Source organism: Mangrovimonas yunxiaonensis, assembly GCF_000733475.1.
Lineage (GTDB): Bacteria > Bacteroidota > Bacteroidia > Flavobacteriales > Flavobacteriaceae > Mangrovimonas > Mangrovimonas yunxiaonensis.
Window position 1 is genome coordinate 137501 of the sequence record NZ_JPFK01000002.1, and the last position, 57671, is coordinate 195171.

The window sequence follows — 57671 nt, forward strand, 5'->3', positions numbered from 1 at the left end:
TGCCCACGTACTTGCTCAGGCTCTTGAAGAATTATATCCAGGCGTAAAGCTTACTATTGGCCCTGCCATAGAAAACGGCTTTTATTATGATGTAGATTTAGGCGAGCATTCCATTTCTGATAAAGACTTTAAAGCTATTGAAGATAAAATGCTTCAAATTGCTAAAGAGAAGCACGAGTTTAAAATGCGGGCTTCATCAAAATTGGAAGCCTTACAATTATATAAGGATAATGAATACAAAACCGAACTAATAGAAAACCTAGAGGACGGGACCATTACTTTTTGCGACCATGCGACCTTTACCGATTTGTGCCGCGGTGGGCACATTCCTAATACAGGGATTATAAAAGCTGTAAAAATACTATCGGTAGCTGGAGCCTATTGGAGAGGCGACGAGAACAACACGCAACTTACAAGAGTTTACGGCATTTCTTTCCCTAAACAGAAAGAGCTTAAAGAATATTTAGAGTTACTTGAAGAAGCTAAAAAGAGAGATCATCGCAAATTGGGCAAAGAGCTTGAATTGTTTGCGTTTTCACAAAAGGTTGGCCAAGGGCTTCCTTTATGGCTTCCTAAAGGAGCAGCCTTAAGAGAGCGTTTAGAGAATTTCCTTAAAGCAGCACAAAAGAAAGCAGGATACGAAATGGTGGTTACCCCACATATTGGGCAAAAAGAACTTTATGTAACCTCTGGACACTATGCTAAATATGGCGAAGATAGCTTTCAACCCATTAGCACCCCAAAAGAAGGCGAAGAGTTTTTGTTAAAACCCATGAACTGCCCGCACCACTGCGAAATTTTCAAGTACACACAATGGTCGTATAAAGACCTGCCTAAACGCTATGCGGAATTTGGTACGGTTTACAGGTACGAACAAAGTGGCGAGCTTCATGGTTTAACCCGAGTTAGAGGGTTTACCCAAGACGATGCCCATATTTTCTGCACGCCAGAACAACTGGACGAAGAGTTTAAAAAAGTCATCGACCTTGTATTATATGTCTTCGGATCTTTAGGGTTTGAAAACTTCACAACCCAAGTATCCTTAAGAGATCCTGAAAACCCAGAAAAATACATTGGCGACGAGGCGCATTGGGAAAAAGCCGAACAAGCGATTATTAGTGCCGTTAAAGACAAAGGCCTTGATTACGTTATAGAAACCGGTGAAGCTGCCTTTTACGGGCCAAAGCTGGATTTTATGGTTAAGGACGCCCTTGGACGAAAGTGGCAATTAGGCACCATTCAAGTAGACTACCAATTACCAAAACGTTTTGAGTTAACTTATAAAGGTAGCGACAACGAAACACATCAACCGGTAATGATACACCGTGCGCCTTTTGGAAGCATGGAACGTTTTATTGCGATACTACTGGAGCATACCGGAGGAAACTTCCCACTGTGGCTAATGCCCGAGCAGGCCATTGTCCTATCAATCAGTGAGAAATATGAAAAATACGCAGAAAAAGTTTTAAATTTGTTAGAAAATAACGAAATTCGCGCCCTAATTGACAACAGAAGTGAAACCATGGGGAAGAAAATTCGGGATGCCGAAGTTAAAAAAATCCCATACATGATTGTTGTTGGTGAAAAAGAAGCGCAAGAAAACAAGATTTCGGTACGACAACACGGTGGCGCCGATCTTGGTATGATTTCTGTAGAAGAATTTGCAAACCTAATTGATAACGAGATTAATAAATCTCTAAAACAATTTTAAAATAACGTTTAATTTAAATTTTTAAGCCATAGCAATACGTAGAAAAAAACAGAGCCGAGCAAGGGTTAACAAAGAAGATCAGCACAGGATTAATTCTAAAATTAGAGCAGAGAAAGTCCGTGTGGTAGGTGATAATGTAGAAGTGGGTGTATACCCCATAAAACAAGCACTTAGCATAGCAGACGAACAAGGATTAGACCTTGTTGAAATTTCGCCAAAAGCAGATCCTCCTGTATGTAAGGTTATGGATTATAAAAAGTTTCTTTACGAGCAAAAGAAACGCGAAAAGGCTTTAAAGGCGAAAGCCAGTAAAGTTGTTGTAAAAGAAATTCGTTTTGGACCACAAACCGATGATCACGACTACGATTTTAAAAAGAAACATGCCGAGAAGTTCCTAAAAGACGGTGCCAAGCTTAAAGCGTTTGTATTCTTTAAAGGACGCTCGATTGTGTTTAAAGAGCAAGGGCAAATATTATTATTGCGTTTGGCTCAAGACCTTGAAGAGTTTGGTAAAGTAGAACAAATGCCAAAGCTTGAAGGAAAGCGCATGACCATGTTTATTGCGCCTAAAAAAACAAAATAAGCCTTCTTAAACTTAAGAAAGGATTGAAAATAAATAAGTGAAATACTAAAAACAAGCAGAAGAAAATGCCTAAAATGAAAACAAAATCCAGTGCTAAAAAACGCTTTAAGTTAACTGGCACAGGAAAAATCAAAAGAAAACACGCTTTTAAAAGCCACATCTTAACAAAGAAGTCTAAAAAGCGTAAGTTAAAGCTAACTCACAGTACTTTGGTACACCAAGCTGATGAGAATAGCATTAAGGAACAACTACGCTTAAAATAAGCTTAGTTCGTTCGGTTAAAAATTATTTATAAACCATGGAGTTAGGCCATTTAATTAACGATTGTAGATTTTTGATTTACGATTTAAGAAAATAAAAGAGACGATTATCGTCCGCCTACTACAAAAAACTTAAATTATGCCAAGATCAGTAAATTCAGTAGCAAAAAGAGCCAGAAGAAAAAAGGTTCTTAAGCAAGCAAAAGGTTATTTCGGACGTCGTAAAAACGTTTGGACAGTAGCAAAAAATGCGGTTGACAAAGCGATGCAATACTCGTACAGAGACCGTAGAAATAAAAAGAGAACATTCCGCGCTTTATGGATTCAGCGTATTAACGCAGGTGCTAGACAGCACGGTATGTCTTACTCGAAGTTTATGGGACAGTTAAAAGCCAACAACATCGAATTGAACCGTAAGGTTCTTGCCGATTTGGCCATGAACCACCCAGAAGCCTTCAAAGCAATTGTAGATCAAGTAAAATAGGGCTTTCCGCCATAGTATAATATTTTTCACTTATTAAAAATCCGATTCTTACGAATCGGATTTTTTTTTTATCCAATTTTCGGTTTATCTTAACAAAACGAAGCCCTGGATATAATTATCTTTAACCTCTAATTATAATTCCTAACCAAATGAATCGTATTCGCATCATTTTCCTTCTGTTTATAACCCTTTCATTGAACGGCTTCAGCCAAGAAAAAGAAAAAGACTCCACTTGGAATGTTTCCAATCCTGAAGGTCATTGGGATTTTAAAACCTTAGAACTTTCAACAGATGAAGGTACCTGGATGAATTTAGATGTAAGCCCCGATGGAACGTTTCTTGTTTTTGATATGCTTGGCGACATTTATAAACTAGACATCAATGGCGGAAAAGCTGAAATCCTAAGAGAAGGTCTTGCTTTTGAAATCCAACCACGCATTAGCCCCGACGGAAAACATATTTCTTTTACCAGTGATGCTGGAGGTGGCGATAACATTTGGGTGATGAATGTAGATGGCAGCAATGCCAAACAAATTACTAAGGAAGATTTCAGATTACTAAACAATGCCATCTGGACACCGGACAGTAACTACCTTATTGCCCGAAAACATTTTACGTCTAGTCGTTCGTTAGGTGCTGGTGAACTATGGCTGTACCACAAGAGTGGAGGCTCTGGGGTGCAACTTACCAAGCGTAAAAACGACCAACAAGATGTTAATGAGCCTAGCATTTCGCCTGATGGAAAATTTTTATATTACAGTGAAGACATGTACCCTGGAGGCTATTTCCAATACAATAAAGACCCTAATAGCCAAATCTATGTTGTAAAACGATACGACATGACTACTGGAGAGATTAAAACAATTACTGGCGGCCCTGGCGGTGCTGCACGTCCGCAAATATCTAGAGATGGCAAAAAGCTGGCCTTCGTAAAACGGATTAGGGAAAAGTCGGTTTTGTACATTCATGATTTAGAAACTGGCGAAGAATGGCCGTTGTTCGATAAACTTAATAAAGACCAACAAGAAGCCTGGGCTTTATTTGGGATATACCCTAATTTTAACTGGATGCCAAATAATGAAGCTATTGTCTTCTGGTCTGGCGGTAAGATTAACGCCATAAACATTAACTCGCTGGAAGTTACAAACATTCCTTTTCAGGTAGATGCTAAGATAAAAATTGCGAAAGCCTTAGAATACGATACGCCTGTAGCTCCAGATACTTTTGAAGCTAAAGTTATTAGGCATGCCGCAACATCGCCCGATAACAAAACCATTGTTTTCAATGCTCTGGGGTATTTATGGTCCAAAAAATTACCTAACGGTAAACCGAAACGCCTAACAAAAGGGAGCGATTTTGAATTTGAGCCCGCATTTTCTCCAGATGGTAAAAACATAATCTATGTTACCTGGAACGATTTAAACCTGGGAGCCATTTATAGCCTTCCTATTAATGGCGGTACTCCTACAAAACTTTCAAAAGAGAAAGGCATTTACCGAAATCCTTCCTATTCAAATAACGGAAAACATATTGTTTACCGAAAAGAATCTGGAAATAACGAACAAGGACGAACCTTTGCAAAAAACGCTGGACTCTATACCATGCATGCTGATGGTTCTAACGCCAAATTGATTTCAGAACATGGTGATTATCCTGTTTATACTCCTGATGATTCTCGTATTCTATACCAAACGGGCGGTGCTTTTTTTGGCAAACTCACCAAAGAATTAATTAGTGTAGATGTTAATGGTTACGACAAACGCACTCTTGTAAAGTCTAAACATGGTAATAGATTAGTCCCTAGCCCAAACGGAAAATGGCTGGCGTTTATTCATCTTCATAAAGTTTATATGGCGCCAATGCCTAAATCTGGGCAAACACTCGACATCACTGACAAAACAAAATTTGTTCCTGTTACCCAACTGTCTAAAGATGCTGGTATTAATTTACACTGGTCTAAAGATAGTAAAACACTACACTGGACGTTAGGTAACACCTATTATACTGCAGAAGCCAAGGAAGATACTAAACTTATAGAAGATGGTATTAAAATAGACGTAGAAGTTAAAACGGACAAACCTGAAGGTTTAATTGCTTTTAAAGGGGCTAGACTTATAACTATGGAAGGTGATGACGTTATTGAAAACGGTACCATACTTGTTAAGGACAACAAAATTGAAGCCATTGGAAACATGTCTGATGTTAACATTCCTTCGAATGCCAAAGTATACGATGTAACAGGTAAAACCATTATGCCTGGTATTATAGATGTTCATGCCCATATTGGAGGGTTTAGATATGGTTTAACCACTCAAAAACACTGGCAGTTTTATGCAAATTTAGCCTACGGTGTTACCACTTCTCACGATCCGTCTGCACATACTGAAACTGTTTTTACCCTTTCAGAATTGCTTAAAAGTGGCAGTTTGGTTGGCCCTCGCCTCTACTCTACTGGTTTTATCCTTTATGGTGCCGATGGCGATTTTAAAGCCGTTATCAATAATTTAGATGATGCCCGTTCTTCAATACGGCGTACTAAAGCATTTGGAGCACTTTCTGTAAAAAGTTACAATCAACCAAGACGTGATCAGCGCCAACAAGTTATTCAAGCAGCCCGAGAAGAAGGTATTTTTGTTGTTCCCGAAGGTGGTTCTACCTTTTATCATAACATGACCATGATTATGGATGGCCACACTGGCGTGGAACACAACATTCCTGTTGCTCCTGTTTACAAAGATGTTTTAGAACTTTGGAGTCATAGCAACACAGGATATACCCCTACGCTTATAGTGAACTACGGAGGGCTTAACGGCGAAAACTATTGGTACCAAAAAACAAATGTCTGGGAAAAGGATAAACTCTTAAAATATACGCCTAGAGGTATTATCGATTCCCGTTCAAGACACCGTACCATGGCTCCTGACGAAGAGTATGCCAATGGCCATATTTTAGTTTCTGAAACCTGTAAAGCACTAAGCGATGCTGGCGTAAAAGTTAATTTAGGAGCCCATGGCCAACTGCAAGGCCTGGGCGCTCATTGGGAATTATGGATGCTGCAACAGGGTGGTATGACCAATCACGAAGCTTTAAAAGCTGCCACCATAAATGGTGCCGACTATATTGGTGCTGCTAACGACATTGGTTCTTTAAAAGTTGGAAAGTTAGCCGACTTAATCGTTATGGATAAAAACCCGTTGGAAGACATTAAAAATTCCGAAAGCATCATTTATACTATGATTAATGGCCGTCTATACGATACCGAAACCATGAATGAAATAGGAAATCACCCGAAAGCTCGTGATGCCTTCTATTGGGAAAACAACAAATACAACCAAGCTTTTCCTTGGCATGAAGAAAGCCAAAGCTTTACTGTGCCAGGATGTGGTTGCCATGTTGGTTCGCATTAAAAACCATAAAAAATCCGATTCTTCATTGCATCGGATTTTTTTATACACCAAAGGCCGTAATCACCAGTTGACGTTCACCGCCATAATCTCGATGTTCGCATAAATAAATGCCTTGCCAAATCCCCAAATTAAGTTTTCCATTGGTTATTGGTATGTGTACCGATGCGCCCAAAAGTGAAGCTTTAATATGTGCCGGCATGTCGTCGGGACCTTCGTAGGTATGCTTGTAATAAGGCGCATGTTCGGGAACCATAACATTAAAATGGCGCTCAAAATCGCCACGCACAGTGTAATCGGCATTTTCATTTATGGTTAAACTGGCCGAAGTATGTTTGATAAACACCTGCAATTGCCCCATAGAGATTTGTTTCAACTCTGGCACGGCACTTAAAATATCGTCTGTAATTAAATGAAATCCTCTCGGGTAGGCTTTTAAGCGTATTTCTTTTTGATAGATTTTCAACGTTAAAATTTTATACTTTTAAATTCTGAACCGTATTTAATACGGTAAAAAAATAGACATTTCCTAGTTCAGACCAACCAAGAAAATTACGTTTTTTGCTTTTTCTTTTTGGCTGCAGGAAATAAAACGTTGTTTAATATTAGTCGGTAACCCGGAGAAGTTGGGTATAAATCCAATTCGGTTTTAGGGTCTCCTACCCTATGGGTATAATCCTCTGGGTCGTGCCCGCCGTAAAATGTAAAAAACCCTTTTCCTTTTATTCCGTGAATGTACCTAGCCTCGCCATTGGTTTTGTTTTCGCCCATCACCAATACATTACTTTTTATCTCGTTTCTGGTGTAAGATGTTGTTTGCCCCATAAACCCTTTTATTAAAGCGGTGTGATTTTGGCATAACATGGTGGGTACCGGGTCCCATTTGGCCGAAAAATCCATTAAGGAAAAATAATCGGTTGTTTTAGGTATTTGCCGCTTTTGTGTCATATCGATAGAAGAAAACTCATAAACATTAGGATCTCTTTCTAAGATAAAGTTGGTAAAGGCAAATGTTTTGCTGTAATCTATTCGGTTTTGGTAGTTGGGCGTACTGCCATCGCCATCAAACATGGGTTCGCAAATATCTACTCCTTCTGCCGATAAGGCAATGTCAAAACTATCGGTTGCGCTACACATCGCAAACATAAACCCTCCACCAATAACATAGTCCCGAATTTTTTTGGCCACATCCAACTTTTCTTCAGAAACTTTATGGTAGCCTAGTTTTTTTGCTAGGGCTTCGGCTTCGTTTTTATCTTGAATGTACCATGCAGCTGTTTTATAATTTCTGTAGAATTTTCCATACTGTCCGGTAAAATCTTCATGGTGCAGGTGCAACCAATCAAATAGCAACAGCCCATCGTTAAGAACTTCTTCATCGTAAACCGTTTCATAAGGAATCTCGGCATAAGTTAACACCATGGTCACGGCATCGTCCCAAGGCTGATTTCCTTTTGGGGTATACACTGCAATTTTAGGTGCTTTTTCTAAAACAACAGCCTCCATATTCTTACTGGGGCTGCTAATTTCCTCTAGAATACTTTCGGCCTTGCTGTTGGAAATAACCTCGAAGTCTACTCCCCTAATTTGGCACTCCCTTTGAATGTCTTGGGTATCGGGCAATAAAAAGGCACCGCCTCTATAGTTTAACAACCATTTTACCTTAAGTTGCTTTTCTAGTGTCCAATAGGTAATGCCATAAGCCTTTAAATGGTTTTTTTGGGTTTCGGCATCCATTGGTATCAAAATATAAGAAGCATATGTTGAAAAAGACACCAATAAGAAAAACGCTAAGTAAACTAATTTCTTCATAGGTGAAAGATACTTAAAAAACCTTGCGGTTTAAAACGGTTTAGAACTATTTTAACCTATTGAAATTGCTTTTAGCTTTTGATAATACGCTTGCGAATCGGCTAAAAGGGTATTTAAATGCTCTGGGAAAGGTTCTATTTTTGGCTTGTATTTTGAAAATCCAGACGATTTATGCACGTTGGCATACCAATATTTTGCCCAAACACCATCTTCTGCACGTGCTCCCAGAGGCCAGTTTAGCATGGCATCATGAAAGGGAATGTTTATAATCTCGCATAATTGGGTGAGGACTTTTCTAGGATTTAGCAACACCTTTTTGGCATCTAAAACCACATATTCTATGTTTTCGGCATTAAAATAAGTAATCAAATCGATGTGTGCTTTATAACCGATATCTTCCATGGTAGGATTTGGAATAACCTTGGCAAACGAGGTAATCATTTCTTTTGGTTCTCGTGTAAGAATAAGATTAACCATACTTTTCATGAACGCCTTGTCTAAATTTAAAAGATGGTGGGTCATGTTTTTATAAAACAGCACCGGTTTAGATTGGTCGGTAAGCATTTGCCGTACAACTGTCTCGCCATTGGTGTTTTGTGAAGCCATAATTTCTTTGGCTCCTGGGTGGTAGTCTTTTGCCTTTGTTTGGCTTAAATAATAGGCATACAGAGGCTCGTCGAACACTTTTGTATCGGCTCGTTGTGCAAAAGCATACATTAATGCTGTTGAAATGTTGCGTGGCCCAGACCAAAGGCTAATTCTGGTTGTATTATGACTTGTCATGATCTGGATGTATTTTCAACCTCGTGGGCAATTAAGCTATTGTATAGGGTGTCTAACTTTTTTGAAAGCGTTCCAAATTTTCCGTCACCAATTTGGCGGCCATCAATTTTGCTTACAGGAGTTATCCCCCCAAAACTTCCTGTAACAAAAGCTTCGTCGGCACCATATACATCAAAAAGCGAAAAGTTTTTTTCCTTACAAATAATGTTATTGGCACGGCAGAGGTGAATCACTTTTGCCCGTGTTATCCCATTCATGCAATATTGTCCTGTAGAGGTCCATACTTCTCCATTTTTAACAATAAAGAAATTTGTTGCGTTGCAGGTCGATACAAAACCATTAACATCCAACATTAAAGCTTCATCGGCTCCTGCCTCTATGGCTTGAATTAAGGCCTGAACCTCGTGCAATTTGCTATGGCAATTTAACCTAGGGTCTAAATAATCTGGCGAACCACGCCTAATGGTACTAGTAAAAAGTGTTATGCCTTTGGCTTTACTTTCTGGGGCAGCCGTTTTATATTCTGGAATAATTACAACATTAGGACCAGAAATGGTTAACCTAGGATCTTGTGATGGCGTTTTTTTTATGCCCCTTGTTACCATAACCCTAACATGCACACCGTTAGACATGTTGTTTTCATGCAAGGTTTTATAGATGTTTTGGGTTAGTTCTTGTTGCGAAAAACCTAATGCCATACCTACCGTTGCTGCCGATTGCCATAACCGGTCTAAGTGGTCTTGTAAAAAAACAAGTGTTCCTTGGTGTAGCCTAAGCGCTTCCCAAACCCCATCGCCTACCAGATAACCACTATCGAAAACCGAAATTTTGGCTTCTGCCCTCTTGTAGAACTCGCCGTTAATAAAAATCTTGATGTTTTGATTTCTACTATCCTCCAGTGCATTATGCGTGCCGTGTACCATAACGATTATTTTAAACTGAAAGATAGGCTATTTTTTTTAAACCTTTAACTGCTTCCTGAAAGCAAATCGGCTATTAATTTGGTTCCCGGAAATTTTTCTAAGATAATTTTCATGAAAACCGTAATAGGAATGGCCATAATTAAACCTGGAATTCCCCAAATATACCCCCAAAGCATGAGCATCACGAGCACGGTTATAATGTTTATGGAAAAAGATTTCCCCATAAAAATAGGCTCTAAAATGGCTCCAAATACCACTTGAACGCCCGTTATGGTCAAGAAAAAGAAAAATAATGTACTTGTTGGATCAAGCTCTACCAAAGCAAATATGGTTAAGCTTATAACCGAAACAAAAGAGCCTACCATTTGCACAAAATTTATCGCAAAGGCAAAAAGTCCCCAAAATATAGGAAAGCTCACATCGAAAAACACACAGGCCAAGCCCGTAAAAATTCCTGTAAGCAAACTAACAAACACTTTTACTTTTATAAATTTTACAAGATCTTTTTCAATCTTCATAAACGTTTTTACAGAAGTATGCTTTTGTTTTAATATGGTTCTATTTATAACTTGCTGCACATTTATAGACTCTGCCAACCACAGGACCACAAAAAAAGCGGTCATTAAAATCATGGTTAGGGTTTTATTTAGAAATCCTAAGGTTGTTCCTATGTTGCCTTTATTAACAAACTGTGAGAGCAGGTTTTTATCTAAGTGTATGGGAATTCCAAGAGTTTCGCCTATATGTGCAGAAAGCAACACGATTTTCTCCTGAGCTTTTACAATAAAATCGCCTTTAGAGGCCATGATTTGCTTGCTGGACAGCTGCACGAGCTCAATACCAATAAAAAGCCCCGTAATTATTAACAGCACAACAATTACAATGCTCATGTATTTAGACACATTTCGTTTTCCTAACCATCGCATTAATGGTAGGAAGAAAAGTGCCACAAACATTGAAAACACTAATGGAATAAAAATAAACTTTAGTGTTTTTAGTAAATAGAACACTAATGGAATAACGATTATTAACAGTAGTGTATTTGTTGTACGCCTTTGCTCTAGCATGAATTAAACTTTAAAAGCGTAAAAATATGTAAAAAAGCGAATATTTACGTTAGGCAAATCTTAAAATGGCACTTCTCCATCAGAATTTTCTCTATTCCCTGGCAAATCGAAAGCATCTGAAGCCGATGGGTAACGATGGTTTTCAAAAGTTGCGTCTTGAATATCATCGTTCATCTTGCTATGGAACTCATTTCCGAAGGGCGAATCGTAATCGTCTAGGTTATCAAATTTTCCTAAGTGGCCAATAAACTTCAATCGAATGTTATCCAACCCACCGTTACGGTGTTTTGCGATTATAAATTCGGCTTGGCCTTCTGTAGGCGAGCGTTCTTCGTCGTCCCACTCTTCAATTTTATAGTACTCTGGTCTATAAATAAACGATACAATATCGGCATCCTGCTCGATAGCTCCAGATTCCCTAAGGTCTGAAAGCAGCGGGCGCTTGCTTCCCCCACGGGTTTCTACTGCACGGGACAGCTGCGATAGGGCAATTACGGGAACACTTAATTCTTTGGCCAGGGCCTTAAGGTTACGCGAAATGGTTGATATTTCCTGCTCGCGGTTTCCACCTTTTTGGCTTCCTCCAGCGGTCATCAACTGCAAGTAATCTATTATAATTAACTTAATGCCGTGTTGCGAGGCCAGACGTCTTGCCTTGGCGCGTAAATCGAAAATGGACAACGATGGGGTATCATCGATAAACAAAGGCGCCTTTTCCAGACCTTTAACCTTAACGTTTAATTGTTCCCACTCGTGTTTTTCTAGCTTTCCTGTTCTTAATTTTTCTGAAGACAACCCTGTTTCAGAAGAAATAAGTCTGGTAATTAACTGTACCGAGGCCATCTCTAGGGAGAAAAAAGCCACTGGAATATTTTGATCGACAGCAATGTTTCTAGCCATAGAAAGGGTTAATGCCGTTTTACCCATACCTGGTCTAGCTGCTACAATAATCAAATCGCTATCCTGCCAGCCCGAGGTAAGTTCATCTAATTTTGAAAATCCTGTAGGAATACCGCTTAGCCCTTCTTTGTTAGAAATTTCCTCGATTTTCTTTTTGGCTTGAATAACCAAACTTTGAGCCGTTTCGCTAGATTTTTTAATGTTGCCTTGGGTTACTTCGTACAGTTTGGTCTCGGCCATATCCAGCAAATCGAAAACATCCTGGGTTTCGTCGTAAGCATCTTCAATAATTTCGCTAGAAATTTTTATTAAGCTACGCTGAATAAATTTCTGCAAAATAATCCTTGCATGAAACTCGATGTGAGCCGAAGAAGACACTTTTTGGGTTAACGAAATGAGGTAAAAATCGCCACCTACCAATTCTAGTTTTGCATTTTTCTTTAATTGGCTGGAAACGGTTAATAAGTCGATAGGCTCGCTATTTTCAAACAATTGAAAAACGGCTTCGAAAATATGTTTGTGGGCATCTTTATAAAATGCTTCAGGGCTTAAAATGTCTATTACTTCATCTACCCCTTTTTTGTCTATCATCATCGCCCCTAAAACAACTTGCTCTAAATCAATGGCTTGCGGTGGTATTTTACCGCGTTCTAGGTTAATTAGGGTGCTTTTATCTACTTGGTATCCTTGAATCTGATTTGGTTGCTTCATAACAGCGAAAGTAGTCAAATTGTTCTTATAAATTGAGTGAAATACTGTTTTGATTGTCAACTACAAGTTAACAAATTAACTGTTAATAACTTAATTATTTTGTTAATAGCCGCAAAAAAAAACCGAAGTGCGTTACTTCGGTTTTTAAACATGCTTTTGTTTTATAGCACTTATCCTTTATAAACTCCCATATTGGCATATTTATCCATACGAGTGTTTACCAAATCTTTTGTGGATAAACTTTTTAGTTCGTCGTAATTTTTAAGAATAGCGTCTCTAACTGCCACATAAGTACTTTCGCTATTGGCATGTGCGCCGCCTATTGGTTCTTTTATAATACCATCGATTACCTTAATGCGTTTGCTGTCTTTGGCCGTTAGTTTTAGGGCATCTGCAGCCTGCTCTTTATATTCCCAGCTGCGCCATAAAATTGAAGAGCAATTCTCTGGTGAGATTACCGAGAACCAAGCATTTTCCAACATTAAAAACCTATCGCCAACACCTATTCCCAAGGCTCCACCAGAAGCGCCTTCACCAATAACAATACAGATAATGGGTACTTGCAATCGAGACATTTCCAGAATGTTTCGGGCAATGGCTTCACCTTGGCCGCGTTCTTCGGCTTCTAGTCCTGGATAAGCTCCCGGGGTATCGATAAACGTAACCACTGGCACACCAAACTTCTCTGCAGATTTCATTAGCCTCAAAGCTTTGCGGTAGCCTTCGGGATTGGCCATACCAAAATTGCGGTACTGTCTGGTTTTGGTGTTGTGGCCTTTTTGCTGACCTATAAACATAAATGTTTGATCACCTATTTTTCCTAGACCGCCTACCATGGCTTTATCGTCTTTTACATTTCTATCGCCGTGTAGCTCTAAAAAGGAATCGCCACATAATGCTCTAATATAATCTAAAGTATATGGTCTGTTAGGATGGCGAGACAATTGTACCCTTTGCCAAGGGGTTAGGTTCTTATAAATGTCTTTTTTGGTTTCAATTAACTTCTTTTCAATCTGCTTGCAGGTTTCCGATACGTCTACTTCACTCTCCTCACCAATAATTTGGCATTTTTGCAACTGTTCTTCAAGATCTTTTATAGGAAGTTCAAAATCTAAATATTCCATTAGGAGTTGTTGTTTAATAATGATTTTAGCTTACAAATATAAAAACTTTAATTTTCTTAACGCTGTAAGGGCGTTCCCTTTTTAAAGTTTTTAATGTTCTTTAAAATGCCATTAAGTAATACCGTTACAATAACAATAAGGGTTCCAAAGTAAAAATTGTTTCCCATGGTTTCTTTTTCCGGAAATAAAATAATGGCCAATAGTATGCCGTAAACAGGCTCGAGATTATAGGTTAAAACAACCGTATAAGGGGTTATGGTTTTCATAACATGTACCGAGGCTATAAAGGCATAGGCTGTACAAACAGATGCTAAAATGAACAACCAAAAAATGTCTGAAAACGAGATGTTGAAAAACGATTTTGAAAACCCATCTTTAGAGAACATTAAAAAAATAGATATAAACAGTACCCCGCTTACAAACTCGTAAAAAGAGATTACAGAGGCCGAATGCTTTTCTAAAAACTTACCATTTAATACGGCAAACACCGATGAGAACACTGCCGATAAAATACCTATTAACAGGCCGTTTATGTACTTAAACTCGCTTTGGGTAATTATAACAACCCCAAGAATTATAACCCCGCCAAAGAGCACCTCGTAAGGGCTAATTTTTCTTTTATAAACTATAGGCTCTATAAACGAGGCGAAAAAAGCCCCTGTTGAGAAGGCTGCTAGAGCAATGGAGATGTTGGCTATTTTTATCGATTTAAAAAAAGTAATCCAATGCAGTGCTATAATAATTCCTGCTACCGAGAGTTTGAGCAGTGTTTTTTTATCGACCTTTATATTAATCTTACACAAGACGATATACCCGCCCATAATGCACAAGGCCATAAGCATTCTGTACCACACCAAGGGAATGGCATCTATAGAAATTACAGCACCCAATACTGCTGTAAACCCTGCAATAAACACTAAAAGATGAAGATGCAGGTAGTCCTTTAATTTATCGTTTGGCATGTAATAATAGGTAAACGGCTAAAATACCAAATAAAATGTTAGGAAACCACACTGCAATTAATGGTGGAAAATCTGACTGCGAAGCCATTACCCCAAAAATTTTATCGAAAAACACAAACACCATGGCTATAGAAATGCCAAAGGCCAAATTTACCCCCATACCGCCTCGGCGTTTTATTGAAGATACCGCAACGGCAATAAGCGTTAATATAAATACAGAAACTGGCAAACTCCACTTTCTGTATTTCACTAATTTATACCGGCTTATGTAAGAGGAGCCTCTTTTTTCTTCTTTTGCTATAAACTTGTTTAATTCGCCATAAGACAGCGTTTCTGCAATGTACTCTACAGGCGTTAGGTCTTCAAGGTCAAAACTAAAAATGGTGTCTTTTCGTCTTTCGGTTTCAATAATATCTTCGTTTTCACCAATATTCCGTTTTACGTAAGACAAAAGCCTGTAGGTTGAATCTTCTTCGATGTAACGAATGGAGCTAGCACTAATTTTATAGGTCATTTTATCGTTTTCAAAATGCTCTAGCGTGAAGTTTCGTCCTATGTTTCGTTTAACATCAAAACTACTTACGTAAATATAATCGTTATCGTTTATTTGCCTATATACGTTTTGGGTTTCCTGTGCTTTTCGGCCGCGCTTTAAATATTTATAGGTAAAATCGTTAAACCCTTTACTGGCTTCTGGCGCTAGGTACATACCTAAAACTAACGCTAAGGCAGCCACTATAGTAGCGCCAATCATGTAGGGCCTTAAAAATCTATAGAACGATACTCCAGAGCTTAAAAAGGCAACAATCTCGGTGTTGTTTGCCAACTTTGAGGTAAACCAAATTACAGAAAGGAATAAAAATAAAGGGAAAAGTAAATGGGCAAAATATATGGTAAAATCCAAAAAGTAAAGCAACACTTCGCCTAAAGGAGCTTCGTTTTCTAAAATTTTTCCAATTTTTTCGGCCAAATGAACCGTAATGCCTATTGGCACAAACAATAAAAGCATTACAAAAAATGTAAACAAATACCGTTTAAGTATGTACCAATCTAATATTTTCATTTACAAGCGCTTATCCATTTGTTTAACCATCTTATCTTTCCAGGTTCTAAAATCTCCTGCTAATATATGTTTTCTGGCTTCTCTAACCAACCATAAATAAAACCCAAGGTTATGGATGGTGGCAATTTGTTTTCCTAATAGCTCGTTCACCGAAAATAAATGTTTTAGGTAAGCTTTGCTGTACTCGGTATCGACAAAAGTAATGCCCATGTCATCGATGGGTGAAAAATCGTCTTCCCACTTTTTGTTTTTTATGTTTATGGTACCGTGGGCAGTAAATAGCATGCCATTTCTAGCATTTCTGGTAGGCATAACACAATCGAACATATCGACGCCTAAGGCGATGTTTTCTAGAATGTTTATGGGGGTCCCCACACCCATTAAATAGCGGGGTTTATCTTCTGGGAGAATGCTGCAAACCACATCGGTCATGGCGTACATTTCCTCTGCGGGCTCCCCTACCGAAAGACCACCTATGGCATTTCCTTTTGCGCCAGCATTGGCAATATACTCTGCCGATTGCTGCCTCAAATCTTTATACGTACTGCCTTGTACAATTGGAAACAGGGTTTGGTTATAATCGTACTTTAAGGGTGTTTTTTCTAAATGTTTTATGCAACGGTCCAGCCAACGGTGTGTCATGTGCATTGATCGCTTGGCATAATGGTAATCGCAGGGATAAGGCGTACACTCATCAAAAGCCATAATAATATCGGCACCTATGCTACGCTGTATTTCCATAACATTTTCTGGGGTAAACGTATGGTAACTGCCATCGATATGCGACTTAAACCTTACGCCTTCTTCTTTTATCTTTCTGTTGGCAGAAAGCGAATAAACTTGGTATCCCCCAGAATCGGTTAAAATATTTCTATCCCAGTTCATAAATTTATGCAACCCACCGGCAGCCTCTAATATCGGCGTTTGCGGGCGTAAATACAAGTGGTAGGTATTGCCCAGAATAATATCTGGATTGATATCGTTTTTCAGCTCACGTTGGTGCACTCCTTTTACCGAAGCCACCGTTCCTACGGGCATAAAAATAGGGGTTTCTATTACCCCATGGTCTGTTGTTATTGTACCAGCCCTAGCCTGGCTTTGGGCATCCTTAACATGCAAGTCAAAAGTCATAAATCTGTTTTCAATCGGGGGCAAAGATAACCAACTATATGTTACGACCCTTGTACTTTATCATGATTTTAGGATTTAAAACCCACAGCCAGATTGTTAGCAAATGATGGCTTTTCGTTAATAAATGCTTAAAAATACCTTCCATTAATGTCTATAAAACTTTACTTTTGTAGCTTGAAAAAACAACACAATTAACAATGTCAAAATCACAACATTTAGAAGATTTAGTTATTCAGGTTCGTAGGGACATTCTACGCATGGTACACAAGGTTAACTCTGGTCATCCAGGAGGCTCGCTAGGCTGTGCCGAATTTTTTGTAGCGTTATACAATGGTATTATGGAACGCAAAGCCGGATTTGATATGAACGGCGAAGATGAAGACATCTTTATCTTATCTAACGGGCACATTTCCCCTGTTTTTTACAGCGTTCTAGCACGTGCAGGCTACTTCCCTATTGAAGAATTAAATACCTTTAGACTTATTGACTCTAGACTACAAGGACACCCAACAACCCATGAAGGGCTACCGGGCATTCGAGTGGCCTCTGGTTCTTTAGGTCAAGGCATGAGTGTTGCCATTGGTGCTGCCGAAGCCAAAAAGCTTAACAACGATTCCCACCTTATTTATAGCTTACACGGCGATGGCGAACTGCAAGAAGGTCAGAACTGGGAAGCCATTATGTACGCTGCCGGAAACAAAATAGACAACCTTATTGCTACGGTCGATTTAAATGGCCAACAAATTGACGGCTCTACAGATGCCGTGCTCCCTTTAGGCAATGTAAAAGAAAAGTTTGAAGCCTTTGGATGGCTGGTTATAGAAGTTGAAAACGGCAATAACCTAGATGCCGTATTTAACGGTATGGAAGCAGCTAAAAGCAAAACAGGCCAAGGCAAACCCGTTTGTGTTCTATTAAAAACCGTTATGGGCAATGGGGTAGATTTTATGATGCACACACATGCTTGGCATGGTAAAGCTCCCAACGACGACCAATTGGCCATTGGCTTAGAGCAAAACCCAGAAACTATAGGAGACTACTAACAACACACAACGCAACAACAACATGAAAACTTATACATATACCGAAAAAAAAGATACCCGTAGTGGTTTTGGAGCTGGATTAACCGAGCTAGGAAAAACAAACCCTAACGTGGTTGCCCTTTGTGCCGACCTAACAGGGTCGCTAAAAATGGATGACTTTAAAGCAAACCATCCAGAGCGCTTTTTTCAAGTAGGAATTGCAGAAGCCAACATGATGGGCATGGCGGCCGGATTAACCATTGGAGGAAAAATTCCATTTACTGGTACGTTTGCCAATTTTTCTACCGGACGTGTTTACGATCAGATTAGACAATCTATAGCCTATTCTGGAAAGAACGTAAAAATATGTGCCTCGCATGCTGGTTTAACCTTAGGTGAGGATGGTGCTACACATCAAATTTTAGAAGATCTCGGGTTAATGAAAATGCTACCAGGCATGACTGTTATAAACACCTGCGATTACAACCAAACCAAAGCGGCCACCATTGCTATTGCAGCACACCAAGGGCCTGTATACTTACGTTTTGGCAGACCAAAAGTGCCTGTTTTTACTCCAGAAAACCAAACTTTCGAAATAGGCAAAGCTGTTCACTTAACCGAAGGTTCCGATGTTACTATCGTTGCCACCGGACACTTGGTTTGGGAAGCCCTAGAAGCCTCTAAAGCATTACATGAAAAAGGTATTTCTGCCGAAGTGATTAACATTCATACCATTAAACCTTTAGATGAGCAAGCCATTTTAAACTCTGTTGCAAAAACAGGTTGTGTTGTTACTGCCGAAGAACATAACTTTTTGGGAGGATTAGGAGAAAGTGTGGCACGCACACTTACACTGCACCATCCAGCACCGCAAGAATTTGTTGCAACCAACGATACCTTTGGCGAATCTGGTACTCCAGCACAGCTTATGGAAAAGTACGGTCTAAACGCCGAAGCAATTGTTAATGCTTGTGAAAAAGTTATAAAAAGAAAATAATGTTCGTTAAAAGGCGTTTTTGTTAATACACAGAAACCCAAAAAACGAATATTATGAACAAGACATTTTTAACAGCCATTACTTTTTTAGCACTAGCATGCTCCATTAACGCCCAGAACAAACAAGGCTTGGGCCTTAAAGGTGGGGTTAACTACAGTGCTAATGGTGAGTACTTTGCATCGATAAATGAAAATGGGCAAAACCCCGATAGAAACATTGGGTATCACTTTGGTATTTTTGGAAAGGTTGGCGAACAATTGTTTTTAAGACCAGAATTGGTGTATACCAAAACTAAGAGCGATTACGACAACAATTCTTTTCACATGCAAAAGCTAGACGCCCCTATACTTGTTGGTATTAATGTTTTTAAAATTGCTAATGTGTTTGCAGGGCCTTCTTTTCAATATATATTAGACTCAGATTTTGAAGGCATTAGCATTGACGACATTGAAAACGAGTTTAGTGTAGGCTTAAACTTTGGTATTGGTTTAAACTTAAACCGCGTTGGCATTGATTTAAGATATGAACGCGGCTTTAGCGACAACGAGGCGACCTTTATAGACAATAATCTTGGAAACGGTGCTGTAAGCAGAATAGACACGCGGCCAGATCAACTTATCCTTAGTTTGTCCCTTATTTTATAGTATAAAAAAAGCCACTTTCAAAAAAGTGGCTTTTTTATTTATGCTTTTTGTTTTTTATCCTTCTGGTTGTACAGCTATATTCGCGTCGCGATAATCTGGAGTACCATCGTTATCGGTATCCCTTAGTATAACTGTATTTATCGTTATTACCCCGTTTAAGGTTTCGCGATCTATTTCATACTCATTCTCTGCTAATTCTGGTTCTAATTCGCCTTGGGTGGTATCTACCACATAGGTGGCATAATCTACCTCGTCTTTGGTTAAAACGCCATCGCCATCATCATCGGCATCTATAAAATCGGGAATGCCCTCTCCGTCTGTATCATCGTTATAAACATCGTTATCACCATCAAGATCCTCTAAATATGAAGGAATGTTATCGAAATCGAAATCGGTATGGATAACTCCCATCAAATTAATTTTAAAAATCATAGGAGTATAAGGTAAAACCCCAGATGATCCTCTGGCAAAATACCCAATTCCAGAAGGAATAAATATGGCGCCTATACCGTGGTTTTTATAAGTAAACGTCCCATCACCATTATCTATATTATCATACCCGCCTTTAAATTCTATTAGGCCATCTCTAAAGCCATAAACCACGCCGGGAACTTCTAAGCCTATAGAGGTTAAGTTTAAAGAAATAGGTGTAACGGTACTATCAAACACATTATAGTCCTCTATCACAAAACCTTCGTAAGTTAAAAAGGCCTCGTCTATTTTGTGTAAGCTGTCCCCCAAGCCTTCTCTAAGCTGCAGGTAATACAGTTTGTACTCTATATCGTCGTATTCTACTAGCTTGCTTTTAAGATATACCGATTCGCTTATAGGTGTTTTATCGCTATTATCCCCTTCAATAAGCCCAAAAGTTAATTGGAACCCATCGTTGGCTGGCCCATAAGGGTCATTAAAATCAAACTCATCGTAGTTAAAGAAATGTGTTGAAAGAAACGTTTCAATCTCGGCGATATCTTCGGCATAAACCTCTGCACGGTCTCTAGGTGGTGCGGCTACAACATCGTTATTATCGTCATCATTGGTACACGAAATAAATACCCCAAGGACGGCCAAAGCCATCAAGGTTAAATTTCTTAATTTCATAATTGCATTATTTTTAACGCGCAAGATACAATATTATAATATTTTTGCATAATAACCTTAATGTAAGTTTGTGTTAATATGCGAATAGATAAGTTTCTTTGGTGCGTTAGATATTATAAAACCAGAAGCCAAGCCACCGTTGCTTGCAAAAAGGGTCATGTTAAGATTAATGGCGACGCCATAAAGCCTAGTAGGGAAATTTACCCTACAGATACTATTGAAGTTAGAAAAAACCAAATTACCTACAAGCTTACCGTTAACGATATTCCTCCTAACCGAGTTGGAGCCAAACTTGTTGATATTTACAGAACCGACAAAACGCCAAAATCTGAGTTTGAAGCCCAAGATTTACTTAAATACGCTAAGGATTATTACAGAAAAAAAGGCACCGGCAGACCTACCAAAAAAGACCGTAGGGATATTGATGAATTTTACGATGAAAACGATGATTAACCATTTTCAATGCCTATCTTTGAATCATTAACTTCCAGCTATGAGTACAAGCAGCAACACCATTTTAGACCACAAGGAGATAACCCATAAAATTAGACGTATTGCCTATCAAATTTACGAAAGCAATGTTGATGAAACGGAGATTATCCTTGCCGGTATAGAGAGCAATGGTTACCTACTTGCCAAAAAGTTAAAAGCAGATTTAAGCAAAATTTCCGATTTAGAGATTAAGCTCTGTAAGGTTATTATCGACAAGAAACATCCGCTAAACGAAATAACCGTATCGCTAAAGGAAAGCGAATACACCAACAAATCTATTGTACTGGTTGATGATGTGCTTAATTCGGGGAGTACGCTTATTTATGGTGTAAAACACTTTTTAAACGTGCCTATTAAGCAGTTTAAAACAGCCGTTCTAGTTAACCGAAACCACAAAAAATACCCTGTTAAAGCCGATTTTAAAGGTATTTCGCTATCAACTTCCCTAAAAGAACATGTAGAGGTACTGCTAACAGGAAAAGCATTTAAGGCCTATTTAAAATAGCTTTAAAACCAAACGTTCCATTATTTGCTCGATCTCTAGGTCATCTACAGCAATTGCAACATCACTTAAACTATAATAATTTGCCCGCTCAAAAAGGTGTTTCGCTATAAATTCTTCCAGCTCTGCTCTTGTTTTTAAATGGGCGATTAAGGGTCTTGTGCTTTGCGCTTCGGCAAGCCGTGCTGCCAACGTTTTTATCGAAGCTTTTAGGTAAATACTTTTAGCATTTTCACACGCCTTAATCAAGGCCATATTATTACCATAACAAGGTGTTCCTCCTCCCAAAGCAACAACACTGTTGTTTAAGTCCAAAACAGCCTTTAAATGCTTGCTTTCTGCTTTTCTAAAATAAAGTTCTCCTTTTTCTGCAAAAATGGTTTCAACAGTTAATCCTTCCTGTTGTTCTATATACCTGTCTAAATCTATAAAACCAAAACCTAGAACCTTGGCCAACTGCTTTCCAATGGTCGATTTGCCCGACCCCATATATCCTATTAAAAAAATATTCACTGCTACAAAACTGATTATTAAAATACTATATTATTGTTTGACAAAAAAACGAAAAAATATCTAAAAAAGGGTTTGGAATATTAATTAAAGGTTTTATATTTGCACCCTCATTACGAGAAACACCAAAGACTTGGTAGCTCAGTTGGTAGAGCATCTCCCTTTTAAGGAGAGGGTCCTGGGTTCGAGCCCCAGCCAAGTCACAAAAAAAGTTAAGCAAATTGCTTAACTTTTTTTATTTTTGAACACTTTCAAGCGCACGTGGCGGAATTGGTAGACGCGTTAGGTTGAGGGCCTAATGACCGCTTAGGTCGTGGAAGTTCGAGTCTTCTCGTGCGCACCAAATAGACTTTATAAAACTTTATAAAGTCTATTTTTATTTTACAGCCCTCCCATTTTACAGCCTTCCAAATGCCTACGCTATTTTCAAAAGCATTTAATATTCAGCTTTTTACCCCTATATTTAAATAGCGATAACCACCAAAACACGACTATTATGCATCATGTTATCTTACCAAAAAAGACATATTATATTATTTTGTTTGTTCTTATTGCTCTATTTAGCTGCAATACCAATAAAAAAGAAAGTAAGTCAAATGGCGATACAGCTCCTGTTAAAGAAAAAGAAGCGATTGTTGAAGTAACAACCCATGTTATGGATTTTCAAATGCCATCGCAGCTTAAATCGGGTTGGACAACCTTTAAATACCATAACAAGTCTGAAGAAACCCACTTTTTTATCTTCGAAAAAATGCCCGAAGGCATTACCCTAGAAAATTACAACAACGAGTTAGTCCCGCCTTTTAAAGCCGCTTTTTCGCATTTAATAAATAATGAAGTTGAAAAGGCCATGAAAGAACTAAAAAAGACTCCCGCCTGGTGGAGCGACGTAAAAATGAGTGGTGGCGTTGGTTTACTATCTCCAAAAAGTTCGGCCCAAACAACTATTTACTTGCAGCCGGGCACCTATGTGATAGAATGCTATGTTAGAATGCCAGACGGAATGCCACATACCTTTCACGGAATGCTAAAAGAAATTACAGTAACCGCTGATAAGAATACAAATCCAGAACTTTTAGCCGATTACAAGATTGCTATTTCTAGCGAAACCGGGATTAGCTCCCCAGATTCTATTAAAACAGGGCAACACCGATTTGCAGTACATTATAAAGACCAAAAACAATACGAAACCATGTTAGGCCATGATGTTAATTTGGTAAAATTAGACCACCTTTCGCTTTTAGATACCTTAAGCCATTGGGTGAATACCACAAACATTAAAGCATTTAGATCTCCAGCACCTAAAGGCTTAACCTTTTTAGGAGGTGTAGAAGATATGGAAGCTGGCGAAACCGGTTATTTTATGTCTGAACTCGACAAGGGCAACTATGTGTTAATCTCAGAAATCCCCAAGGCCATAGAAAGAAACATGTTTAAAGTATTTAAGGTCTATTAAGGCAGCTTTATTTTAAGCCATTGAATTAGCAGGCTACATTTTGGTCTCAACCAAAGTAGTTATTATCTGCTTTATCGCCTTACTGTTCCAATTGGCCGCTCCGGTTTTATCCAGCACAATCGTTCCAGATTTATCAACAATAAATGTTCTGGGTATGGTGTTCACATCAAATGCTTCGGGATATGCTGTAACCGGTCTAAACACTTCAAATTGGTAGCCGTTTTTTTTCTTAAACCGCTGTGTTTTTTGTGGGGCATCGTTTGTCACATAAAGCAACACAACATCCTTATGGTCTTTATACTCTAAATAAAGGTTGTCTAAACTTGGCATTTCGGCAATGCAGGGCGGGCACCAAGTAGCCCAAAAATTAATGACTACAACTTTCCCTTTAGCTGCTTCAAAATTAAAACCCTTCCCGTTTTCGTCTATCAAACTCCAGTTATAGTCCGAAAGCTGCTTTTGCTCATCCTTATCAAGGGTTGAAGGCGTGCTAATGGCAGACAATCCCTTATGAAGCATTATCTGGATGGGTTGCCTGGTTTGCGGTATAATCAATAGCGCAATTACAACAACATAGACAATATTTGAAGGTTTTAAGAATTTCGATTTCATTAATTCAGTTATTTAAATAAGGTTGTTTTAGAAGTCGAAAATCCTCCAACTCCTTACAAAAAAAAGCCCCGAAGAAAACTTCGAGGCCAATTTTTATGGTTTTTAAAACCAATTACGCATTTTGAGCAGCAATAAGATTTAATGCAGAACCCGCATTAAACCACTCTATTTGTGCATTGTTATATGTGTGGTTTACTTGTATTGTGTCTTTGCTACCATCGGCATGCACCAATTCTATGGTTAATGGTTTTTCTGGTGCAAATGCATTCAAATCCAAAAAGTTAAAGGTATCGTCCTCCTGAATTAAGTCGTAATCATTTTCATTGGCAAATGTTAAGGCCAGCATCCCTTGTTTTTTAAGGTTGGTTTCATGAATACGGGCAAACGACTTCACGATAACTGCAGCAACGCCCAAATGTCTAGGCTCCATTGCGGCATGCTCTCTAGAAGACCCTTCACCGTAGTTATGATCTCCTACCACAACCGTTTTTATGCCTTTAGCTTTGTATTCGCGTTGGGTATCTGGAACACCAGCGTATTCGCCTGTTAATTGGCTTTTAACAAAGTTTGTTTTTTGGTTGTAGGCATTTACCGCTCCAATTAAGCAGTTGTTAGAAATGTTATCTAAATGCCCACGGAAACGCAACCAAGGCCCTGCCATAGAAATGTGGTCTGTAGTACATTTTCCAAAGGCCTTAATTAACAATTTGGCTCCTGTTATGTCGTTGCCAATAGGTTTAAATGGCGTTAAAAGCTCTAGGCGCTCAGAGTTTGGATTAACAACAACCTCTACACCACTACCATCGGCAACTGGCTGTACATAGCCATTTTCCTTTACCTCAAAACCTTTTGGTGGCAATTCCCATCCTGTTGGCTCATCTAACATAACTTCTTCGCCATCTTCATTGATAAGCTTATCTGTTATTGGGTTAAAATCCAATCGGCCGGCAATAGCGATAGCTGCTGTCATTTCTGGAGAAGCTACAAAGGCGTGGGTATTAGGGTTACCATCGGCACGTTTGGCGAAATTACGGTTAAACGAGTGTACAATACTGTTTTTAGGCGCATTTTTAGGATCTTCGTAACGTGCCCATTGCCCAATACACGGACCACAAGCATTAGTAAAGATTTTTGCATCTAATTTCTCGAACACTTCTAAAATACCATCACGATCGGCAGTATAGCGCACTTGTTCCGAACCTGGGTTAATTCCAAATTCGGCTTTGGTTTTTAATTTTTTATCTAAGGCTTGTTGCGCGATAGATGAGGCTCTAGATAAATCTTCGTAAGACGAGTTGGTACAAGATCCTATTAAGCCCCACTCTACTGCCAATGGCCAATCGTTAGCCTTAGCTTTATCTGTCATGGTTCCAACCTCGGTTGCTAAATCTGGCGTAAAAGGGCCGTTTAAGTGTGGCATTAAGGTTGAAAGGTCTATTTCGATAACCTGATCGAAATATTGCTCTGGATTGTCGTACACTTCGGCATCTGCCGTTAAGTAGTCTTTAACGTTATTTGCTGCATCGGCTACATCTTCTCTGTCTGTAGCACGCAGGTAGCGCTCCATAGACTCATCGTATCCAAACGTAGACGTGGTTGCCCCAATTTCTGCTCCCATATTACAGATGGTTCCTTTACCGGTGCAAGAAAGCGACTTGGCTCCCGGGCCAAAATATTCTACAATAGCGCCTGTACCTCCCTTAACGGTAAGGATTTCGGCAACTTTTAAAATCACATCTTTTGGCGCTGTCCAACCAGATATTTTTCCGGTTAACTTAACACCAATTAATTTAGGGAATTTAAGCTCCCAAGCCATGCCTGCCATAACATCTACAGCATCGGCACCGCCTACACCTATGGCAACCATACCTAAACCACCGGCGTTTACCGTATGCGAATCGGTTCCGATCATCATACCACCTGGAAAAGCGTAATTTTCTAATACCACTTGGTGGATAATTCCCGCTCCTGGCTCCCAGAAACCTATGCCGTACTTATTTGATACAGATGCTAAAAAGTTAAACACCTCACTACTGGTTTCATTGGCGCGTTTTAAATCGGCCGCTGCTCCTTGTTTGGCTTGGATTAAGTGATCGCAGTGAACCGTGGTAGGAACGGCTACTTTGGGCTTTCCAGCTTGCATAAACTGCAATAGCGCCATTTGTGCCGTAGCATCTTGGCAAGCAATGCGATCTGGTGCAAAGTCTACATAATCTTTGCCACGTACAAATGCTTTACTCGGTGTGCCATCCCAAAGGTGCGAATACAAAATCTTTTCTGAAAGTGTTAATGGCTTACCCACAACCTCACGCGCTTTGTCTACACGTTCGGCCATATTGGCGTAAACCTCTTTTATCATGTCAATATCAAATGCCATATCTCTATTTTTGGTTTTTTTAAGTAAGTCTCGCAAAATTACAAATTTTGCTTCGGTTTTAAAAATATGTAACAAAAGTTTAAAATAGATGAAAATAGTTTAACATTACTATATTTTTAGCACCAAAAACAAGGGTTTTGATAAAAAAAAATGCAACAATTTAATAATTCAACAATTAAATGCTATTTAAATTGAATCTGCATTATAATTTTCTTGTCAAAAACCGATTAAATCTTCTATCGAATCTGTTAGATTAGGTAAATGTTTTATCCCTAAATTTTAAAATTGGTTTTTCAAAAAATGTGTAAAGTAATTCAGACAACAATATGGTTATTGCTAAATACAATATTATCAATCCAAACGAAAACAAATTATTAAACACCTCGTCCTGGAAGTAGTTTTGAACATATAAAAGAATCAATGAATAATTTACCAGATATATGGCATAGGATCTAGTGCTTAAATAATAAAAAACACCCCTAATTTTCCCGTAAGGCTTTAGGTGAATACAAAAAGGAAATACTGCAGCACAACACAGCATGACCAATGGCAAATAACCAAACACATAAAACCACAAATGGTTTGTTACTTGAATATTATCCAAATACATCCAGAGATGCACCCCTGAAAACATCAAAAAAGATAAAACAAACAACTCTATTCGCCTTGCTCTAAAAAAAGCAGAAAATCTATTGATAGCATAATATAATAAAAAGCCTATATAGATAGAGTCTAACCTATAAATAACTACTTTTCTAAAGCTTGCACTCCATGCTTTGTAACTTGATATGTTAGGAGCAGAAACATAAAACTCAACCTTTATTAATAGTAATATTAAAATAGTAACAACAACACCCCACAAAAATACCTGTTGGCTTTGTTTTTTTATAAAAACAAATAATAGGTAGACTATAAAAGGGTAGATTAAATACGCATACTCTTCTATAGACAAACTCCAAGCTTCAGTAAAAAAATCAGGATGTGGTGTTGTAAAATTCTGAAGAAAAAGCACATAACGCCAAACAGTATCGGGCAATTTTTGTGTTGTAATACTTACTAATAGTATATTAAATAATAGTATTAAAAAATAATTGGGAAGTGTTCTAAGCCACCGTCGTTTCCAAAACGTAAACAAATCTGGAAAAGTTGTTTTACCATGATTAATCATGTTCAACAAAATACCCCCTATTAAATATCCACTTAATACAAAAAACAAATCTACTCCAACCGCTCCCAAACTTCTGATAAATAAAAATAAAGGATGCGATGTTTCAGCAACTAAAAGATAAGTACAATGGGAAGCAACAACCAATAATATCGCTAAGGCTCTAAGAACATCTAATCCAAAAATTCTATTATTAGAAGCCATAAAAGCGACTTATTTTTAATAACAGCAAACTACACTCACACAGTTTTAACTAACTCTAAAACAAACTTTTTATAATCTGACTGTATGAAATCCCCTCGGCTTCGGCCTTATAATTTTTAATGATTCGGTGTTTTAAAACACTGTTGGCCACAGCCTGAACATTTTCTATATCGGGAGAATATTTACCGTGGATTGCCGCATGGGTTTTTGCCGCTAAAATTAAATTTTGGGAGGCTCTTGGTCCTGCACCCCAATCTATATAGTCTTTTACCAATTGCGTTGCTGTACTAGAATTTGGGCGTGTTTTCCCTACCATGCCAACGGCATACTCTATCACATTATCGGCTACTGGAATTCTCCTAATTAAGCTTTGGATGTCCAGTATGTCTTGGGCAGAAAACAAGGGCCTTACCGTTTGTTCTTGGTCGGCAGTCGTGGCTTTTACCACAGCTACTTCTTCTTCAAACGAAGGATACCCTAAATCTACGGCAAACATAAACCTATCTAATTGGGCTTCGGGCAATGGGTAAGTACCTTCTTGCTCTATAGGGTTTTGGGTGGCCAACACAAAATATGGCTGATCGAGTTTATAGTGGTGACCTGCTACAGTAACGGCGCGTTCCTGCATGGCCTCTAACAGTGCTGCTTGGGTTTTTGGCGGGGTACGGTTTATCTCGTCTGCTAAAATAATATTAGAGAAAACAGGGCCTTTTATAAACTTAAAGTGTCTGTTTTCATCAAGAATCTCACTTCCTAAAATATCGCTGGGCATCAGGTCTGGCGTAAATTGTATACGTTTAAAATCTAGACCCAGTGCTTGGGCTATGGTTTTTACCAAAAGCGTTTTGGCCAATCCTGGTACACCAATTAAAAGCGTATGCCCGCCAGAGAATACCGAAACAAGCACTTGCTCTACAACTTGGTCTTGACCAATAATTATTTTGGCAATCTCTGCCCGTAAAGCCTCGTATTTTTTTAAGAACTCTTCTAACTTCGCTACGTCTGACATATTAGTTTTGCTTTAACCAATTTCCTGAAAAATCGCAATTGCGGTGCTCGCCATTGATTTTTATGTAAGTATCTATAATTTTTTCGTCTTGCCATTTTTCTATGGCCTTAAAACGCTTTTCATTAAGGGCGAGTTCTTTTATTTTTAAGTAGTCTTTAGAGTAATCGGCAACGTGCTCATCAACTCGGTCGGTAACACGCATAATTTTAAACTTAACACGGCCCGTTCTATCGGCTTCGGTAATGACCTTGCTAATGTCTCCTTCTTTCAGCCCTTGTATTTGACCGTATAGTTCTGGATCCATTTTTGTTAGCTCGAATTTGTAATCTTGAGTTTCTGGGTTGATTAAAAACCCGCCTTCGCTACGGGTTTCCTTTTCGTCGCTGCGCTCTCTTGCGGCATCTTCAAAAGAAATATCGCCAGCTTCAATAAGAGCTTTAATTTCGTTGATGCCATCTTGTGCTTGCTTTATAGCAGACTGAGACACTTCTGGAATTAACAGGATGTGCCTAACATCGTATTCCTGACCTCTAATTTTTTCTAAATAAACAATATGAAACCCGAAATCGGTCTCGAACGGTTCAGAAATTTCTCCTTCCTGCAACGAGAAGGCCGCTTCTCTAAACTCCTTTACCATTCGCGGTTCTTTACGGTTTAATGTGTAGAGTCCGCCATTGGGCACAGAAGCTTTATCGTCTGTATAAAGCACCACCTTAGACCTAAAGCTTGCCCCATTATCCTGTACATCGGCCTTAAACTGTTTTAATTGGTTAATGGCTTTTTGTTTGCTTTCTTCTGAAACTTCTGGCTCGATAACAATTTGCGACACCTTAAGTTCGGTACCAAAAGTGGGCCTGTCGTCCTCTGGGATTTTGTTAAAAAACTCTCTTACCTCTTCTGGCGTTACTTCAATTTCTTCTACAATTTTCTTTTGCATTTCGCTGGCCAATTTCTGCGACATATTAATCTCGAACATTTCGTCGCGCAGTTCTTTTTCGCTGCTTCTATCGTAAAAGGCCACAAGATCTTTCATCGATTTTCCAGACTGGGCCATCATTTGTTGTAGTTGGTAATCGACACTCGATCTTATTTCGGCATCGGCAACCTCTATACTGTCTTGTATGGCGTGATGTGCGTACAGTTTGTCTTCTAACATTTTACCAAAAATCTGGCATTTGGTAACGCCTTGTAAAGATGCGCCACTGGCTTTTAGCTCGAGCATGGTTTTATCGATATCAGAATCGAGGATAATATAATCGCCTACCACAGCTGCCACACCATCTATCTTTCTCGACTGAAATGGCTTAACAGTGTCTATTGTTTTTACGGCCGTTGTTTGTAAGCTATCGGTTAAAACAACATGGTTTACTGGGACTGTTGTTTGTGTGCTATCGGCCTTAATTTCCTGTGCTGAAGAAAAAGCGGTAGCCATACATGATAAAAGGGTAAGCGCGAGTGCTTTGTGATTAGTTGTATATTTCAAAGCTTTTATTTTTTGTTGCATCTTTAGTGATATCTTTTTCCAACTCTTTAATGAGTTCTAATTTTCTTTTGTTAATAACGATTTTATCAATGGTAGGCCTAACATATTCTATGGGGGCAGTACTGTTTCGAAGCAAAACATCGTTAATATAAATCAAATATAAACCTAATGAATCTTTAAGTTGTATAAAATTTGTTTTTTTTAACAATTGGCTTCTGTTTTCGGCCGTTATGGGGGGTATCTTATCGACAACCTGATCGACTTTAACCCAAACCGAATCGTTTAAGGAATAGGATTTAAACTGAATGGCAATCGAATCTAGCTCCCGCTTGTCATCGGCTTCAAAACGCTTGAATTTCTTTTCAATCTCGTCGACACTTAGGGCGTTTTCCTCTATGTTTATGTATCTAAGTTTTATTAAATCTTCATTAAGTTTAAACACCGATTCATGCGCTTTATAATACGCTTCGGCCTCTACCCGAGACACCGATGTGTCTATGTTTTTGGCGACCAAAGCTTCTAAATAAGCATTGGCATACAGTTCATTCTTGTACTTTTCTACTAAGGTTTCGAAATTAAGCAATTGCGTTTCTGGCAAATTGCGCTTTGCCCCATCAACCAACAGCTGCTGCGTGGCCCAACGGTTAATATAGTTGTTAACCAAAGCCGTGCTGTCTTCTTTAGAAAGCCCTTCCGACACCAGTTTTTCTATATCGTTTTGATAGAGGTAAACTTCGTTTACTTTTGCCACAGGAACCCTATCGTCTGTTTCCTTGAAAAAATGGCATGAAAACAGCGTTAAAAAAACGCTTGGTATTATAATTCTTGAAAAACGCAATTACTTGTTTATTTGTGATTTTATTTGGTTAAGAACAGCTTGATCTATAGTTACAGCATATTTTTTGTGAAGCTTTTCTATGAACTTTTGCTCTTTATAATTCTGAAAATCGGTAAGAACCATTCCTCTAACATCTGCTAACGCCTTAGTGGTTTTAGGAAAAACCTCTTTTACGTTTACCACCAAAAACGTGTCGTCCTTTTGGTAGATGTTTGAAATGCCCTTTTCTAACGTTAACGCTTCTGGTAAAGCTTGGTGGCCTACTTCCAGAATGCCCGAAGTAAACATAATATTTACCTGATCGTTTTTGTTTAGCGCCTCTTTTATTGTATCTGTTGTTTCGCCTTTACGCAGCATTTTAGCCGCTTTTTTAACAATCTGTTTGTTTGGCGACGAGGCAACATCTGCATTCACCCTAGTGTTCCAATAATAAGCCGCTTTATGGTCTTGATAAAATTTCTCCAAGCCCAAACTATCTTCTTTAGCGGCCTGCCAAATGGTTGTTTCCATCAAATCGAAAAGCAACAGACCATCTCTATATTCTTCTATAATATGGGCATATTCTTCGTTTACATCTTCTAAATTGGCCTCTCTATACTGCATTAGGTGGCTGCCTAAAAACGCCTCGTAATTTTGCGTTACAAGCGTTGCCAATGGTTTTTCTGGCGTTGGCCTTCTTTGGGTTCTTACCAAATACTCGCCAAAATCTGAATAGGTTAGTTGCAAGTCGCCAATTTTAACCAATGGTTTTTCTGAAGGAAAATCTTTTGGCAACTGCCACATGCCTTTAAAATACGACGTGTTTAAAATGGTTGTAAAATAGGTTAATGCAGCGGTATTATCTTCTATGTTATATTCCTGTTTTAATTTTGCTATTAAGGCTTCATTTATTAGGTTGGATCTGGAGTCGCGCTTTACTTTTGCCTCAAGTTCTGGCTGTAGCACTTCAAAAGGTTTAATGGGTGTTTTTTTGTAAAGCTTAACAATGTGCCATCCAAATTCTGTTTCAAACGGTTTTGACAAATCGCCTTGTTCTTGAAGCCCAAAAGCGACATCCTCAAATTTAGAAGAGCTTAGTTGCCCACTTTCAAAAGGTGGTAGTTTTCCGCCTTGGGTAGCAGAGCCTTTATCTTCTGAAAACTGCTTGGCCAAGGTTTCGAAATCTTCGCCTTGCTGCAGTTTTTGATAAATATCGTTAATTCTGTTTTCTACGTCGGCATTGGTGGATTTATCGGTGCTCTTATTAGCCACCATAATGTGTGCAACGGTTCGTTCGCCACGGGATTTTCTTTTATCGTAAACCTTAACAATATGATAGCCAAATCTGGTTTTAAATGGCATGGAGATCTCTCCTACTGGGGTATTGTATGCGGCATTTTCAAACTTGTAAACCATTTTAAAGCCCGAAAAATATCCTAGATCTTCGGCAAATACTGTTTGCCCATCGTGCACATCGTTCTTAACCTTATCAAAGCCTTCTGCTTGCACCCTTTCCCTTAACTTAACCAACCTGTTATAAACGTTTAAAGTATCTTCTGGGCTGGCGTCTTGGTTTAACCTTATTAAAATATGGCTAGCCTTAACTTCGTTGGCCATTCTTTGGTAAGCCTCCTCTATTAATTGGTTGGTAACCTTGCTGTCTGACATATAATTTTTCGCCAATTGTTTTTTGTACCCCTCCAACTCTTTTTTGTAAGCCGCCTTCTGGTTTAAACCTAAAGCTTCTGCTTCCTTGAGTTTTAGCTTATAGTTTACAAAAAGCTGCAAATAGGCTTCAACATCTTTTTGCGATTCGTCTTGTACCAAATCCAAGTTCTTGTTAAAAACCCTTACAAACTCTTTGGCATAAACCGGCGTTCCTTCAACGGTAAACAAAATCTCATCTTCTAAATCTTGGGCTTGCACCATTACTGATGTGGCCAAAAACAATACTAGAATATATAAACGGTGCATAGTGCTCTATTTAATCGCGTTCCTGCAAAAATAAAACAATTCGTGTATTAAGCAATGCCTTTAACATACCAGAAGAACACAATATTAAATGTGTTGCCTAACGCTAAGGAATCCCCTTTAGTTTAACTTAAACAGGTCTTGTTAAAACGGTTCCCATTTTTTTTTATTACATTTATTAAATTTCAACTCCTATGACATACGACACCGAGATTATAGTAGCCTTGCCCCTTGAAGACTTCTTTAAAAAACTTGACGACCCTGCTAACATGAAGCACTGGCAAAAAGGCCTGCAGTCGTATGAATTAATTTACGGCAGTCCGGGAGCCATAGGCTCTAAAACTAAGCTTAGCTATAAAATAGGCAAACGGGAAATGGTTCTTATAGAGACCATAACTGCCAAAAACGCTCCGCATGAGTTTCATGCTACTTACGATACTAAAGGTATGCATAATGTTCAGGAAAATTATTTTGAAGAAACTGCAGACGGCCATACAAAATGGGTGTCGAAAAACGAATTTATTCCCACCAAGCTTTTCTATCGGCTTATGACTTTACTTCTACCAGGCGCTTTTAAAAAGCAGTCCAAAAGTTATATGATGGCTTTTAAGCAGTTTGCAGAGCACGGCACCTCTGTTGCAACTCCTTAAAACGAACCGCAATCTAGCTTACGCATTCTTGTTTTTTGCTTCTATCCACTTGGCCTTAAACTTTGTGCTTTGGTGGTAATGGTGCCTAAGCATATTCCCCATAAAATTCTGTTGCCTGTGCTGTTTTAAGGTTTGTTGGAGTTGGGTTAAATGCATAAAAAAAGCCTCTGTAAAAATGGGACTAAAAAAGCGTTCCTTTAAAACCAAAACGCCGTTTTCACTAAAACGTTTCCAATGTGCTTCCTGGGTATATAATTCAACCGCTTTTTGCACAAAATCTGTATTGTTATCGCATATAAACCCATTGGGCTGGTAGTTGCCAAACATGCCTTCGGCAGCTATAGGCGACATGACACAGGGCGTACCGTTACGCATCGCATCGATAAGTTTTCCTTTTAAACCTGCCCCAAAGGGCAACGGAGCTAGACACACCTTATGTGCTGCCATGGTACTATGAATATCGTCTACAAAACCCTTAATTAAGAAGCCCTGTTTTTCGTTGTGCAACTGGGTGACCTTTTGCGAGGCATGCGCACCATAAACATGCAGTTCTGCTTTGGGTAAACGCTGCTTAATTTGTGGCCAGATAGTTGTTTTTAGCTTTAAAACGGCTTGGTAATTTGGTTCGTGAAGAAATGTCCCTACCGTAATAAAATGGTTGCGGTTGCCATACTTGGGCATCCCTGAAAAATAACTCTCTGGCATAGGCTCTAAAAGAAAAGGCAAATAGTACAACAGTTGCGCATCGATTTTAAACTTTTCTTGCAACAGCAAAACCTCTGTTTCAGAAATAATTAAGCTTAGGTCGCACCTTAATATACTGGCTACCTCTCGTATTGCCGTTTCGTTAAAGAGATACTCATTGGTAAACTTGGCTTCATCCTTAAAAGCCTGTTGCCTGCCTTTTCTCAAAAAGTGTAAATCTTCGGTATCTAAAATTAATAATGCTTCTGGGCATCTTTGTGAGACACGCCAGCCAAATTGCTCTTCGGTTAAAAACCGATCAAAAAGCACCACGTCGGGTTTTAATCGGTCTATAAAATCGTCGAAGCTCGGGTGGTTTAAGGCAATAGGTTGTTCTGCCACTCCTAGCGCTTTTAAGTCTTCGGACCTTTCGGTTTTGTTTGCAGTTGTTGCAAAAGTAATTTGGTAGCCTTTGGAAAGGAATATGTTTATAAGCTGCAACATTCTGCTTCCTGCCGCCGAACTTTTAGGCTCTGGCCAAACAACGCCTATTACAAGTAGGTTTTTTTGCACTTATTCTGGTCTTGGCGCCAATGAAATCTTAAAGCGTGCTTTTTCCACCCAACTTACCACTGCCTGTATTTGGGCGTCGGTTAACTTGGCCTTACTATGCGCCCAAGTATAAGATTCTAAAGGCATTTCCCGTTTTTCTACCAACTCTGCAACCTCCTCTAGCTTGTGGTCTTTTTTCTTTGCGGAATACCCTTCCCATTTAGAAAAATTCAACTCTTCCTTACCGTGTTCTACATGATCGTGCAACCAATAATTAACCGGGGTAATGTTGCTATACCATGGGTATCGGGTGTGGTTGCTGTGGCAATCAAAACACGTTTCATTTAAAATAAGCTTAATGTCCTCGGGCGGATTAGTATCGGCAAAAAACGTCTCGACAGAGGTTAAATCGCCTTCATTTTTTTCTGGCCCAAAAAATTGGGCAACAACAAAACCAACCAAAAGGAGCAACCCTATTTTTTTTAGTATGTTTTTCATTTTAATTACTTTTATTCTATAAAAGTAGAAAAATCTATTGACAACCGAGGCCCTTTATAAAGAATTAAGTTACGTTACCCACTCGCGGGAAAACAGGTTAAAATACGCCCAAATGCTTCTTGAGAATCCCCTTATAATTCCAAAGGCCTTGGATATTTTATTTATGGTAAACGACAAAACCTCTTGTAGGGCTGCTTGGGTTTTAGAGTTTATGTGCCATGACAAGCTTACCGCCCTGGTGCCCTATCTGGATTATTTTACAGCACACATAAAAACGGTTCATCTAGATCCTGCCGTTAGGCCTGTTGCCAAAATTTGCGAATACCTCGCTAAGGCTTTTTACGCCAAAAACAACGCCCTTATTAAAGCGCAACTTACCACAGAACACCAAGAGCGACTTATAGAAGTTTGTTTTGATTACTTGATTAGCGACCAAAAAATAGCCCCCAAAGCCTACGCCATGAATGCCCTATATTTATTTGGGCAGGATTACCCATGGATTCATCCAGAATTAAAGTCTATATTGGAACGCGACTACCAAATGCAAAGCAGTGGGTTTAAGGCGCGCGCCAAGCATATTCTAAAAAAAATAAAACAGGAAAAATCTTAAAAAACCAAGATGCATCGCTTCTGTCTTCATTTCAAAACCGTTATCTTTGCAACTTCTAAAAAAACCAACACAACATGACCCTATCCGCATTAAATGCTATTTCGCCTATTGATGGCAGATACCGTAATAAGGCCGAAACGCTTGCTGCTTATTTTTCTGAAGAAGCACTTATAAAATACCGCGTTTTGGTAGAGATTGAATATTTTATTGCGTTATGTGAAATTCCACTGCCGCAATTAGCCCATTTTAATACCAACCTCTTTGACCAACTAAGGGACATATACAAGACCTTTAGTGCTGAAGATGCGCTACAAATAAAGACCATTGAAAGTGTCACTAACCACGATGTTAAAGCGGTTGAATACTTCATCAAGGAAAAGTTTGATGCCTTAAACATTTCGGAATACAAAGAGTTTATTCACTTTGGGCTAACCTCACAAGATATAAACAATACGGCTATTCCTTTAAGCATTAAAGAGGCCATGAACAACGTTTACGTTCCCGAGTATTTTAAAACGCTGAACACGCTAAAAGAGCTTACCCAAGAATGGGCTAACGTTCCAATGTTGGCAAGAACCCACGGGCAACCGGCATCGCCAACAAGATTAGGAAAGGAAATTGATGTTTTTGTAACACGCCTGGAAGAGCAATTTAACCTACTAAACGACATTCCTAGTGCGGCCAAGTTTGGTGGGGCAACCGGTAATTACAATGCGCATAAAGTCGCTTACCCAGATATTGATTGGAAAGCCTTTGGCACCAAGTTTGTTCAAGAAAAGTTAGGACTTCACCACTCTTTCCCTACCACACAAATTGAACACTACGACCACATGGCCGCTTTGTTTGATGGTTTAAAGCGTATTAATACCATTCTAATTGATTTAGACCGCGACATTTGGACCTATGTAGCCATGGATTATTTTAAGCAGAAGATTAAAAAAGGGGAAGTTGGTAGTAGTGCCATGCCACATAAGGTAAACCCTATTGACTTTGAAAACTCTGAAGGTAACCTAGGCATTGCCAATGCTATTTTTGAGCATTTGGCGGCAAAACTTCCTATTTCTAGGCTTCAAAGAGATTTAACAGACAGTACCGTTTTACGTAACGTTGGGGTGCCGTTTGCGCATACCATTATTGGCTTAAAGAGCACTTTAAAAGGGTTAAACAAACTCTTGTTAAACAAAGCCAAATTTGCCGAGGATCTAGAAAATAACTGGGCTGTAGTTGCAGAGGCCATTCAAACCATATTGCGCCGAGAGGGCTACCCTAACCCATACGAAGCCCTAAAAGGCTTAACTAGAACCAACGAAAAAATTACTCAGGATTCCATTTCAAAATTTATTGATACCTTAGAGGTTTCAGAAGCTATTAAAAGCGAATTAAAAGCAATAACCCCAAGTAATTATACTGGACTATAAACCAACTATGCTAACCGACAAACAATCTATTATACTTTGCGCCGTAGTGGTACTTGGGTTTTCTGTTTGTGGTATTTTAGGGGTATTGGATAATTATGCCGTTAGCGTTACTTTGCTGCTTCTTTTTTTGGTTGTGGTAGTTAATCTGGTTTTTAATAAAACCCCTCCCGATAAAGAGATAAAAAAAGAGCGTTCTAAATAAAAAAAGGCTTGCGTTCGCAAGCCTTTTTTTATTACAAGATTGTTAATTAAGATTACTCGCCAACAAAAAAATTTGTGAGACCTTTTAGCTGGTCTTCGTCTATATCTGCATTTTTTAAGGCTTCGGTTAATGCCATTATTTTGGCGGGCGACATATCATCTCCCAACACTCTTACAATGCCAAATCCCATATCTTTAGAGTTTCCAAAAACAATAAACTCGTCTACTTTTTCATCGTCGCCCAAGTATTTAACAACAACTTTCCCTCCATGGCTATTAAACTCCATAAGATCGTTATAATTAGAACCGTTTAAAATGTTTTTCACCTTGGAAACCTCAGCATTAAAGTCTGCTAAATTACTGGTGTCCTTAATTTTATAGCCCAGAAAATTTAAACGTTTTATAGACTGGTAGGCATCCTTTTGGTCGTCTGTTAATAAGGTTTCTTCTAACGAAACGATAGATGTTGGCAAATCGGCCGATGTAAAATTTGGAGTTTCTTGACGGTCTACAAAATAGGTTTGCAACGTTTCCTGGTTATTACAGCTTACCAGCATAAGACATGCCAGTAAGCCATAAAGGTGTTTTTTGATTGATTGTTTCATGCGTTCTGGTTATTTTTTGTTTTTCTCTTCAAGGTGCTCGCCCCCAGGAATGTTCATTTTCTTGGTTAATTTAGAGATTTGGTTTAGGTCGATATCGCCTGTTAAGGAAACAATCACTGTTTCGAAGTTTCGCGTTTTACCGTTGACTTCAATGTTGGTGCCTTCGGTAACTTTAGAAAGGCCATTTACAAACATTAAAAACTCGCTAACATGGTCTTCGTCTTTTCCTTCTTTTATGTAAAATTTCATTTCTACACCATCGTCCTTAACTTCCATTAACTCGCTTAAAGCGCTTTTTCGCGATTTTACCCAGCTTACAACATCTTTAGATATTGCCGCGTTGTCTGTAACAATTGTTTTAAAACTGGTAATGCTATTCACCATATTAAGATATTCTTGCGCTTCTGGATCGTCGGTATTGATATCCATCTTTGCCAACATTTGAAACATTTTTGGTTTAATGGAGACATAGGTTACATCTGGATTTTCGCTGTATTTTGCAAAAATGTCTTGGGCCGAAGCTGTTAAAGGCAACAACATGATGGCCATAATTAAAAGGGCTATTCTATTTTTCATCGTATTTATGTTTATAAAATTCATGGGTTATTTTTTAAAGATTAAACGTGTGGTATTATCCATTTCGTTAAGGTAATCTACCTTAGAGATTCCTTGATTAAAAGCGTTTAGATAATTTACCTTCTTGGCGCCTTTGTTAAAGTTGCTTGAAATCATTTCTAACGATTTTACAACTTCGTTATAGGCCATTTCGGGGTCATCGTAAGTCCCAAGGTCTTCTTGTACAAAAACATTAGACTTAAAGAACACCCCTATTAAAAGAACGGCTACGGCTGCGACAGAAATCCACTTGATGTAAAAAGTATTGTTTCGTTTTGGTGTTAATGGAACGTCTTTGGTAAACTGTTCTTTTTCGTTTGCCGAGAAATATGCGAACATGGCCTTATAACTCTCAAGGTGTGGCGGTACAGTCTCTTGTGAAAAATAGCGTTTTAACTGCTGCTCTTCTTGAAGCGTGGTTGTGCCATTGTCGTATTTTTCCAGCAATTTATTTATCTTATTTAATTCCATAATTATGCGTATTCGTTAATTGTTCCCGTATGGTCTTTCGTGCTCGCGATAGGGCTACCCTAACGGCTGTGTTGTTCATGTTAAGCATTTTGGCAATTTCATCGTAATCGTATTGTTCAATATCCCTTAACTGAACGACCATTTTTTGTTGTTCGGGCAAAGCTTCTATAATTTTTGCCACCCAGTTTACACTATCGTTTGCTTCCAATTCCTTCTGCAAGGAAACTTTGTGGTCTTGGTAATTGCTATGGACAATTTTTAAATTCTGTGCTTGTTTCGATTTTAGCTTGTCCAAGCAAAAATTTTTAGTCATGGTCATCGAAAACGCTTCTACATTGTTGTACTTTGTTATTTTCGACTTGTTGCTCCACAGTTTCAACAGTATTTCCTGGGTGGCATCTTCAGCCTCTTCTGTAGAGACCAAAAGCCGCTTAGCCAAACGAAACACCTTGTCTTTAAATGGCATGACAATATTTAAAAATTCCTTTTGATTCATTTTTTGGTTAGCTAAAACAACATATTAATGCTATTTACTGTTACGACGACCAAGGGGCTTTTTTGTTACAAAAAATTTTCATTCTGTATTAAAGTAAGTATTTTTAAGCCTTAAACAACCCTAGACCCACCATGAAAAATACAAAAGTAGTCTTACTTTTACTTACCCTATCGACTGGTTTCCTTTGTTCCTGCTTTGATGATATGGACGACAACCCTACATCTGCTAAAGACATTAATGATTTTATTTACCGCGGGATGAACATATTTTACCTATACAAATATAACGTTCCGGAGCTTGAGACCAACCTATCGCAAACCGCCAACTACGAAAACTACATAAGCAGTTATGCCACTCCAGAAAGCTTTTTTGAAAGCCTTATTTACCAACGCGAAACCGTTGATAGGTTTAGCTGGCTTGTAAACGATTACATTGCTTTAGAACAACAATTAAGCGGTATAAAAAAAAGTAACGGTCTAGAGTTTAACCTTTATTACGAACCTGGCAGTGCTACCAATATTTTTGCCGTAATTAGGTTGGTCCTAAACAATAGTGAAGCATCGTACTTAGGTCTTGAACGGGGGCAAGTTGTGCATGCCATAAACGGGCAAGAACTTACCATTAACAATTATACTGCGCTTTTTAACCGAGACAGTTACACCCTACATTTTGCCAATTATAATGATAATGGCACCGAAACAATGGATGACGATATTATCTTGCCTAATAACGAAAGTGCAGCACTTACTAAAGTGCCTTATACCGAAAATCCTATACACAAAACAAATATTATTGATGTTAATGGCGAAAGCTTAGGCTATTTAGCCTACAATGGTTTTACTTCCGATTTTAACAACGAGCTTATTAATGTGTTTTCCGAATTTCAAAACAACAACATCCAACATCTGGTTCTGGATTTAAGATACAACCCGGGCGGATCGGTTAATACGGCTGCGCTTTTAGGTAGCATGGTTACTGGGCAATTTAATGGCGATGTGTTTACCAAGTTAAATTACAATGCCAATTTACAAGCCAACAACACAACCTATAACTTTACCAACACCTATAATGGGACAACCTTATCCCCCTTAAACTTAAATAAAGTTTATGTACTAACCTCTAAAAGTTCGGCATCGGCAAGCGAAATGGTTATTAACAGCTTAAAAAGTTATATTAATGTGGTACAGATTGGCAACCATACTACAGGAAAACCACAAGCATCTATTACCCTTTACGATTCGCCTGCCTACACCAACAAAACCGATATCAATCCCAATCATCGTTATGCCATGCAACCACTTGTTGCCCTTACGGTTAATGCAAACGACGAGCAAGTGCCTTCGTCTGGGCTTACACCTAACATTGAAATTACAGAAACCCCAAATAACTATGGCGTTTTAGGCGATGTAAACGAGCCCTTACTGGCAGCTGCTATTGCAGACATTTTAGGAACAGGACGAATGGCCCCCAATACCTTTAAAGTCCAAAAGCCTATTTTAACCCGAATAAACCTCTCTTCTTTTGAAGATATGATGTTTTTAGATCCCGAAAACTTAGAATAAAAAAAAGCCGCTTCTATTTAGAGCGGCTTTTTTATTTTTATGCAATCTTTATTTAGTTGAAATAAATTTTTGAAGCATTTACGCCTACTACAAAGGTATCTACTAAGTTCCCAGAATCTATACTGTACACCAACAAATCTCCTGCCGAGAAAAAGTCTTTGGCATCTGTTACATATATATTTTCATTGCTTACAGCCAAACCATACGTATTTATAGCACCTAAATCTATTACAGCTGCTGTTGGCAATGCCGCAGCCGTTTCTGGCATTTCGTAAACCCCATTATTTAATACATAATAAATGGTTCCGTTATCAAAAGCCATTTGACCTGGGTGTTCACCATTTGCAAATGTTAAAGTCTCCACAACGGTATTGGTCGATACATCGATTTTTGAAATAGAAGCTGCTGTTTCATCTCCGGTCCAAGCCGCTTTTCCTTCACTTAATACAACCAGCTCTCCAGCGCTATTAAAAAACAGCTCGTCTGGCACATCGCCAACGGTTATTGTTGCAACAGCATTGGTAGAAACATCTATAACAGAAACGATGTTGTTATTTCCCCAGCCTCCTTTATGAGACACATAAATTTTACCGTTATTAGCCAAAACGCGTTCTGGTCCTTCCCCAACAGGAATTGTAGTTTCAACAGCATTTGTTGCTAAATTAATAACCGCAATAAAATCATCATTAGCATCGGTACCATCGCCCCAATTGCTTACATACCCTTTACCGTTTGCAAAATCGATATATCTTGGGGTTTGTAAACCGGCTGTTACAGCACCTTCGTTTTCAAAAGTGTAACGGTTAACAACATTAATAATGTTCACGTTATCTGAAACAATGTACCCTTTATCATCATTAAACCCTATAGATTGTAAATACACGCCTGGAGCTTCGCCATTTACATTTTCATAAACGTTATTCTCGGTAACCGAAAAATCGTTCGAAATAAATGATATAGAAGCCGGCCCACCTTCGGCACTTACAATAATACCATTTTCATAGTCGCCTAAAGAAACGACTGGCGGAAGCACATCGTCTTTATCATCGCTACAAGAGGTTGTTATTAAAGCAAACAACAGGCTAAAGGTTAGAAATTTTAATACGTTTTTCATAGTTTAGAAATTAAAGTTTAAATAAAAATTATAATGAATACCAGGCATAAACCTATCGGCCACGCTTTGGTAATCTTCGTTAAAAATATTTTTGGCTTGGACTCCCAAAACAAACTGCTGGGCTTTTCCTAACGCGTATTCTGCACCAAGATTAGAAACTGTATAAGCATCAATCATGTACCTTGGATTGTTGTCGGACAGGGTGAAAACCTCACCCACAAATAAGGCTTGGTAATAAAGCGAGGCGCGTTTATATTGGTAGTTAAACATGGCTGAACCTTTGTGCTTGGGCACATAAATAAGTTGCTTTTTGGTCTCTTGATTTTCTGAAACGGTGTAAGCATAATGCCCGCCAAATGACAACTTGTGCGCGTTTAGATTAACATTAATTTTAAGCTGCGATTCCAAACCATAGGTAACAACATGGTCTGTGTTTATGGGTCGCCACAGGCTTCCTGTTGGTAGCCATCGAATCATATCGGTAATGTCATTATAAAACCCCGTAGCTTTAAACGTAATGTGCTTAAACAATAATTCTTGACCAAACTCTACCTGATAAGCGGTTTCCGGTTTTAAATTGGTGTTGCCACTGCCTTCCCAATACAAATCGTTATACGTAGGGATTCTGAAGTTTTTAGAGCCATTTACATTAACCGTATAATGCTTGCCCAATTTGTATTGAAGCCCCAAACTATACAACAACGGACTTTCGTAATTATTAGTAACCTCTTGCCTTAAAGTGGCTTCGTACAAGAAATTTTTTAATTGTTGTTTAAACAACAAACTAAATCCAGATATGGTTCTATTAGTTTTATTTACACTGGAGCTTTCGCCCTTGGTATGGGTAACATCAACAACGCCTTGTAGTGTGGCATTTTCTAAAAGTTTATACTCTAAATTATACTTTCCTAATAGGGTTTTGGCCTCGCCAAACGTATGTAACTCTTTATTTATATTGGGGAAATACTTATATTTTTCAGTTAAATATGCAAGCTTTAATGTAGAGGTAAACCTTTGGTACAAGCCAAGCCATTCCAACATGGTTCTAGAGTTTACATCTTGATATTTTGTGGGCGTTTCTGTTGGAAATATCAAAGAAAAATGACGTTCGCCATCAAACACATAGCTGTATAGTTTTAGGGAGTTTTTCGAATTGATTTTATACCCCACATTTGCCGCTAGGCTTTGGTTGTAAAAGGCGCCGTTTAAGTTTTCTTTTTCGCTATTTACATACGTATAATCATTATCAGACTGGATTCTGCTTATGGCAACATCAACACTCAACCTATCTGAAGAAAAGCGCGAAGTATAGCCTACATCTACCGTGTTAAAACTGCCGTAATTGGCATACAGGGAATTTTCAAATCCACCATTAAAAGTTAGGTTGTTATTCAAATGAATAGACCCTCCTATGGCTCCGCTCCCATAAAGCACACTACCGCCACCACTACGTACGCTTATATCATTAAAACTTCTAATGTTAATGGTATTAAAATCGGTTTGGCCATTAAATTGCGAATTAATGTTAATACCATTCCAAGTCACTGCTGTTTGCTGCGCCGTTGTTCCTCTAAATGAAGGCGACGACACCATACCCAAACCATTCTCCTTAAAGTAAATTCCGGAATTGTAATTAAGCAAATTGGTTAAAGACGCTGTGCTTCTCGTTACAACACTATCTTTAAGCACATTAACCGATTGGGTGTTCGAAAAGGTTTTTAAATACCTATCTGCCTTTAAAAGCACCTCATCTAATTGCTGCAAAGAGTCTAATGAGGTCTGCGCCCAGGCAGCACAACAAAAACACCAGAAAAAACCGATAAATAAACCTTGTTTCATAAGCTAAGAAGCCTTTTACCCGAAAGCTTTACTATTTTTAGTTTTGAACTTTGGTAGGTCTCCTGACTTGCATTTTGCTGTTTTACCTTCCCAGTTTTCACCAGTGGTTTTATTGAAGTAGACAGCAACTCTTTTTAAAGAGACACCCTATTAAATTGGGCAATATGCTTACAGTTGCGGGTACAGTTCCAGACTGAAGATTAACTATTCGTGACATTAGATAAAATCTGCAATCACCTATCTTTTCACTGGATTCCCTTTTAATCGATATTAACAATAATACCGAACCAAAATTTCGTTGCAAAATTAAACATTTTACATCAGGTATTCCCCATAAGTTTAAATAATATTACTTTTGAATGAAAATTAATGCTGTTTTGAAAAAACTCCTTCTTCTCATTTTACTTCTTGGCCTTGTTTCCTGCAAGGACCACTCAAAAGAATCTGATGTTATTAAACAGCCAATGGCTGTTTCAGAATTTAAATACGCCAAAGGCTTTTCAATTAGCCAGCACGAAACCTTTAAGGTGCTCAACATAAAGCATCCCTGGCCAAAATCTGAAAAAACCTATAAATACGCTTTGGTTCCAAAAGAAAATCTGGCAAGCCTTACCCTAGACAAAACAGCTTTCGACGGCATTATTGCAACGCCTATTAAACGCATTGTAGTCACTTCTACCACCCACATTCCCGCTTTAGAGCTTTTAGAAGAAACCCAAAGTTTGGTAGGGTTTCCTGGTACCGATTACGTATCTTCCAAAAAAGTTCGTGAGTTAATCGACAAGGCCATGATTCGTGAATTAGGGAAAAACGAAGGTATTAACACCGAAGTTCTCTTAGAGCTAAAGCCCGAAGTGGTTATTGGCTTTGGCATAGACGGCAACAACCGTACCTTTGAAAACATTCAAAAATCGGGCATCCCAGTAATTTATAATGGCGATTGGGTTGAAAACTCACCACTGGCAAAAGCCGAATGGATTAAACTATTTGGTGCACTTTATAATAAAAGCCAACAAGCCGATTCGGTTTTCAACAAAATTGAAAGCGCTTACTTAAGTGTCAAACAACTGGCCGCAAAACTTGACCACAAACCAACGGTTTTAAGTGGTGCGCTAGAAAAAGATGTTTGGTATTTGCCTAGCAGCACCAGCCCAGAAGCCCAACTGCTTAAAGATGCCAACGCAAACTATTTATGGCAAGACGTTACAGGAAAAGGCAGCTTAGCCCTTAGTTTTGAAGCCGTATACACCAAAGCTAAAGATGCTGATTTGTGGCTAAGCCCTTCGTACCACAACTCTTTGGAAGCCTTAAAAAAGGCCAATGAACACTACACTCAATTTAAGCCGTATAAAAATAAAACCATCTATTCTTTTGTTAATACAACGGGAAAAACCGGGGGCGTTACCTACTACGAAGAAGGTACGGCCAGACCCGATTTGGTCCTAAAAGATTTGGTTAAAATTTGCCACCCAAATGTGTTACCAGAATACGAACCCTACTTTTTTAAACCGTTAAAATAGTAACCGTTGTCAGATCAAAAAAAATACAAACTACCGTTTATTGTTTTAGTCGCTACACTAATTGTCTGCTTTTTTGGCAACATTAGCTTGGGGTCGGTATCTATTCCCGTTAGCGAAATTGCAAAAAGCCTTACGGGATTTTCAGACAACTATATTGTACTTCATTACCGCTTACCCAAAGCGTTTACAGCCATTTTAGTGGGGTCTGGACTGGGCATTTCCGGGCTTTTAATGCAAACCCTATTTAGAAATCCGCTTGCCGGTCCTTTTGTATTAGGTATAAGCTCTGGTGCAAGTTTGGGTGTAGCCATTTTAATTCTTGGTGCCGGCATTTCAGGGAGCGCCTTAGCTGCATTATTAATCTCGAAATGGAGCTTGGTTCTGGCCGCAAGTATTGGAAGTTTTTTGGTATTATTGGCTGTTTTGGTCGTTTCTACCAAGGTAAGGGATACGATGGCCATTCTAATTATCGGACTCATGTTTGGTAGTATTACCTCTGCAGTGGTAAGTGTATTGTCCTACTTTAGTTCGGCACAAAAACTACAACAGTACATATTTTGGGGCTTTGGGAGCTTAGGAAACCTGTCTTGGAACGAATTGTTCATTTTTACCTTAATTTATGCTTTCGGTCTTGTCTTGAGTATCGCCTCTATAAAAGCCTTAAACACCCTTTTATTGGGTGAAAATTATGCTAAAAGCCTTGGGCTAAACATCTCGCAAAGCAGGTTTATTATTATTATTGCCACCAGTTTATTAGCAGGTACCATTACGGCCTTTGCCGGCCCCATTGCGTTTATTGGATTGGCCATTCCGCATATGGTAAGACAACTATTTATAACCTCTAACCATAAAATATTATTGCCCGCTGTTTTTTTAATGGGCGCTATTGTTATGCTTATTTGTGATAGTATTGCGCAATTGCCTACAAGCGACTACACCTTACCCATAAATGCTATAACCTCATTAATTGGTGCGCCCGTGGTAATTTGGCTGTTGGTACGTAAACGTAAAATGCTATTTTAAATGAGAGGAAAAATCAAGAAACAAGACTGTCATGCCGCAATCGATGTGGAGTTTATTAGATACTGAATTAAATCCAGCACGGCAAAACAACGTAATTATTAAGTGACAAAAACAGCACAACATACCGTTCTAAAAACCGAAAACCTAACCATAGGTTATGCGCTTAAAAAGCAACAAACCGTGATTGCTTCCAACATAAACATAACCTTAAAACAAGGCGAATTAATTGGTTTGGTTGGCGCCAATGGTATTGGTAAGTCTACGTTGTTGCGCACGCTAACCAAAGTACAACAACCTTTAAACGGCGCTGTTGTTATTAATGGTGTTTCTCTTGCCGAAACGAGCTATTTAGAACTTTCCAAAAGTTTGAGTGTGGTATTAACCGAGCAACCGGCATCTAAAAACTTAACGGTTTTTGAGCTTGTTGCTTTAGGCAGACAACCTTATACCAACTGGGTTGGCAACCTCTCTAATAACGATATATCGATTGTAGAAAAAGCGTTATTACAAACTAACATTCAACCATTAAAAAACAAAAAATGTTACGAGCTAAGCGATGGCCAACTTCAAAAGGTTATGATTGCACGAGCTTTGGCTCAAGACACCAACCTAATCATTCTAGACGAGCCTACCACGCATTTAGACATGTACCATAAAGCGTACATTTTAAAATTGCTTAAAAAGCTTTCAAAAGAAACAGGCAAAACCATTCTGTTTTCTTCGCATGAAATAAATTTAGCCATTCAATTGTGTGACAAAATGATTGTGATGAGCCATTCGCAAGTGATTTCTAACACGCCTTGCAATTTGATTTCAAAAGGTGTTTTTAATGAATTGTTTCCTGAAGACATGATTGCTTTTGATGAGAAAACAGGCAGTTTTAGAGTGAAGCAGTAATTAATTTATTCTTCCTCTGATGAAGAATGCGGGATTGTAGTAGGAAATGGTTGGTCTTCCATAAAACATTCACTAGGCAGAAACTGCTCACTGAATTTCATTTGAAAACTGTTAAACCATTTTACTTTATAAAGTGTTTCTGATGCTATCTTTCTTTTATTACCATTAGAATAAAAGGCATTCTCAATAGATTGTTTTTTAATACCAGTTAAAACAAAATCTGGAGTAGCATAATTAACGACATATTGAATTAATTTTTTTTCTGACTTTTTAATCTTACCTTTTTTCTCACTCTCTGTAATTCTTGTTGAAGTTCTCTTTTTAAATATTTCAAATTTTTTAGTTTTAAAATAAACTATTTTAGAATAATTATACTTTGGAATTTTATATTTTTCTGCTTCTTTAATTAAGCTTTCATAAGAACCAGACTCTTCTGTATCACCTTTCTTTGCTATAAAAATAGATTTAAAATTTTCTAGCATACTTTCATAAACATAGACCTCTTTAAACTGACTTTTGTTATCATCAAAAAAAACACATTTGTATTTTATACGTTCTGCAATTTTATAGCCTGTAGTCTCATCGACCACTTGTTTCTTTTTAGTTTCAAACTCAATCTCTGTAATAACCATGAAAGGAGGCACCAATTTACCATCTCCTTTAATATAATAATCATATAATAATGGGTGAGATTTAAACGTAACTATTTCACCTAATTTAAATTTATTTTTTAGCATTCTAAATATTTTATAATTAAATAAATATATATATTTAGCTCAAAGTAAGGAAGTTCTTTAGTTAAAAGGAATAAAACATTTGTTGAACTACTGTATTAACCTTTTGGTTAATCACTTAATCCAACCTTTTTAAAGGGACAATAAATACGGAGATTAAGTATAGAGTATTTCTGGTCAATTTGTTACATAAATCATTAGAAATTATTTTCTGTATTATTAATACTACCTCAATAATTCTAATGAAGACCTTGATGAACCCAAAGCTTTGGGATACATCAAAGGCTTCTAAAGCTGAATTGATTATTACTATAATTAATGCTATCATAATATATGTTATTTATTATTAGACGTATAAATGCAGCGTGAGTCGAGAATTCGGCTAATGGTTCAATCTTCTTTAAGATGTAAGTTCTATTCTGTTATAAACACGCGCGAGAACTTCTCTTACTTTTTTATGTGATTATGAAACAAGAAAAAGATTGGTTTAAGGATAGAGGTTATTTACATTTTACAAATAGAACACCGATTTCTAAAAGAAAGTCTATTTTTAAGTATATAACTAGTAAACAAAAAGTTACTTCGCATTCATTTTCACCTCTTATTTTTAAAGAAATAAAGCAAAGACGTTATAAAATTTCTGATTTCAATGGTATTTCAAAAAGATCTCATAAAAAAGTAAAAAATGGAAAAGTAGTTTCTAACAAAAAGGTTAGAGAAATTTTATATGCTAGTCATATTGATGCTCATATTTTTACTTACTACACACAAAAAATAATAGCACCAAGCTACGAAACCTACTTAAAACAGAAACCTTTGCTCTCTGAATGTGTCACTGCATACAGGCAAATAAGAACTGACTGCGGAAAAAGTTTTAAAAATAATATTCATTTTGCTAAAGATGTTTTTAATGAAGTTAAAACTAGAAATGATTGCGTAGCTTTAGTTTTAGATATAGAAAACTTTTTCCCTAGTCTAAATCACAAAAAATTAAAATTAGCATGGGCAAATATTCTTGGTCATAAAACTCTTCCTAAAGATCATTACAATTTATTTAAAGCAACTACTCGTTTTTCTTATGTTAGGTTAAATGATCTTAAAAATAAAAATGGTCACTTTGACGAAAAACTAATTGCTTCTAATAGAAAAAAAGGAAAAGTATCTTTTTTTGAAAATCTTAAAGAATTAATTGAAAGTGATGTAATCATCCATAAAAATCAGAAAAAAGATAAAAAAGGTGTTTTAAAAGGAATCCCTCAAGGGCTACCTATTAGTGCTTTGTTAGCAAATATTTATATGTTAGAGTTTGATGAAGCAATAATAAACAAGCTGTGTAATGAAAATAATGTCTTTTATAGAAGATACTCTGACGACATAATCATTTTGTGTAAAAAAGAAGAAATTAATAAAGTCGAGAATGTAATACTAAATGAAATTAAAAATGTTAAACTTAAAATTTCAATAGAGAAAACCGAAAAAATCCTATTCAAAAGAGACAGTAATAAGCTGCAATCTTTCAAAATAAATAAAGATGGTAGTCTTAAAAAAAATATACCTCTCAACTATTTAGGATTTGAATTTTATGGTTACCAAACACTCATTAAGTCTAAAAATTTGGCAAAGTTTTATAGAGCTATGAAACAAACCATAAAACGAAAGCACAAAAGAGTTGAATCAATAAAAAAGAATACTTTATTGGATGAGGCTCCAATATTTAAAAGAAAAATTTATCGTTTATATTCTTTTAAAGGTGTTAAAACTCGTAAAATAAAGACTAGAAAAGTAGAGTTTATTAATGGAAAACAAAATTCTAAAACTTTTGATAGAAAATTTAGAGGAAACTACTTAAGGTATGTATACAAAGCTTCTGAAGAACTCAACGCTCCTGAAATAAAAAGACAATTGAAAAATCATTGGAAAATTCTTCAAAAAAACATTTTAAAATATGATTTTTCAAATGTTAAAGAAAAATAATTGCCTTTATTATTATTAAATTTACATAATTTCAATAAATAACTTATGAATGACAGCCTAATTCTTATCATTGCCATTCTCTTATCGGGTGTTATTGGCGGTTACCTCGGTATGGTAATCACCAAACTTAAAAGCAAAAGCGAGCAAAGCACCCTAGAGGAGCGCCAGCTTCAGCTAAACAATACAATTAACAACCTAAAGGAATCCTTGAATAAAACCGACCAAGATCGTGAAGCCATACGCAAGGAAAAAGAATTTTTAAACGCCGAGTTAGCACGTAAAAATACCGCGTTTGAAAACCTACAACAACAAAACCTTAAGCGCGACGAAGAACTGGTTAAGCAGCAAGAGCAACTCCGTAAGGATTTTGAGTTGATGGCCAGTAAGATTTTAGATGAGAAAAGTGAAAAATTCACCATTCAGAATAAAGAAAACATCAAACAAATTCTGAATCCTTTACAGGAAAAAATTCAAACGTTTGAAAAAAAGGTTGAAGATTCTCAAAAGGAAAGCATCAGCATGCATTCGGCTTTAAAAGAGCAGTTGTTGGGCCTAAAAGACCTCAACCAACAAATGACCAAAGAAGCCAATAACCTTACTAAAGCCTTAAAGGGTGACAGTAAAATGCAAGGTAACTGGGGCGAATTGGTACTGGAACGTGTTTTGGAGAAATCTGGGCTGGAAAAAGACCGCGAGTATTTTGTACAGCAAAACTTTACCAGAGAAGACGGCTCCCGTATTATGCCCGATGTTGTATTGCATTTACCCGATGGCAAACGCATGATTATAGATAGCAAGGTATCGTTAACCGATTACGAACGCTACGCCAATGCAGAGGACGATCAGCGCCCCATACACCTAAAAGCCCATTTAAACTCAATAAAAAAGCATATCGAGCAGCTTTCAGCTAAAAAATATGAAGACATCTACGATATGGAATCGCCAGATTTTGTGCTCATGTTTATCCCTATAGAACCCGCTTTTGCCATCGCCCTAAACGAAGACAACAGCCTATACAACAAAGCGTTCGAAAAAAACATTGTTATTGTTACCCCCGCCACCCTACTGGCTACCCTACGAACCGTAGATACCATGTGGAACAACGAAAAACAACAGCGCAATGCCTTGGAAATTGCCAAGCAAGCCGGAGCGCTTTATGATAAATTTGAGGGCTTGGTGACCGATTTAACAGGTGTTGGCAAAAAAATTGACGCAGCAAAAAGCGATTACGCACTCGCCATGAACAAATTGGTAGAGGGCAAAGGCAACCTTATTGGCCGTGTGCAAAAACTTAAGGATATGGGAGCCAAAGCCAAAAAATCGCTACCCGAAGCCATTTTAAAACGTGCTGTTAACAACGACAACGACGAAGACCTTTAATTCACCACTATTTATGAAGTATCTTGTTAGATTTTTAATTCTTGTAATCATCGTTTTTTTAGGCTATTTATCCTTTCTATATTTTGCCTCTTATAGCGAAGGGGTTCGCGCCGGCCGCTTAGTAAAATTTAGCCATAAAGGTATGCTATTTAAAACCTGGGAGGGCGAGATAAGCCAAGGCGTGTCCGATGCCCAAGTGTTTACCTTTTCGGTAGAAGACAAGGAACAACAAGTTATTGAAGACCTTACCAACCTGCAAGGTAAATTTGTAAAACTGCATTATTTCGAGCGTTTTAGTACCCTGTTCTGGCTTGGCGATACCAAATATTTTATTACCAAGGTTGAAGAAGATACCACTACCTACCAATACACAAGATAATGACACACCCATTTAAAACTGTCGATGCCTCTAGGGTTTCTATATCGCAACTCATGCAGCCCTCCCACTCTAACTTTGGCGGGAAAATTCACGGGGGCTATATTTTAAGCCTAATGGACCAAATTGCATTTGCTTGCGCCTCCAAACATTCTGAAGCTTATTGTGTAACCGCCTCGGTAGATACGGTAGATTTTCTAAACCCTATTGAAATTGGCGAACTCGTTACCATGAAAGCCTCTGTAAACCATGTTGGCCGAACCTCGATGGTCGTGGGCATTCGTGTTGAGTCTGAAAACATTCAAACTGGAGCCATTAAGCACTGTAATTCGTCTTATTTTACCATGGTTGCCAAAGACAATACCGGTAATCCCGTTGCAGTACCTGGCTTAATCTTAAATGATAAAACAGAGGTGAAACGTTTTTTAAAAGCTCTTAAACGTAAAGAAACCAAACAAAATAGACTACAGGAATTTAACAGCACCTCCTTTTCGCTAGACGCTTATATTGAAGTCCTTAAAGGGTACAACATCAAAATAGATTTGCCAGACCATTATCAATAAAAACATGCTTTAAAAAAGGCATAAGCTTGTTTATTCCTTGAAAAAGGCATATATTTACTTATTCCATAAATAAGGCATGTTATGACAAGTGTAATAACCGGAGACATTATAAACTCTACCACACACGACCCCAAAGTATGGCTAGCGCCTTTAAAGCAGGCCCTACAAACCATTTCGGGACATTCTAGGTATTGGGAAATTTATAGGGGCGATAGCTTTCAAGTAGAAATACAAGATCCGCTTGAGGCTTTTATTGGGGCTGTATATATTAAAGCGTGTATAAAAACCGTTAAAGGGCTAGATGTAAGACTCGCTATCGGGATAGGCTCTAAAACATTTGAAGGCCAAACCGTTACCGAATCTAACGGAAGTGCTTTCCAGGCCTCAGGAAGCGTATTCGAACAACTTAAAAAAGAGAAAATTAACCTTAAAATAAGCGGTGTTGGCAATTCGTATATAGATGATGAAATTAACCTTATCCTAAAACTAATAAGCATTCCTATGGACCATTGGTCTGCCAATTCTGCCGAAATTGTAAAGTTACATTTAGAGAACAAGAATAAAATACAGAAAGAAATTGCCCGTTTAATTGGCATAAGTCAAGACGCTGTTAGCAAACGCATGAAACGGGCATACCTTGACGAGGTTTTAGAAGTCAATAAAATGTACCAAAAAAAGATAAGCCAAAGCCATTAAACCCATGATACTCTTAACACAGTTAATTTTAGCCCACTTAATTGGCGATTTCTTACTACAACCCAAAAAATGGGTTAAAGAGAAAGAAAAAAGAACGTTAAGGTCGCCTAAGTTTTATGTCCACATAGCCATTCATTTGGGACTTCTTTTTTTAATTACCTGGAACATGGCTCTTGCGCCATTTTTAGTTGCAATAGGCATTTCCCACGGACTTATAGACGCCGCAAAGCTCCTGCTTCAAAAACAAAAAAACAAAAGATTTTGGTTCTTTCTCGACCAATTCCTTCATCTTATAGTAATTTTAGGCGCATGGTATATAGCTACCAAACCCGAGGCCTTTTTATCACAGAATTTTAACCTCGCCAATGGGTTAGCCATAGTAACTGCTGTTATTTTCCTAACCAAACCAACCTCTATTATCATGCAAGTTATTTTTAGCAAGTGGCAATTAAAAAAACTAACTGCAGGGAACGAGTCTTTAAAAGATGCCGGAAAATATATTGGTATCCTAGAGCGTTTGCTAGTATTTGCATTTATTATAACAGACCACTGGGAAGCCGTAGGCTTTCTTATTACTGCCAAATCGGTTTTTAGGTTTGGTGACTTACAGGAAAGCAAACAACGAAAACTTACCGAATATGTTTTAATTGGCACCTTAATTAGCTTTGGGATAGCTATTGTTACTGGCTTGCTTTACAATTCGTTAAAAGTTTAGCTGTAAAATAAGAAGATACTAAAAACAAAAAAGCGCTTATTAAGCGCTTTTTTCTTTATTGAGGATGTTAAAATTACTTGCTCAAATACATTTTACGTCTTGCATAAAGATCGTAAAATTCATCATCTTTTAAACTTTCTATAAACAAGATACTTTCTCCAGTACTCTTCATTTCTGGTCCTAATTGTTTATTAACATTTGGGAATTTATTAAAAGAGAATACAGGTTGCTTAATAGCGTAACCATCTAAATGAGGTTTAAAATCAAAGTCGGTTACTTTTTTATCTCCTAGCATCACTTTTGTAGCGTAATTTACATAAGGCTCGCCATAGGCTTTTGCAATAAACGGTACTGTTCTAGAAGCTCTTGGGTTGGCTTCTATAATATAAACTTTGTCGTCTTTCACAGCAAACTGAATGTTAATAAGACCTACGGTATTTAATGCTAAGGCAATTTTTTTGGTATGATCTTTTATTTGCTCCATAACCAAATCACCCAAATTAAATGGTGGCAAGGTTGCGTTACTATCGCCCGAGTGAATACCACAAGGCTCGATATGCTCCATTATTCCTATAATGTATACATTTTCTCCATCGCAAATGGCATCGGCCTCGGCCTCTATGGCGCCATCTAGATAATGGTCTAGTAACAACTTGTTGTTTGGAATTTTACGAAGCAAGTCTACCACATGCTCTTCTAGCTCTTGTTTGTTGATAACAATTTTCATCCCTTGTCCGCCTAATACATAAGATGGTCTTACCAGAATAGGGAAATCTAGCGTATCTGCCACTTTTAAAGCTTCCTCGGCAGACTCTGCTGTATCGAATTTTGGGTATGGTATGTTATTTTCTTTTAATAGGCTTGAAAAGCTTCCGCGGTCTTCGGCCAGATCTAACGATTGGTAGCTGGTGCCCAATATTTTTATGCCGTAGCGATCTAGCTTTTCGGCAAGTTTTAGAGCCGTTTGCCCCCCTAACTGAACAATAACCCCTTCTGGGTTTTCATGTTTTATAATGTCGTATATATGCTCCCAAAATACAGGCTCGAAATACAATTTATCGGCCGTATCGAAATCGGTTGAAACCGTTTCTGGATTACAGTTAATCATTATGGTTTCGTAACCGCATTCTGAGGCGGCCAAAATACCGTGCACACAACAGTAATCAAACTCTATACCTTGACCTATACGGTTTGGTCCAGAGCCCAGTACAATAATTTTTTTCTTATCGCTTACCGCACTTTCATTGTCTACAAAACGTTCGCCGTTTGAGGCTTCTACTTGATTTTCAAAGGTCGAGTAATAGTATGGCGTTTGGGCTTTAAACTCGGCAGCACAAGTATCTACCAGCTTATAAACACGCTTTATACCCAACGTTTCACGTTTGTTGTATACTTGGCTTTCCAAACAATCCAACATGTGGGCAATTTGGCGGTCTCCATAGCCTTTTTGCTTGGCTTCTAAAAGCAGCTCTTTGTCTATGGTATCGATTGTATATGTTGAAATTTCTTTTTCAATAGCATAAAGTTCTTCATATTGTTTTAAGAACCACATGTCTATTTTGGTAATGTCGTGAATACGGCTTAACGGAATTCCCATCTGGATGGCATCGTAAATAACAAACACCCGATCCCAACTAGCATATTTAAGCTTTTCTATAATCTGGTCGTAATTTTTATAGCCTTTTCCGTCTGCCCCTAGGCCATTACGTTTTATTTCTAACGACTGTGTGGCTTTGTGAATAGCCTCTTGAAACGAGCGACCAATTCCCATAACCTCGCCTACCGATTTCATTTGAAGCCCTAGAGTTCTATCACTACCCTCAAACTTATCGAAGTTCCAACGTGGTATTTTTACAATAACGTAATCTAAGGTTGGCTCGAACAAGGCCGATGTAGACCCTGTAATTTGGTTGCTCAATTCGTCTAAGGTATACCCAATGGCTAATTTAGACGCAATTTTTGCAATAGGATACCCCGATGCTTTACTGGCTAAAGCAGAAGATCGCGATACACGTGGATTAATTTCTATGGCAATAATCTCTTCTTTGTCGTCTGGGCTAACAGCAAACTGTACGTTACATCCTCCGGCAAAATCGCCTATGCTACGCATCATATGAATGGCCATATCACGCATTCTCTGGAAGGTTCTGTCGCTTAGGGTCATGGCTGGTGCTACCGTAATAGAGTCTCCGGTGTGTATGCCCATAGGATCCATATTCTCTATGGTACAAATAATAACAACATTATCGTTTTTGTCGCGCAACAGCTCCAGTTCGTATTCTTTCCAGCCCAATAAGGCTTTATCGATCATAACCTCGTGAATGGGCGAAATTTCCAATCCGCGGGTTAGAAGTTCATCAAAATCTTCTTCTTTATGTACAAAAGAAGCTCCAGCGCCACCAAGTGTAAACGAGGCTCTAATAACTAATGGAAATCCAAATTCCTGTGCAATTTCCTTCCCTTTTAAGTAAGAGGTTGCAGTGGCCTGCGGTGCCATTGGAATGCCTATCTTTAACATGAGCTCGCGGAATTTCTCGCGGTCTTCGGTAATGTTAATCGCATCGATATCTACACCAATAATGTCAACACCAAAGTCTTCCCATATGCCTTTTTCATCGGCTTCTATACATAGGTTTAAGGCTGTTTGCCCACCCATGGTTGGTAAAACGGCGTCTATTTGCGGATGGTCTTTTAAAATCTTAACAAGCGATTTTGTTGTTAACGGCAACAAATATACATGGTCGGCCATAGAGGGGTCGGTCATGATGGTTGCAGGGTTAGAATTGATTAAAATGGTTTCTATTCCATCTTCACGTAACGATCTTAACGCTTGAGTTCCAGAGTAATCAAATTCACAAGCCTGGCCGATAATAATTGGACCAGAACCAATAATCAATATAGATTTTAAGTTTGAATTTTTTGGCATAATCTTATTTTGTAGGATATTGCAAAATTAGTTAAAACGAGATATAAAAAAAGGCGCTACCATAGTAACACCTTTAAATATATTAACAATTGTTAATTCATTTATTTTTTATGTCTTAATTCAGAAGATACAGATAATTTTTTTCTGCCTTTAGCTCTTCTACGAGCAAGTACTTTTCTACCATTAGCAGTAGCCATTCTCTCTCTAAAGCCGTGCTTGTTTCTTCTTTTTCTTTTTGATGGTTGAAACGTTCTTTTCATTTCTTTATATCT

The 57671-nt window shown here is 38.1% G+C and carries 54 protein-coding genes, 2 tRNA genes, 1 pseudogene and 1 riboswitch (1 of these 58 cut by a window edge); of the genes and pseudogenes, 27 read left to right on the top strand and 30 right to left on the bottom strand.

Translation table 11 applies throughout. The features are described from left to right. The 5 genes from thrS to IA57_RS00680 all read left to right on the top strand — a co-directional run. On the top strand, nucleotides 1-1711 hold the 3' portion of the coding sequence (gene thrS / locus IA57_RS00665) for a threonine--tRNA ligase (RefSeq protein WP_036117889.1). Its footprint begins 224 nt before the window's first position; 1711 of the gene's 1935 nt are visible here — the last part of the coding sequence; the start codon falls outside the window, past its left edge; the stop codon is at nucleotides 1709-1711. Nucleotides 1712-1739: 28 nt separating this feature from the next. Continuing rightward, nucleotides 1740-2294 (top strand): translation initiation factor IF-3, encoded by a 555-nt coding sequence (gene infC, locus IA57_RS00670; protein ID WP_169738979.1) that lies wholly within the window; start codon nucleotides 1740-1742, stop codon nucleotides 2292-2294. Between the two features lie 65 nt (nucleotides 2295-2359). Beyond that, nucleotides 2360-2557 (top strand): 50S ribosomal protein L35, encoded by a 198-nt coding sequence (gene rpmI, locus IA57_RS12435; RefSeq protein ID WP_084176694.1) that lies wholly within the window; start codon nucleotides 2360-2362, stop codon nucleotides 2555-2557. 136 nt (nucleotides 2558-2693) lie between these two features. Then, nucleotides 2694-3038 carry a 50S ribosomal protein L20 gene (gene rplT / locus IA57_RS00675; protein WP_036117896.1) on the top strand — a complete coding sequence of 115 codons (345 nt, stop codon included), beginning with the start codon at nucleotides 2694-2696 and terminating at the stop codon, nucleotides 3036-3038. 149 nt (nucleotides 3039-3187) lie between these two features. After that, a complete protein-coding gene (locus IA57_RS00680; RefSeq protein ID WP_036117899.1) occupies nucleotides 3188-6445 on the top strand; it encodes an amidohydrolase family protein in 3258 nt (1085 codons plus the stop codon). A 40-nt stretch (nucleotides 6446-6485) separates the two neighbouring features. Here the strand turns inward: IA57_RS00680 and IA57_RS00685 are convergent, their stop codons facing one another. The 10 genes from IA57_RS00685 to tgt form a co-directional block, all read right to left on the bottom strand. Continuing rightward, nucleotides 6486-6908 carry a secondary thiamine-phosphate synthase enzyme YjbQ gene (locus IA57_RS00685; RefSeq protein ID WP_036117902.1) on the bottom strand — a complete coding sequence of 141 codons (423 nt, stop codon included), beginning with the start codon at nucleotides 6906-6908 and terminating at the stop codon, nucleotides 6486-6488. Between the two features lie 86 nt (nucleotides 6909-6994). Next, complete coding sequence (locus IA57_RS00690; protein ID WP_036117905.1) at nucleotides 6995-8179, bottom strand: hypothetical protein; 1185 nt, start codon at nucleotides 8177-8179, stop codon at nucleotides 6995-6997. A gap of 126 nt (nucleotides 8180-8305) precedes the next feature. After that, complete coding sequence (locus IA57_RS00695; RefSeq protein WP_036117908.1) at nucleotides 8306-9037, bottom strand: sulfotransferase-like domain-containing protein; 732 nt, start codon at nucleotides 9035-9037, stop codon at nucleotides 8306-8308. Further along, nucleotides 9034-9960 carry an aminotransferase class IV gene (locus tag IA57_RS00700; RefSeq protein WP_036117911.1) on the bottom strand — a complete coding sequence of 309 codons (927 nt, stop codon included), beginning with the start codon at nucleotides 9958-9960 and terminating at the stop codon, nucleotides 9034-9036. Before IA57_RS00700 ends, IA57_RS00695 begins: the two co-directional genes overlap by 4 nt. A 44-nt stretch (nucleotides 9961-10004) precedes the next feature. Next, nucleotides 10005-11027: an AI-2E family transporter gene (locus IA57_RS00705; RefSeq protein WP_036117913.1), complete on the bottom strand. Its 1023-nt coding sequence runs from the start codon at nucleotides 11025-11027 to the stop codon at nucleotides 10005-10007. Nucleotides 11028-11087: 60 nt separating this feature from the next. Continuing rightward, complete coding sequence (gene dnaB, locus IA57_RS00710; protein ID WP_036117915.1) at nucleotides 11088-12638, bottom strand: replicative DNA helicase; 1551 nt, start codon at nucleotides 12636-12638, stop codon at nucleotides 11088-11090. A 170-nt stretch (nucleotides 12639-12808) separates the two neighbouring features. After that, on the bottom strand, nucleotides 12809-13762 hold the full coding sequence (locus tag IA57_RS00715; RefSeq protein ID WP_036117918.1) for an acetyl-CoA carboxylase carboxyltransferase subunit alpha: 954 nt from the start codon (nucleotides 13760-13762) through the stop codon (nucleotides 12809-12811). A 56-nt stretch (nucleotides 13763-13818) separates the two neighbouring features. Beyond that, nucleotides 13819-14724, bottom strand: a complete 906-nt coding sequence (locus IA57_RS00720) for a DMT family transporter (RefSeq protein WP_036117921.1) — start codon at nucleotides 14722-14724, stop codon at nucleotides 13819-13821. Beyond that, nucleotides 14711-15787: an LptF/LptG family permease gene (locus IA57_RS00725; protein ID WP_036117924.1), complete on the bottom strand. Its 1077-nt coding sequence runs from the start codon at nucleotides 15785-15787 to the stop codon at nucleotides 14711-14713. The genes IA57_RS00720 and IA57_RS00725 overlap by 14 nt, the downstream gene beginning before the upstream one ends. Continuing rightward, nucleotides 15788-16918 carry a tRNA guanosine(34) transglycosylase Tgt gene (tgt, locus tag IA57_RS00730; protein ID WP_036117928.1) on the bottom strand — a complete coding sequence of 377 codons (1131 nt, stop codon included), beginning with the start codon at nucleotides 16916-16918 and terminating at the stop codon, nucleotides 15788-15790. A 191-nt stretch (nucleotides 16919-17109) separates the two neighbouring features. Between tgt and IA57_RS00735 the strand changes: the two are divergent. The 3 genes and pseudogenes from IA57_RS00735 to IA57_RS00745 all read left to right on the top strand — a co-directional run. After that, nucleotides 17110-17961 (top strand): annotated as a pseudogene (locus IA57_RS00735) (transketolase); the annotation flags it as partial. 22 nt (nucleotides 17962-17983) lie between these two features. Then, entirely contained in the window at nucleotides 17984-18937 is a 954-nt protein-coding gene (locus tag IA57_RS00740) for a transketolase family protein (protein WP_036117934.1), read from the top strand. Nucleotides 18938-18990: 53 nt separating this feature from the next. Continuing rightward, nucleotides 18991-19581, top strand: coding sequence for an outer membrane beta-barrel protein (locus IA57_RS00745; RefSeq protein ID WP_036117938.1), 591 nt, complete (start codon nucleotides 18991-18993; stop codon nucleotides 19579-19581). Between the two features lie 54 nt (nucleotides 19582-19635). Here the strand turns inward: IA57_RS00745 and IA57_RS00750 are convergent, their stop codons facing one another. Further along, nucleotides 19636-20682 carry an FKBP-type peptidyl-prolyl cis-trans isomerase gene (locus tag IA57_RS00750; protein ID WP_051880936.1) on the bottom strand — a complete coding sequence of 349 codons (1047 nt, stop codon included), beginning with the start codon at nucleotides 20680-20682 and terminating at the stop codon, nucleotides 19636-19638. A 78-nt stretch (nucleotides 20683-20760) separates the two neighbouring features. On the opposite strand from IA57_RS00750, the gene IA57_RS00755 reads away from it, so the two are divergent. Then, complete coding sequence (locus tag IA57_RS00755) at nucleotides 20761-21135, top strand: RNA-binding S4 domain-containing protein (RefSeq protein WP_036117941.1); 375 nt, start codon at nucleotides 20761-20763, stop codon at nucleotides 21133-21135. Between the two features lie 40 nt (nucleotides 21136-21175). Beyond that, nucleotides 21176-21679: a phosphoribosyltransferase family protein gene (locus IA57_RS00760; RefSeq protein WP_036117944.1), complete on the top strand. Its 504-nt coding sequence runs from the start codon at nucleotides 21176-21178 to the stop codon at nucleotides 21677-21679. Here IA57_RS00760 and IA57_RS00765 read toward each other — a convergent pair. Continuing rightward, on the bottom strand, nucleotides 21671-22189 hold the full coding sequence (locus tag IA57_RS00765; protein WP_036117947.1) for a shikimate kinase: 519 nt from the start codon (nucleotides 22187-22189) through the stop codon (nucleotides 21671-21673). The two genes, IA57_RS00760 and IA57_RS00765, sit on opposite strands and share 9 nt — an antisense overlap. A gap of 127 nt (nucleotides 22190-22316) precedes the next feature. Between IA57_RS00765 and IA57_RS00770 the strand changes: the two genes are divergently transcribed. The 3 genes from IA57_RS00770 (at nucleotide 22317) to IA57_RS00780 (ending at nucleotide 23642) form a co-directional block, all read left to right on the top strand. After that, nucleotides 22317-22389: transfer RNA gene (locus IA57_RS00770), tRNA-Lys, on the top strand. A 52-nt stretch (nucleotides 22390-22441) separates the two neighbouring features. After that, nucleotides 22442-22529: transfer RNA gene (locus tag IA57_RS00775), tRNA-Leu, on the top strand. Nucleotides 22530-22682: 153 nt separating this feature from the next. Further along, nucleotides 22683-23642 carry a hypothetical protein gene (locus tag IA57_RS00780; protein ID WP_036117952.1) on the top strand — a complete coding sequence of 320 codons (960 nt, stop codon included), beginning with the start codon at nucleotides 22683-22685 and terminating at the stop codon, nucleotides 23640-23642. 33 nt (nucleotides 23643-23675) lie between these two features. On the opposite strand, the gene IA57_RS00785 is transcribed toward IA57_RS00780, so the two are convergent. The 7 genes from IA57_RS00785 to IA57_RS00815 form a co-directional block, all read right to left on the bottom strand. Further along, a complete protein-coding gene (locus tag IA57_RS00785; RefSeq protein ID WP_036117954.1) occupies nucleotides 23676-24254 on the bottom strand; it encodes a TlpA family protein disulfide reductase in 579 nt (192 codons plus the stop codon). Nucleotides 24255-24366: 112 nt separating this feature from the next. Next, nucleotides 24367-26631, bottom strand: a complete 2265-nt coding sequence (locus IA57_RS00790) for an aconitate hydratase (protein WP_036118681.1) — start codon at nucleotides 26629-26631, stop codon at nucleotides 24367-24369. A gap of 253 nt (nucleotides 26632-26884) precedes the next feature. Next, nucleotides 26885-28000, bottom strand: coding sequence for an acyltransferase family protein (locus IA57_RS12285; protein ID WP_051880937.1), 1116 nt, complete (start codon nucleotides 27998-28000; stop codon nucleotides 26885-26887). A 55-nt stretch (nucleotides 28001-28055) separates the two neighbouring features. After that, on the bottom strand, nucleotides 28056-29009 hold the full coding sequence (locus IA57_RS00800; protein WP_036117957.1) for an AAA family ATPase: 954 nt from the start codon (nucleotides 29007-29009) through the stop codon (nucleotides 28056-28058). 1 nt (nucleotide 29010) lies between these two features. Then, entirely contained in the window at nucleotides 29011-30513 is a 1503-nt protein-coding gene (locus IA57_RS00805) for a peptidylprolyl isomerase (RefSeq protein ID WP_036117960.1), read from the bottom strand. Next, complete coding sequence (locus IA57_RS00810) at nucleotides 30476-31243, bottom strand: peptidyl-prolyl cis-trans isomerase (protein ID WP_308418506.1); 768 nt, start codon at nucleotides 31241-31243, stop codon at nucleotides 30476-30478. Before IA57_RS00810 ends, IA57_RS00805 begins: the two co-directional genes overlap by 38 nt. An 87-nt stretch (nucleotides 31244-31330) precedes the next feature. Next, a complete protein-coding gene (locus IA57_RS00815) occupies nucleotides 31331-33283 on the bottom strand; it encodes a peptidylprolyl isomerase (RefSeq protein WP_036117966.1) in 1953 nt (650 codons plus the stop codon). Nucleotides 33284-33474: 191 nt separating this feature from the next. On the opposite strand from IA57_RS00815, the gene IA57_RS00820 reads away from it, so the two are divergent. Next, nucleotides 33475-33930, top strand: coding sequence for an SRPBCC family protein (locus IA57_RS00820; protein ID WP_036117969.1), 456 nt, complete (start codon nucleotides 33475-33477; stop codon nucleotides 33928-33930). 18 nt (nucleotides 33931-33948) lie between these two features. Here the strand turns inward: IA57_RS00820 and IA57_RS00825 are convergent, their stop codons facing one another. Both IA57_RS00825 and IA57_RS00830 read right to left on the bottom strand, forming a co-directional pair. After that, the gene (locus IA57_RS00825; protein ID WP_036117972.1) at nucleotides 33949-35187 is read right to left on the bottom strand and encodes a glycosyltransferase family 4 protein; all 1239 of its coding nucleotides are present in this window, start codon (nucleotides 35185-35187) and stop codon (nucleotides 33949-33951) included. After that, a complete protein-coding gene (locus IA57_RS00830) occupies nucleotides 35188-35664 on the bottom strand; it encodes a heme-binding domain-containing protein (RefSeq protein ID WP_036117974.1) in 477 nt (158 codons plus the stop codon). It abuts the gene before it with no gap. Nucleotides 35665-35701: 37 nt separating this feature from the next. Between IA57_RS00830 and IA57_RS00835 the strand changes: the two genes are divergently transcribed. From IA57_RS00835 to IA57_RS00845, 3 genes are all read left to right on the top strand, one after another. After that, nucleotides 35702-36274, top strand: coding sequence for a hypothetical protein (locus IA57_RS00835; protein WP_036117976.1), 573 nt, complete (start codon nucleotides 35702-35704; stop codon nucleotides 36272-36274). A gap of 74 nt (nucleotides 36275-36348) precedes the next feature. Then, nucleotides 36349-37692 (top strand): adenylosuccinate lyase, encoded by a 1344-nt coding sequence (purB, locus tag IA57_RS00840; protein ID WP_036117977.1) that lies wholly within the window; start codon nucleotides 36349-36351, stop codon nucleotides 37690-37692. A 7-nt stretch (nucleotides 37693-37699) separates the two neighbouring features. Beyond that, a complete protein-coding gene (locus IA57_RS00845) occupies nucleotides 37700-37894 on the top strand; it encodes a hypothetical protein (protein ID WP_036117978.1) in 195 nt (64 codons plus the stop codon). A 52-nt stretch (nucleotides 37895-37946) separates the two neighbouring features. Here the strand turns inward: IA57_RS00845 and IA57_RS00850 are convergent, their stop codons facing one another. Genes IA57_RS00850 through IA57_RS00865 form a run of 4 tightly spaced genes read right to left on the bottom strand, consistent with a single transcriptional unit; the run spans nucleotide 37947 to nucleotide 40080 of the window. After that, nucleotides 37947-38498, bottom strand: coding sequence for a DUF4252 domain-containing protein (locus IA57_RS00850; protein WP_036117980.1), 552 nt, complete (start codon nucleotides 38496-38498; stop codon nucleotides 37947-37949). 9 nt (nucleotides 38499-38507) lie between these two features. Further along, nucleotides 38508-39074 (bottom strand): DUF4252 domain-containing protein, encoded by a 567-nt coding sequence (locus tag IA57_RS00855; RefSeq protein ID WP_036117983.1) that lies wholly within the window; start codon nucleotides 39072-39074, stop codon nucleotides 38508-38510. Nucleotides 39075-39101: 27 nt separating this feature from the next. Next, complete coding sequence (locus IA57_RS00860; RefSeq protein WP_036117988.1) at nucleotides 39102-39584, bottom strand: hypothetical protein; 483 nt, start codon at nucleotides 39582-39584, stop codon at nucleotides 39102-39104. Beyond that, nucleotides 39571-40080 carry an RNA polymerase sigma factor gene (locus tag IA57_RS00865; protein ID WP_036117990.1) on the bottom strand — a complete coding sequence of 170 codons (510 nt, stop codon included), beginning with the start codon at nucleotides 40078-40080 and terminating at the stop codon, nucleotides 39571-39573. Before IA57_RS00865 ends, IA57_RS00860 begins: the two co-directional genes overlap by 14 nt. A gap of 131 nt (nucleotides 40081-40211) precedes the next feature. On the opposite strand from IA57_RS00865, the gene IA57_RS00870 reads away from it, so the two are divergent. Beyond that, nucleotides 40212-41642 carry a S41 family peptidase gene (locus tag IA57_RS00870; RefSeq protein WP_036117994.1) on the top strand — a complete coding sequence of 477 codons (1431 nt, stop codon included), beginning with the start codon at nucleotides 40212-40214 and terminating at the stop codon, nucleotides 41640-41642. 52 nt (nucleotides 41643-41694) lie between these two features. Here IA57_RS00870 and IA57_RS12805 read toward each other — a convergent pair whose 3' ends face one another. After that, a complete protein-coding gene (locus tag IA57_RS12805; protein ID WP_036117998.1) occupies nucleotides 41695-42756 on the bottom strand; it encodes a YncE family protein in 1062 nt (353 codons plus the stop codon). 3 nt (nucleotides 42757-42759) lie between these two features. After that, nucleotides 42760-44595: a TonB-dependent receptor plug domain-containing protein gene (locus tag IA57_RS00880; protein WP_036118001.1), complete on the bottom strand. Its 1836-nt coding sequence runs from the start codon at nucleotides 44593-44595 to the stop codon at nucleotides 42760-42762. 35 nt (nucleotides 44596-44630) lie between these two features. Beyond that, a riboswitch (cobalamin riboswitch) is annotated at nucleotides 44631-44902 on the bottom strand. Nucleotides 44903-44972: 70 nt separating this feature from the next. Between IA57_RS00880 and IA57_RS00885 the strand changes: the two genes are divergently transcribed. From IA57_RS00885 to IA57_RS00895, 3 genes are all read left to right on the top strand, one after another. Further along, a complete protein-coding gene (locus IA57_RS00885) occupies nucleotides 44973-46115 on the top strand; it encodes an ABC transporter substrate-binding protein (protein WP_036118688.1) in 1143 nt (380 codons plus the stop codon). 6 nt (nucleotides 46116-46121) lie between these two features. Then, nucleotides 46122-47138, top strand: a complete 1017-nt coding sequence (locus tag IA57_RS00890; RefSeq protein ID WP_036118003.1) for a FecCD family ABC transporter permease — start codon at nucleotides 46122-46124, stop codon at nucleotides 47136-47138. Between the two features lie 102 nt (nucleotides 47139-47240). Continuing rightward, on the top strand, nucleotides 47241-48035 hold the full coding sequence (locus IA57_RS00895) for an ABC transporter ATP-binding protein (protein WP_036118006.1): 795 nt from the start codon (nucleotides 47241-47243) through the stop codon (nucleotides 48033-48035). Between the two features lie 5 nt (nucleotides 48036-48040). On the opposite strand, the gene IA57_RS00900 is transcribed toward IA57_RS00895, so the two are convergent. Beyond that, a complete protein-coding gene (locus IA57_RS00900) occupies nucleotides 48041-48772 on the bottom strand; it encodes a hypothetical protein (protein WP_036118009.1) in 732 nt (243 codons plus the stop codon). 462 nt (nucleotides 48773-49234) lie between these two features. Here IA57_RS00900 and IA57_RS00905 point away from each other — a divergent pair, with 462 nt between their 5' ends. The 6 genes from IA57_RS00905 (at nucleotide 49235) to IA57_RS00930 (ending at nucleotide 54473) form a co-directional block, all read left to right on the top strand. Further along, entirely contained in the window at nucleotides 49235-50743 is a 1509-nt protein-coding gene (locus IA57_RS00905) for a reverse transcriptase domain-containing protein (RefSeq protein WP_036118012.1), read from the top strand. A 45-nt stretch (nucleotides 50744-50788) separates the two neighbouring features. Then, entirely contained in the window at nucleotides 50789-52123 is a 1335-nt protein-coding gene (locus IA57_RS00910) for a DNA recombination protein RmuC (RefSeq protein ID WP_036118015.1), read from the top strand. 13 nt (nucleotides 52124-52136) lie between these two features. Next, nucleotides 52137-52502 carry a hypothetical protein gene (locus IA57_RS00915; RefSeq protein WP_036118018.1) on the top strand — a complete coding sequence of 122 codons (366 nt, stop codon included), beginning with the start codon at nucleotides 52137-52139 and terminating at the stop codon, nucleotides 52500-52502. Continuing rightward, complete coding sequence (locus IA57_RS00920; RefSeq protein ID WP_036118021.1) at nucleotides 52502-53062, top strand: acyl-CoA thioesterase; 561 nt, start codon at nucleotides 52502-52504, stop codon at nucleotides 53060-53062. The genes IA57_RS00915 and IA57_RS00920 overlap by 1 nt, the downstream gene beginning before the upstream one ends. An 81-nt stretch (nucleotides 53063-53143) precedes the next feature. Then, nucleotides 53144-53758, top strand: a complete 615-nt coding sequence (locus IA57_RS00925) for a MarR family transcriptional regulator (protein ID WP_036118024.1) — start codon at nucleotides 53144-53146, stop codon at nucleotides 53756-53758. 4 nt (nucleotides 53759-53762) lie between these two features. Beyond that, complete coding sequence (locus IA57_RS00930) at nucleotides 53763-54473, top strand: DUF3307 domain-containing protein (RefSeq protein WP_036118028.1); 711 nt, start codon at nucleotides 53763-53765, stop codon at nucleotides 54471-54473. Nucleotides 54474-54546: 73 nt separating this feature from the next. Here the strand turns inward: IA57_RS00930 and carB are convergent, their stop codons facing one another. Beyond that, on the bottom strand, nucleotides 54547-57399 hold the full coding sequence (carB, locus tag IA57_RS00935; protein ID WP_036118030.1) for a carbamoyl-phosphate synthase large subunit: 2853 nt from the start codon (nucleotides 57397-57399) through the stop codon (nucleotides 54547-54549). 101 nt (nucleotides 57400-57500) lie between these two features. Continuing rightward, complete coding sequence (rpmH, locus tag IA57_RS12440) at nucleotides 57501-57659, bottom strand: 50S ribosomal protein L34 (RefSeq protein WP_084176696.1); 159 nt, start codon at nucleotides 57657-57659, stop codon at nucleotides 57501-57503. Nucleotides 57660-57671 lie beyond the last annotated feature (12 nt).

Bases quoted from the DNA above. Each gene is read 5' to 3' on its own strand.
- IA57_RS00755 (WP_036117941.1), top strand. From the start codon at position 20,761: ATGCGAATAGATAAGTTTCTTTGGTGCGTTAGATATTATAAAACCAGA.
- rpmH (WP_084176696.1), bottom strand. From the start codon at position 57,659: ATGAAAAGAACGTTTCAACCATCAAAAAGAAAAAGAAGAAACAAGCAC.
- IA57_RS00680 (WP_036117899.1), top strand. From the start codon at position 3,188: ATGAATCGTATTCGCATCATTTTCCTTCTGTTTATAACCCTTTCATTG.
- rpmI (WP_084176694.1), top strand. From the start codon at position 2,360: ATGCCTAAAATGAAAACAAAATCCAGTGCTAAAAAACGCTTTAAGTTA.
- IA57_RS00785 (WP_036117954.1), bottom strand. From the start codon at position 24,254: ATGAAATCGAAATTCTTAAAACCTTCAAATATTGTCTATGTTGTTGTA.
- IA57_RS12805 (WP_036117998.1), bottom strand. From the start codon at position 42,756: ATGAAAAACGTATTAAAATTTCTAACCTTTAGCCTGTTGTTTGCTTTA.
- IA57_RS00930 (WP_036118028.1), top strand. From the start codon at position 53,763: ATGATACTCTTAACACAGTTAATTTTAGCCCACTTAATTGGCGATTTC.
- IA57_RS00720 (WP_036117921.1), bottom strand. From the start codon at position 14,724: ATGCCAAACGATAAATTAAAGGACTACCTGCATCTTCATCTTTTAGTG.
- IA57_RS00690 (WP_036117905.1), bottom strand. From the start codon at position 8,179: ATGGATGCCGAAACCCAAAAAAACCATTTAAAGGCTTATGGCATTACC.
- IA57_RS00800 (WP_036117957.1), bottom strand. From the start codon at position 29,009: ATGTCAGACGTAGCGAAGTTAGAAGAGTTCTTAAAAAAATACGAGGCT.
- IA57_RS00805 (WP_036117960.1), bottom strand. From the start codon at position 30,513: ATGCAACAAAAAATAAAAGCTTTGAAATATACAACTAATCACAAAGCA.
- IA57_RS00865 (WP_036117990.1), bottom strand. From the start codon at position 40,080: ATGAATCAAAAGGAATTTTTAAATATTGTCATGCCATTTAAAGACAAG.
- IA57_RS00925 (WP_036118024.1), top strand. From the start codon at position 53,144: ATGACAAGTGTAATAACCGGAGACATTATAAACTCTACCACACACGAC.
- IA57_RS00740 (WP_036117934.1), top strand. From the start codon at position 17,984: ATGAAAACTTATACATATACCGAAAAAAAAGATACCCGTAGTGGTTTT.
- IA57_RS00920 (WP_036118021.1), top strand. From the start codon at position 52,502: ATGACACACCCATTTAAAACTGTCGATGCCTCTAGGGTTTCTATATCG.
- IA57_RS00910 (WP_036118015.1), top strand. From the start codon at position 50,789: ATGAATGACAGCCTAATTCTTATCATTGCCATTCTCTTATCGGGTGTT.
- tgt (WP_036117928.1), bottom strand. From the start codon at position 16,918: ATGACTTTTGACTTGCATGTTAAGGATGCCCAAAGCCAGGCTAGGGCT.
- purB (WP_036117977.1), top strand. From the start codon at position 36,349: ATGACCCTATCCGCATTAAATGCTATTTCGCCTATTGATGGCAGATAC.
- IA57_RS00845 (WP_036117978.1), top strand. From the start codon at position 37,700: ATGCTAACCGACAAACAATCTATTATACTTTGCGCCGTAGTGGTACTT.
- IA57_RS00855 (WP_036117983.1), bottom strand. From the start codon at position 39,074: ATGAAAAATAGAATAGCCCTTTTAATTATGGCCATCATGTTGTTGCCT.
- IA57_RS00915 (WP_036118018.1), top strand. From the start codon at position 52,137: ATGAAGTATCTTGTTAGATTTTTAATTCTTGTAATCATCGTTTTTTTA.
- IA57_RS00725 (WP_036117924.1), bottom strand. From the start codon at position 15,787: ATGAAAATATTAGATTGGTACATACTTAAACGGTATTTGTTTACATTT.
- IA57_RS00695 (WP_036117908.1), bottom strand. From the start codon at position 9,037: ATGACAAGTCATAATACAACCAGAATTAGCCTTTGGTCTGGGCCACGC.
- IA57_RS00900 (WP_036118009.1), bottom strand. From the start codon at position 48,772: ATGCTAAAAAATAAATTTAAATTAGGTGAAATAGTTACGTTTAAATCT.
- IA57_RS00790 (WP_036118681.1), bottom strand. From the start codon at position 26,631: ATGGCATTTGATATTGACATGATAAAAGAGGTTTACGCCAATATGGCC.
- IA57_RS00905 (WP_036118012.1), top strand. From the start codon at position 49,235: ATGAAACAAGAAAAAGATTGGTTTAAGGATAGAGGTTATTTACATTTT.
- IA57_RS00760 (WP_036117944.1), top strand. From the start codon at position 21,176: ATGAGTACAAGCAGCAACACCATTTTAGACCACAAGGAGATAACCCAT.
- IA57_RS00860 (WP_036117988.1), bottom strand. From the start codon at position 39,584: ATGGAATTAAATAAGATAAATAAATTGCTGGAAAAATACGACAATGGC.
- rplT (WP_036117896.1), top strand. From the start codon at position 2,694: ATGCCAAGATCAGTAAATTCAGTAGCAAAAAGAGCCAGAAGAAAAAAG.
- IA57_RS00715 (WP_036117918.1), bottom strand. From the start codon at position 13,762: ATGGAATATTTAGATTTTGAACTTCCTATAAAAGATCTTGAAGAACAG.
- IA57_RS00830 (WP_036117974.1), bottom strand. From the start codon at position 35,664: ATGAAAAACATACTAAAAAAAATAGGGTTGCTCCTTTTGGTTGGTTTT.
- IA57_RS00880 (WP_036118001.1), bottom strand. From the start codon at position 44,595: ATGAAACAAGGTTTATTTATCGGTTTTTTCTGGTGTTTTTGTTGTGCT.
- IA57_RS00870 (WP_036117994.1), top strand. From the start codon at position 40,212: ATGAAAAATACAAAAGTAGTCTTACTTTTACTTACCCTATCGACTGGT.
- carB (WP_036118030.1), bottom strand. From the start codon at position 57,399: ATGCCAAAAAATTCAAACTTAAAATCTATATTGATTATTGGTTCTGGT.
- IA57_RS00705 (WP_036117913.1), bottom strand. From the start codon at position 11,027: ATGCTAGAGCAAAGGCGTACAACAAATACACTACTGTTAATAATCGTT.
- IA57_RS00815 (WP_036117966.1), bottom strand. From the start codon at position 33,283: ATGCACCGTTTATATATTCTAGTATTGTTTTTGGCCACATCAGTAATG.
- IA57_RS00780 (WP_036117952.1), top strand. From the start codon at position 22,683: ATGCATCATGTTATCTTACCAAAAAAGACATATTATATTATTTTGTTT.
- IA57_RS00820 (WP_036117969.1), top strand. From the start codon at position 33,475: ATGACATACGACACCGAGATTATAGTAGCCTTGCCCCTTGAAGACTTC.
- IA57_RS00750 (WP_051880936.1), bottom strand. From the start codon at position 20,682: ATGAAATTAAGAAATTTAACCTTGATGGCTTTGGCCGTCCTTGGGGTA.
- IA57_RS00700 (WP_036117911.1), bottom strand. From the start codon at position 9,960: ATGGTACACGGCACGCATAATGCACTGGAGGATAGTAGAAATCAAAAC.
- IA57_RS00745 (WP_036117938.1), top strand. From the start codon at position 18,991: ATGAACAAGACATTTTTAACAGCCATTACTTTTTTAGCACTAGCATGC.
- IA57_RS00850 (WP_036117980.1), bottom strand. From the start codon at position 38,498: ATGAAACAATCAATCAAAAAACACCTTTATGGCTTACTGGCATGTCTT.
- IA57_RS12285 (WP_051880937.1), bottom strand. From the start codon at position 28,000: ATGGCTTCTAATAATAGAATTTTTGGATTAGATGTTCTTAGAGCCTTA.
- dnaB (WP_036117915.1), bottom strand. From the start codon at position 12,638: ATGAAGCAACCAAATCAGATTCAAGGATACCAAGTAGATAAAAGCACC.